Source organism: Actinoplanes sp. NPDC051475 (assembly GCF_040689425.1).
Lineage (GTDB): Bacteria > Actinomycetota > Actinomycetes > Mycobacteriales > Micromonosporaceae > Actinoplanes.
Genome location: NZ_JBFAZZ010000024.1, coordinates 55,636 through 97,850, shown reverse-complemented (window position 1 = coordinate 97,850; position 42,215 = coordinate 55,636). Strand labels below are relative to the sequence as shown.

Below are 42,215 nucleotides of genomic sequence, written 5' to 3'. Positions count from 1 at the left end.
CTCGACCTCGACGCTGCAGACGCAGGTCGTGGCGCTGTCCAACCAGGCGCGGGTCAAGGCCGGCTGCAAGGCGCTGCGGGTCAACGCGGACCTGCTCTGGGCCGCCCGCGGACACAGCAAGTACATGGCCACGACCGGCCGGTTCAGCCACACCGGCGCCCGCAGCTCGACGTTCATCACCCGGGCCCGCGCCGCCGGCTACTCCGCCGCGCGCAGCGAGAACATCGCCTGGGGCTACCGCACCGCGCGTGAGGTCGTCAACGGCTGGCTGGCATCGCCGGGTCACCGCGCCAACCTGCTCGACTGCGGCGCCAAGACGTTCGCCGTCGGCGTGGTCTACTCCGCCAACGGCACCCCGTACTACACCCAGGACTTCGGCAGCCGCTGACTTTTCCCTCCCCCCGAAGACCGGCCGGCATGCCCCCGCATGCCGGCCGATCTATTTCTCATGCGGGTACGGAGGCGGGCTGTCGGCGTACACGTTCCGAAGCAGAGTCAGGTACGCCAAATGTGCAGAGGTCGGGACGCGAAGAACTCCGGACGCTGCGAGTTGCCTGACGTGCTCGTTCTGGGGATCCGTCTGTCAAGCACCGGCCTCGAGCACCGAGAGATCGCGCACTGCATAACGGTGGTGCTCGGCCTCTTCCTTCAGCACCACCTTGAGGCAGCGGCGTACGACGTACTCCTGGTCGGGATACGGGTCCGCCGGCTTACGACCGCATACCCGATCGAGCTCGGCCTCGGTGAGCCCGTCCAAGACAGTTCGCATCGTGGCCATGCGGGAGAGCCGCGGCGCGAGCACCTCGTCGAGCGTCGGGGTGGTCTCGAGGATGAGCCCGAGCTTCGCCGTCGCGTCGGGCGGCATCCCACCGGCAGGAAAGCCCAAATGGTGATACGGCGCTTCCTCCTCAAGCACAGCATTGCCAAGCCAGGCATCGCCTGCGAACAGCAGGTGTCGTTGAGTCTCGACAAACGACCACTCGCCGTGGACCCGCTCGTGCAGCTTGGCCTCGGGCAACAGCTTGGCGCGGTCGAGCGTCGCCCCCCACAGCGTCTCGATGGCCTCCCAAGCGGCCCGGTAATCCTCGGGGGATGCGGCGTCCCGCGCCAGCGCCCGCGCAGGGTGCTGCCGGTCGAGTTCGGCCTCGACGTAGGCGGTCACGTCGACGTCGTTGACGACGAGACGCTCGAAGTCGCCACCGAGGTAGACGTCGCTCCCGTAGCAGTCGACGATCTTCAGAGCGCTGACCTCGCAATCGCGGATCTCGAGGCCGGCAAGGTCACACAGGTGAATGCGCGCACCACGGAACTGGTCACTCTGGGTGTACTCGGCAGCCATCGAAGCAGTCTCCCGCAGCCATCCCGGCCGGCGCCACAGTCCGCAACGAATTCCGCGCCTCCATTGGCCAGCTGAGTTGACCGGCCGAGCGCTGGACTGGGGCCGGCCAGGAACGCAACGTTGCCCCGCAACGCGTTTCTGGCACCGGCCTCCTCGACCGGATGATCCCGCTACCAGAACCCACCGCATGGCCGTCGGATCCACGCTGGGAGCCCGCCCCTCATGCGCCTTGAGCACCATTGTGAGCTTTCCCTTCGAACCGCACCCGGCATCGTGCTGCCGTGTCTACCTGGTACCACCGGCGGCCCTACGTGGAACAAGATGCCATCATCGCTGCGTTCCGGCTTCCTTGTCGTCGCCTCCGTCTGCCGTAGCCTCTGCTGGCTGCCGGGATGGGCGGTGGCCGCTGTAGGCGAAGGACAGTGCACCCCGCTTGTATGCACACGCCGTGCCCGGCGCGAAGGCCCGGAGTAACCGCAGCGCCGCCACGTTGGTCACGTCGATGAGGCCGGTGACGACGACGTGTGGTTCGACCAACAGGTGCACCGCGGTGAGGACCGCCGTCGCCACGCCACGGCGACGCCAGCCGTTCGCGACGAGCGCGGCGAGCTCACGCGTCTGAGCGTCGACGACGTTCAGGTTGACCACCGCGATGATGTTTCCCGGCGCCCCGACGGGTTCTGCTGCGAGCGCGATGTCCTGCGGCTCGCGCGGCAGCAGCCACGGCACGCCCGCCCGGGGGTCGTGCCATGTCCCCATCCTCGCCGCCCGGTCCTGGGCCGTGCAGCCTTCGAGCAGGGCGAGCAGGGAGGCCCGGCTACGCGCGTCGTCGCTCAGCAGCCGCACGGCCATCCGCGAACCGTCCGGGATGCGGACGATGTCAGGGAGAACCACAGCTGCTCCGGACAGGTGGCCGCCGACAAGCTGAAGGTGGCTCGAGCCGGTGCATCAGGCGCTTGTTCACGAGTCGGAGGGTGTCGGCGAGGTGCGCAGCGCGGTCGCGGTTGCGGCCAGGCTGATGCCCGCGATGACCCACCATGCGTGCCGGAACGCCGAGGGGCCGTCGCCTGCGGCGAGTACGGCCACGAGCACGCTGATCCCGAGCACGGCGCCGACCTGCCTCGCCATGCTGACGACGGCGCTGCCGGTCGCGGCCTGGTGGGCGGCCAGGCCGGAGGTCGCCGAAGACATGATCGTCGGTAGCGTGAGTCCGACTCCGACCCCGCCGACGAGCCACCCCGGCAGCAGGTCCGCCGCGTAGGAGGAATGCGTGCCGACGGCGCTGAGGATCATGACGGTGCCGACGCCCAGGAGCAGACTCCCGGTCGCGGTGATGACACCGACTGGGTAGCGGCGGGTGAGACGGTGCCCTACAACGGCGAACAGCGGGACCATCAGGGGGCCGGGGGCGACCGCGAGGCCGGTCTTGAGGGCGGACCAGCCCCAGATCTGCTCCAGCCAGAGCACGACGGAGAGCAGGTTTGCGGCGAAGGCCGCGGAGAACAGCAGGGCCGTGGCGTTCGACCAGGCGAACGTGTGGTGCCGCAACAGCGGCAGGTCGATCACCGGCGCCGGATGCCGGCGCGAGCGCAGGAGGAACAGCCCGAGCGCTGCGGCCGAGAACACCAGGATGGCGATGGTGCGCCCTGACGCCCATCCCCAGTCGGGGGCCTTCACCAGCCCGGTGGACAGTGATCCGATGGACACGATGAGGACCGCGCCGCCGAGCAGATCGGGCAGGGGCGCCCGGCGCTCGTCGCCGGCGTCGGAGCCGGGAACGAGGATGACCGCGGCGGCCAGAGCCGCCATCCCGATGGGAAGGTTGATCAGGAAGATCCAGCGCCAGGATGCCTCGACCAGCAGGCCACCGACGACCGGACCGAGGGCTGCGGCCAGCGATCCACTGGCTGCCCATACCCGTACGGCGGAGGCCCGGTTCGCCGGCGGCGTCACTTGCAGCAGCAGCGCGAGGCTGGCCGGTGTGAGAAGGGCTGCGCCGGCGGCCTGCAGGCCGCGGAACGCTACCAGCATCCACAGTGCTCCGCTGAGCGCGCAGCCGAGGCTGGCAACAGCGAACATCGCCAGGCCCGCCAGGAAGCCACCCTTGCGCCCGAAGCGGTCCGCCAGGCGACCGGCGGGCACGAGCAGCGCGGCGTAGACGATCGCGTAGGCGTTCAGGACCCAGCTGAGATCGGCCAGTGAATTGCTGTGCAAGTCGCGGCCCAGGGCGTTCAGTGCGACGTTGACGATGAACAGGTCGAGGCTGACCATGAAGACCGCGGTCGACAGGATCACCAGGACGGCCCGCGGCCGAATCGATACGGCCGAGTTGGGCACCGCGGTGGTGGGGGCCGCCATCAGCCGAGCCGCTCGATGATCGTGCCGCTCGACGGGCCGCCGACCTCACACGTCACCTGCAGGCCGAAGCGGGTGTCCCGCTCACGGAGTGCCTGTCCTTGACGGCCTGTCGGACCCATCTCGGACAGCGTGCCGCCGCGCTTTTGCCGGCTGATCGGGGTGTGCACCGCGTCGGCGATGACTGTCTCGTACATGGCATCCCCCAGTAGGTTGGCAATTCCAACTCGCTGGAGGTTAACCACGTGGGTTGGAAAATGCAACCCACTAGAGATGTGGCCGACAGGGGCCGGCGGTACCGGCCGAAGCGCCCCTTTCTCGCTCGGGCGCTCGGCGCGATCGACCGCTATGCGAGTGGCGACTTCTCTGGGCCGTAGTCGCGGACCACGGTCGCGACACGCACGCGATAGTCACGAAACCAGACCTCACGCCCCAGGCGTTGCGCCACCAGGTGCCGTGCCACCTGCTTCCAACTGTGCGCGCTCAGCTCGTCTCGCCAGTACGACACCGTGATCTGTACGTCGTCCCCGGCCCATTCGATGCCCAGATAGCCCGGCTGCTCTCGCGCCAGCAGGTCCATCTCGACCGCCATGGCGAGGTATCCCTGGTCCCCGTCCGTGCGCACGGACGTGAGGATCACGGCGGTGTAGGGCGGCTCCGGCGTGCGCACAATGCGCGCCGGGGCTTCGAGGTCTTCGTGCACGGCACACTCCCAAGATCGTGATTCGAACTCGCCGAACGCTAAGCCGGCGAGTTGGAAAGTACAACCCACTTGAGGCACACTGGAAGGATGAGCCGAGACACAGCCCACGGACCCCGGCGTTGCAGCATCGCCGGCGCTCTCGATGTCGTCGGCGACCGCTGGTCGCTGCTGGTCGTCCGTGAGCTGCTCTACGGCGTGCACCGCTTCAACGAGCTGGTCGAGAACACCGGCGCCCCCCGCGACATCCTCACCGCACGGCTACGCAAGCTGCAGGAGTACGGCATCGTCGAAAGGCGGCCCTACTCGTCTCGCCCACCACGATATGAGTACTTCCTCACCGCGGCGGGACGCGAGCTGTCACCGGTCCTGCAGATGCTCAAGCGCTGGGGCGATGAGCACATCATCGAGGGACCCCTGCCGGTGGTATTCGAGCACGACTGCGGACACGAGCTCCTGCCTGTCCTGCGCTGCGAGGCCTGCGGGGAACCGGTCGAGCGCGACTCCATCCACCTCGCGCACGACACCGACGGGCCGTGCGACGGCCTGCGCCGGGACGCGGCGGTGGGGCGCTCAGGATCTGAAGGCTGACCCAGCCCGGACGGGCGTCGAAGCAAGCCCATGCCGCAGCTCCATCGAGATCCGGGTAGGTCGGTGACCGCGCGGGATCGTCGCGGTTCTCGGCGGGTGCCCGGCGCGCCGCCGGCGACGGGCGGAACGTCGTGGCGGACAGCGATCGCGAATGCCTCGGAGCCGCTGGGCGCGCCGGGCGACGGACCGGCTACCGGGGGACCTGCGAGATCGACGGGTGTGAGATGACGCAGGTGGCCGTGGCGTGCGCATGCAACCGGCCGTCCAGGTCGGTGATCCTCGCTTCGACGGTGGCGGTGCGCGCCGTCGCGTGCAGCACTGTGCCGGCGGCGCGGATCTCGCCGGTGGCTACAGTGACGGCTCGCTGGTAGGTGACGTTCAGCGCGACGGTCGAGACCGTACTCGTGACCGGGATGTGGTTGATCGCACCGACGAGGACGAAGTCGGCGAGGGTTGCTAGGAACCCGCCGTGCACGGCGCCTTTGCCGTTCAGGTGTTCGAGGCCAGGCACCAGCGCGAACACGGCACGCCGATCACCGACCTCGACAATGGAGATGCCGAGCAGCCGAGCGGCCGTAGGTGGCTCGGCCGCTCCCGCCTGGATCGCCAGCAGGTACTCCCTGACGGTCGACGGCTGCGTTCTCGTGCCGGTCATCGTCTGGCCTCCATGGCTTTGTCCGTGGCGGGGTCGCGGGCGGTGATGGATGCGATGTACTCCGCAACGGTGGGTACGGGTAGGTCGAGGCGTGCGGCGGCGCGTAGGACGGCCCCGCCGATGGCATCGAGCTCGCTCGCAAGCCCTGCGTCGAGGTCTCGGTGCAGCGATGAGGTCATCGTGTCCGGCAGTCCGTCGAGGAACGCGAGGACGGACTCCTCGGTCGCGAGAGCGCCGTGGGCGCGGGCGACCGGGACGGTGTCGGCGACCAGCGCGAGTAACCCGCTGCGGTCCTTGTCGCGGACCGGTCCGATCGGCGCGTCCCGGCGGGCGGTGGCGAGCGCGAACGGGGCGAGGAACGCGAGCTTGTCCCACAGCATCGCGACAGGGTCCTCGCGCACGGCGACGCCGACGCCCGCGGCGGTGAGTGCGTCGGTCAGCCGCGGCAGCGCCGGATGGGGTGCCGTCGGTGCCAGCTGGATGTCGGCGAAGGGTGTGGAGTGCTCGATGACTCCTGACTGGAGCCGGGCGGCTTCGACCCGGATCGTGCCGGCGATGACGCGCTCGACCCGGTAGGCGCTACGGAGGGGTGTCGAGGTGTTCGACGCCGTTGAGCAGCGGGATGACCGCGGCGTCGCCGAGCGTGGCCGGCGCGATCGCGGCCATGGCGGCTTCGAGCCCGGGCGACTTCACCGTGACAAGGCAGACATCGGGCGGGCTGGGCAATCGCGTAGCTGCGGTGACGGGCACGGTGAAGTTGCCGAGGGTGGCACTGCGCACGGTGATCCCCTCCGCGGCGATCCAGGTGGCCGTGTGCTGGCGAGCGACGCAGGTGACCTCGGCGCCGCCGCGGGCCAGGACGGCGGCGAGGAGCCCGCCGATGCCGCCGGGTCCGACGACAGCGACGCGCAACCGCCCGGTCACAACGCCCCCAGGCCGGCCGCGTCCGCCAGCCCGCCCAGCTCGTACACGGTCGGCAGCGCGCACGTCGTAGCCCGTTCGCCTTTGATGATTTCTCTCATCGCACCTCGTAAGTTGGAGAATCAAACCCGTTGCACCGTAGCGGTGTCGGTTTGATTCGGCAACCCACTGGCTCTCGCGCGCGGTGATAGGTCGGGCGGGCGTCCACCAGGATCATGGCGACGGCGGTGTCAACGACGTCGTTGACATGCGCCCTGGACGGCTCATCGATGTGCCGGACAAGCAGGTGCGCTCGGCGACGCCTCAGTCGTCCTGGGCGGTCTGGTCCTATTCGACCGACAGCGGAGTACCCACCTTCGATAGCAGCGCCGGCGCCGGCTCGGGAAAGACCGCCGGAACCGGGCGCCCGTCGAATGGAGACCGCCGAGGAGCTGAGCGGTCAGTGCGCACGGTCGGCGGCAGATTCGGATATGTGTTCAAGCGTGGGCGATAGCGCCGGGGGCAGGTATTGACCGATGCCCCGAGCTGAGCGCGACGCGGACGAAGGCGGCGAGTGCCGGTGAGTGTTGCTGTGCCGGCCAGGCGAGCAGCAGCCGGCTCGGCGCCGCGTCCTGCACGGGCACGCACACCACGTCGCGTCGCAGCTGGCCCTGTACCGAGGCCGGCACCAGGACGGTGGCACGGCCGAGCGCGACGAGTTGCAGTGCCGCGGCCGGGTCAAGGGCGACTCGGGTGGCGGGAAGCAGGTTGGCGGCTACGTCGGCCAGCCGCAGTGTCGCAGCGCCGGCCAGCGGGTGGTCGCCGGCCAGCGCGACTACCTGCGGCTCCACTAGAAGCACCTCGCTGTCCAGTTGGTCCAGGTCCGGCTGGTGACCCTGGACAAGGGCCGCGTCCGCCGCGCCGCGCCGCAGCAGACCCGCCTGTTCACCGGCGGCGCAGGGCACCAGCTCAACCTCGACGGCGCACGGTTCGTTGCGGTACGCCGCAAGGATCGGCGCCAGCAGGCCGCCGTCGCCGCCAGGCTTGAGCGCAAGCCGCAGCCGAGGCCGAGCCGCCGTTCGGGCCCGCGCGACTGCGGTGTCGATCGTGTCGAGTGCCCGACGCCCCTCGGCGAGCAGCACTTCACCAGCCTCGGTGAGCGCCACCCGGCGGCTGGTGCGCTCCAGGAGCACGACCCCGAGCCGCCGTTCGAGCCGGCTGATCGCCCGTGACAGTGGCGGTTGCGCGATGCCGAGCCGCTGCGCCGCCCGGCCGAAGTGGCAGGTCTCGGCGACTGCGACGAAGTACGCCAGTTCCCGCGTCTCGATGCGGTCCGCACCGCTTCCACGATCCATACCGGCAGGGTATCGGTGCGGTGTGTGGATTGGTGTTGGTCCCCGCCGCGACCGGTGTTGTGCTGGCAGCATGATCGCACTTGTCACCGGAGCCAACCGCGGCATCGGCCGCGCCATCGCCGAACAACTCGCCGCTTCGGGGAACACCGTCCTGGTCAGCGGCCGCGACCTCGCCCGCTGCGCCGAGGTCGCCGCGGAAATCGGCCCGCGCGCCCACCCGTTGGCGCTGGACGTCACCGACCAATCGACCGTCGACGCGGCGGCGGACCTGATCGGCCAGCGGTTCGGTCACCTCGACGTCCTAGTCAACAACGCCGGCATCAGCGGGCAGCTCGGCGTGCTCCCCAGCGGTGCCGGCCTGGCGGACGTGGCCGCGGTGTTCGACACCAACGTCTTCGGCGTCATCCGGGTCACCAACGCGATGCTCCCGCTGCTGCTCCGCTCGTCGGCCGGCCGGATCGTCAACGTCAGCAGCAGCGTCGGCTCGCTGACCCGGATGAGCGACCAAGCCCACTACCTCGCCGGGATGCCGGCCATGGCCTCCTACCCGGCGGCCAAATCCGCGCTCAACTCGCTGACCATCCAATATGCCAAGGAACTGCGAGGCACCCCCATCCTGGTCAACGCGGCAGACCCGGGCCTGTGCGACACCGATTTCACCCGCCCGCTCGGCCTGACGGTCGACCGGACAGCCGCGCAGGGCGCAGCGATCGCGGTACACCTGGCCACCCTGCCCGCGGACGGGCCGACCGGCACGCTGTCCGGCGACGACGGCCCAGTGCCGTGGTAGCCGCTCGTCCTCAGCCGCTGACAGGCCTACAAGCCTGGTCACTGCACACCGAAGACGATGTCGGCTCCCCTGCAGCGACCCGGACGGAGGCTCATTTGCCGGTGGCGGAGGGCCCGCTCCGACCCACGGAGAGCGGGACCTGGGTGTGCTCCATGTTTGCTCCATGGGTCGGAGCAACGGCAGGTCACACACGTGGGCAGCGGTCGGCACGCCCTGGTCCGCGTTGGTACCCGCTGGCAGGTAAGCTGACCACTCGCGCCCTCGTAGCTCAGGGGATAGAGCATCGGTTTCCTAAACCGTGTGTCGCAGGTTCGATTCCTGCCGGGGGCACCGTCACCACCAGCGCAAACGGTCGCTGAGCGGGCGAGAAACAAGTCTCTCGATGGGTCGGCGTGCGCAGCCGGCCCACTGGCATCTACGGATCGGACTCTGCGACGGCCGCTTTCACCGGCGGCACCTATGCCGAGCAGTTCCCCGCACTGCCCGACGATGACGAGAGGCAGGCCCGGCGGTGACCCAGCCTGATATCGAGCTGGACTCGCAGGCCTTGCGCCGGCACGCGCAGATGGTCGACCAGGTCGCGGACATGTTCGACGCGGTGGCGGCTGCGGCCGGATCGTTCTGCTGACCGTCGCCCTCATCGGCACCTCGATCACCTTGATTCGGCTGGCCGGCAGAGATTACGCCGACGCCGAGCGCACGGGCCGTGCTGCCGTTGGCGCCTGCACCCGACACGGCCCGGTCGCCAACCGCGGCTTCGGATATCGGGAGCGGTGCATGGCCACGATCACTTGGGACGAGGGCACCTTGACGCGCTTGAACGCCGACGCGGTTTTCACCTCGGGCGACATCGGAACTGACATCCGCGTCGGCGACCTCGGGGGGGTACCGGACCAGCAAGAAACTCGCGCGTGAGGACACCCGGCCTGGTCGCCGTCCTCATCATCCGCGAGCTCCTACGCTTCCGCCGAAGGTAGAGCCGGCGCAACGCCGAACCGTGGTTGGATGGCGGGGTGGAGATCGCGGTTACCGACGTACCCGAGCGGGAGCGTTTCGAGGCCCGAGACGATGAAGGCACCCTCGCCGGCGTGCTCACCTATCAGCTGACCGGCAGCATCGTCGCCTACACGCACACCAAGACCGAACCCGCCTTCGAAGGCCAGGGCGTCGGCTCAGCCCTCGCCCGAGCCGCCATGGATGATGCCAAGGCCCGGAGCCGTACCGTCGTCCCGATCTGCCCGTTCCTCAGCGGCTGGTTGGACAAGCACCCCGAGTACGAGTCCCTCCTCGCCAGATCGACCCGCAAGCTCAAATAGCCTCCGGCTTCCGACCGGTGATTCCCCAGATCAACCGCTCGAAGGGGTCCGGCTCCGGCAGCCGCATGTCGATCACCTGCCACAGGTCCAGGAACGCCGGCAGCCGGGGCGTTCCCCGTCGCCCCGGCAGCACCACCGGAATGATGGCCCGGTTCTGCCGCGCAAAATGCTGCAGCAGGGTCTCCACCTCGAGGTCCTGCCACGGCCCAGGCCCCCCGGGTCCTACGAATACCGCCGCCGAGCGGGCCGACTTGAGGCCCTTGCGGAGCTCCCTCTGCCACCGGACCCCGGGTGGTATCTCCCAGATGTCCAGCCAGGGCAGGATGCCGTGCTCCTTGAGGCGCTCGGCGACCGCGACGACGGACTCTCGATCGCGCGTGTTGTAGCACAGGAACACATCGAAATCAGATGTCTCGATCTTCCCTCGCAGCACCGTCTGCGCGATGTCCGACTCCCGGTACGAGTTCGCGTTGCGGTGCATCTCGGAGACCGCCGACTGCTCGGCCGGCACGGAGGTGTCCTGGCCGATGGGTATGACCTGCACCTCGCAGTCCGGGCAGGTCGCGGTGGTTGCGCCGCGGGCGAGTTTGCGCTGGATCAAGTCTTCTGGCAGGACGTACCCGCATGCGGGGCATGAGCGGATGCGGCGGGTCGAGACCGAGCCCGGGGCCGCTCTCAGCTGGAGGTGCTCCATCACGTACGCCTCGAATTGCTGACGGACCGTGGGATTGGCCTGTTCGTCGAAGAAGACCGCGATCTCCCCGCGGCCTTCCTCCAGTTCGCGCAGAGAAAGGCCGCAGGTCCCTCCGACCGTCGCACGGTACGACGCCGCGTTGCGCCACATTTCCAGCCGGGTGAAGAGGCGGGACCGGGCCAGGCGTACGGCCAGAGTCGCGTACACGTTCTGCAGCGCCCCGTCGAACATCAGGGTCACGCTGTGGCCGTGGACCTGGGGGGCTTCCGGGCGTTCGCGGGTGAACTGGGCGGGGAAGACGATGTCGACGCCGCTGTCGGTCGTTTCCTTCAGTGCCACCTCGTGGCGGAGGAGTTCTTCCACCGTGGCGATGATCAGGAGCTTTTCCTGGGACGGGTCCTTGACGCGTTCGCCCGCGGGGAGGGTGAAGCGGCCGGCCAGTACGTCGTCCTCGGGCATGAAGCCGAGGCCGTCCGGTTCGTCCTTGGCCGTCTGCACGATCGCCGACGCGTACGCGTCGAGGAGCTCCGGCTGCAGCAGGATGAGGTCGCCGAATCGGAGGCGGCGCAGCAGCCCGCGGCTTTCGATTCTTCCGATGCAGACCTCGAAGTTCGCCCGCAGCGTGTCGCCGGAATCGTCGCGGTACTTGGCGCGGTACGCCCGGAACAGGTCGTCCATGGTGGCCAGCAGTCGCCCGTCCTGCTTCTCCTCGAGGAGGAAGTCCCGCATGCGGTCGAAGAGGGTGTTCGAGCTGACCGTGGGCAGGTGGTCCCACGGGATGGCGTTCCGGATGGCGTCCGTGAGCTCGTCGACGTGCCAGCCTTCTTTGGCGCTGGTCTCGTAGAACGCGTCGATTCCGTATTCCTCGCACAGCGTCGTGATCCGTTGCCGGCCGACCCCCACGCCGCCGCGGTCGACGCGGCCCGCGACCAGGATGATCTTCATGGGTGTCACGCGTTTGTCCTCGGCGCGGCGGGCCTGGGCGAGGGCTCGCAGCCAGTGCTTCACTCCGGTGAAGGGGTCGGTCTCGCTGCGGGAGTCGAAGACGACCAGGGCGACCGTCACCTCGTTCAGGTGCAGCTGGTGTACCAGGCGGTAGCCCGGCTGGCCCGCCAGGTCCCAGAGGAGGATCTCCCTGGTCAGCATGGAGGAACCGCCGCCGCGGACCTGTTCGCTGTGTGCCACGCGGACGCTGCGGGCGTGGGTCGAGTCCGTGGGGTGGTAGTCCTCTCCGCTCAACACGAGGCCGAGGCCCGATTTGCCGACGCCCGTGTCGCCCACGAGGACCACTTTCGCGTTCACGTACCGCGTCGAGTCACCGGCCATTTTTCTGGCGCGTAGGGCGTCGTAATCGAGGCCCCAGCAATTGACCCGCTGGCCGGCGCTGTCCTTGGCGGCCAGGATCGGTCTGTGCGGGTGGAAACTCAGACCGCCGGCCCATCTCAGGCCGCCGCGCGGAATGGTCGCCACGCATTCCCAGTCCTCGCATCGCCACAGGCGTACAGTGCCGTCCTTGGCCGACGACGCGAGGATCTCGTTTCCCGGCGAGAAGGCGACCGACAGGATGGAGCCCGTGTGGCCCTCGAGGATCGCCACCTGCCGTCCGGTGTGCAGGTCCCAGACGCGGACGTCGCTGTCCTGGGAGCCGGATGCGACGTAGCCGCTGTCGGGGGAGACGGCGATGTCGTAGACGTATCGCGAGTGGCCGACGAGGCGGTATCGCACCGACAGGCTCTCGGGATCGAGGATCGCCAGGCTGCCGTCCTCGCAGCCGGTGATCAACGCCGTGCCGTCGGGGGCCCAGCCCACCACGTAGACCGAGCTGTCGTGGGCGCGGTGGTGACTGACACGGACTCCCTGCTCCATGTCCCAGAGCCCGATGCTGCCCTCGAAGTCCACCGCGGCGAGTCGCCGGCCGCCGGGTTCCCATGCGGCGTGGGACAGAACGTCGATGTCGACCGACCGGGAGGTGTCCGCATCCAGATTCCACAAGGTCACGTAGTCGCGCCGGGTGGCCGCAGCGAGTTCCGGTCTGGTCGGATGCCAGAAGACGGCCAGCGCCGTTTCGGAGGACGGGCCCTGCAGGATTCGGGGATCGTCGCCGTCGGCCTGCCAGAGTGCGACGACTCCACCGTCGGCGCCGGCTGCAAGAAATGCGCCGTCGGGCGACCAGGAAAGGTCGTAGGTGTTCGTCGGGAGGCCCGAGAGGACATGCATCAGCTCGAATCCCTGGGTCTCCGGCATGCCGGAAATCCTCTCACCGCGCTCGGCCGGGCGCGAATGGTGATTGAGCCACGCCCACCTGCGGCGTACCGTCCCGGCCATGCCGACCTACGTCAAGAGCGTGACCTTCGACTGCCAGGACGCCCTGGTCGTCGCCGATTTCTGGGCCGCGGCGCTCGGCGGGGAGGTGGACGAGGAGTCGACTTCCGCCAAGGCCTACGTGGAGGCTCCCGGGTGGGGCGGCCCCACGCTGTGGTTCCAGCGGGTCCCGGAGCCCCGTACCGTCAAGAACCGGATGCATTTCGACCTGCGGGCGCCCGGCACGGTCGAGGACGAGGTGGCCCGGCTGGCCGCGCTGGGCGCGACCGTGGCCGCGCGGCATGGAGAACTCACGGTCATGCAGGATCCCGAGGGCAACGAATTCTGCGTGGAGCGGTAGTGCCGCCATCACCGTTGGCCCGTCGTGGCGTTTGACGGGCCATGAGCGTGATCGATCTGGACCGGGCTCCCGCCGTACCGTCGAAGCCGGCCCGGCGCCATGTCGCCACCGTGCTGGCCGCTGTCGTGATCTTCGTCGCCGGTGGTGCCGGAACCTCCGTGTGGGGGCAGTGGCAGACGAACAAGGCTCGTAGCAGCGAGGTCTCGGTGCTCGTGCTCGCCAACACCGGACCGCAGGCCAACGACGCCGGGGTGGGCGGGGTGGTCGCCGGCGGCAAGGTCGTCGACGCGTCCCTCACCCGCCGGGTCACGCTCGTCAACGCCGGTCCGTTGCCGGTCGATGTGCACGGACTACGGTTCGCGCGGGCCGGGCTGACCGTCCGGGCCGCCGATGGGCGGCGCTGGATCAGGCACGGGCAGGCGGTGCAGGCGGACGCCGACATCCGGGTCATCTGCGCCAGGGGGCTGCCGATCGGCCGGCTTCCGATGGAGCTGGCCGTCCGGACGTCTGACGACCGGGAACGCACCGCGACCGCCGTGCTCGACGCGAGGGAGTGGAACGAGCAGGCGCGGGTCGCCTGCGCGGGCGATCTCCTATAGCGCGAACGCCCGGCGGCAATGTGGCAACAGCGCGCGCAGCACGATGCTCTCCTCCTTGCGCCAGACGAGCGCCAGCAGCGCCGGCACGTCGACGCCGGCTATCGGGACGGCCGTCAGCTCCGGCTGGTCGGCGGCCATGGAGGTGCTCAGCACCGCGACTCCCAGCCCTCGTGCGGCCAGGTCAGCGACCGCGGCCGGCGCGGTCGCCTGCAGCGCGACGTTCGGGCGCAGACCCTCCGCGGCGCAGGCTTGGTCGAGCACGCTGCGGATTCCGGTCCCGGAAGGCAGGCAGATCAGCGGGTACGCGGAGAGCCGTCGCAGCGTCACCTCGTCCTTCGCCGCCAGGGCATGACCCTCGGGCACCAGGGCGACGAGACCCTCGCTGACGAGGGTGACCGACCCGAGGTCACCGGGCATTCCGCCGGCCGCCCCGACGAGGGCGATGTCGAGGTGTCCCGCGCGGACGTCCTCGATCAGCACGTCCGAGTTGGCCTCGCTGAGCGACACCTCGATCCGCGGGAACGCGCGGTGGAACGACGCCAGCGCGACGAACAGCGGCGTGACCGTGCATCCGGTCACCATGCCGAGCCGGAGCCGGCCGCGGACCAGCCCGGTGACGTCGTCGATCGCCTGCCGGACGGCCTGCGCGGCGGCGAGCGCCTGCCTGGCGTGGGGCAGCGCCGCGGCGCCGGCGGCGGTCAGCCGGACCATGCGGGACGACCGATCGAAGAGCTCGGTGCCGAGTTCCTTCTCGAACTGCCGGATCTGCGCGCTCACCCCCGACTGGGTGATGTGCACGCGTTCGGCGGCCTTGGTGAAGTGGGCTTCCTCGGCGACCGCCACGAAGTATTCGAGCTGCCGCAGATCCATGAGTCTGGATCATAGCTGAGGCAAGAACCATTCGTTGGACTTGTCGTCCCATCGGAGGAACGCTGGAGGCATGACCGAACGAGAGCAAGCGCGTACGCCCGAAGACCTCACCCGCCTGTTCGTCGAGCGCGCGAACGCCAAGGACGCCGAGGGGCTGGCCCTGCTGTACGAGGAGGATGCCGTGATGGCGTACCCGCCGGGCAGCCAGACCGTCGGCAGAGAGGCTATCCGCAGGTTCTGGGAGGACGCCCTGCCGCACCTGCCGGCCTTCGCACCGGAGCCGCCGCTGCCGACGTTGATCAGCGGGGAGCTGGCGCTGACGTCGACCCCGCCGAAGGACGGCGCCGGGGCCCGCGCCCAGGTGGTCCGCCGCCAGCCGGACGGCACCTGGCTCCGCGTCCTCGACCAACCGGAGTTCACCCCGCCGCGATAGTCCGGGCCAGCGGTGCCGTGGCGATCGGGTCATGAAACCACGGCGGAGACGTCTGTCGATAAGTTGACAGGTGGTCACGCGGGTTCGCCGTGGATGTGAGTCACGGCTGGGGTTTGCGGGATCCCGCACCCACCGTGAGGGGTTCACTCACCCTGCGGCGGGGTGTTGCCTACTGGCAGGAACCGGGTGCTTACGGGCAGGATCGGCGCATGACGACCTCCGGCCGCCTGCCCTATCCGATCTCGCTGACCGGGGACGGCGTCACCTTGCGCGAGTGGCGGGACGAGGACCTTGACGAGCTGGTGACGATGCTCGACGAGCCCGACATCGCCCGGTGGACCCCGATGCCGTCCCCGTTCGACGCCGAGGCCGGTGTCGCCTACCTGAAGCGGGCGCGCCAGGGTCGGCTCAGCGGGCAGCGCATCCAGCTGGCGATCACCACGGACGGCGCGAAGCCGCTGGGCGAGGTGCTGCTCTTCGGCGTCGACGCCGGCCTCCGGGAGGCCGAGCTGGGCTACCTGGTGAGCGTCCAGCACCGCCGGCGGGGGCTCGCGAGCGCGGCCCTCGCCCTGCTTTCCGGGTACGCCCGCAGCACGCTCGGCCTCAGCCGGCTGCTCCTGCGCATCGACCCGGGCAACACCTCCAGCACAGCGGTGGCGCGCCGCTGCGGTTACCGGCTGACCGGTGAGCCGCCGATCCTGCAGGAGGGCCCGTACGGCCCCAGCAGCCTCGACACCTGGGAACTTGTCTCCGGCGCGGGCAGCCGGATGGAACGGCTGAGAAATGTCGCAGCCCGGCGGTACGGTCGTCGCGGCTGATCGGAGGTGCCATGGACGTCGACCGCGAACGGGTGATGGCCTATCGGGTGGCCGCGCTGGGCCTGGCCGAGCGGGGTGAGCAGCGGCCGGGTGACCTGGCCGTGCTCGACCTGGGTGTGCAGGAGTACGCGCCCGGTTCGGTGCGGGTGGCGCTCGCTGCGCGCACCGGTGCAGCACTCGGCGACGGCCGTCTGATCATGGTCTGGGCCGCCCGCGGCGCGCCGCATCTGCACCGCAAGCGTGACCTCAAGACCCTGGTCAAGGCACTGTGGCCGGTGAGCGACGCGGATGCCTCGGCCCGGATCAACAGTGCCCAGATCCCTGCGGGGGTCAAGCTGGGCATCAAGGCGTTCGAGGTGACCGCGACGGCCTTCCGGGAGGTGGTGACGTCCTCGATGCCGCGCGGCGAGGCGAGCACCGAGGTCAGCCGCCGGGTGCCGCGCGAGCTGACGTACGACTGCCGCACCTGCGGCGCCCGGCACATCGCGGGCAACGTCTGGCAGCACTCCGGGCTGGCCGGGGGAGTGCAGGTCGAGTCGCGGGGCAGGGACGCGACACTCGGCCCTATCCCCGGTGCTCCGCCGCAGCCGACGGCGAACGAGGGCGTCGAGCGGCTGATCACCATGTACCTGCGGTTGCTCGGCCCGGCCGGGCCTGCGGAGGTGGCGAAGTATCTGGGCAGCTCGGCGGCCGAGATCAAGAAGGTCTGGCCCGCCTCGGGCCTCGACGAGGTCCGGGTGGACGGACGTAAGGCGTGGCTGCCGTCCGACTCGGTGCCGGCGCTGTCCGCGGCCGAGCCGGTCGCCGGGGTCCGCTTCCTGCCCGGGATGGATCCGCTGCTCCAGGCCCGGGACCGCGACGTGCTGGTGCCCGAGCGTGCCCGGCAGAAGGAGGTCTGGCGCGTCCTGGGGAATCCGGGCGTGATTCTCGTGGACGGGGAAATCGCGGGCGTGTGGCGAGCCAAGATGGCCGGCCGCAAGCGCGTGGACCTCGCGGTGACGCCGTTCGGGACGCTGACCGCCAAGGTGCGCAAGGCGCTGCAGGGCGAGGCGGCGCAGGTGGCGCGTGCTCGGGAGGTCCCGGACGTCGCCGTGTCTTTCGACGGGTGAGGAATCCGTTCGACGGCTGATCCCTCGACGGCAGGGCGCTACCAGATCGGTGGCAGGATGTCCGGCCCGCCGTGGTGCGCGGGGCGGCAGCGGTAGCCGAGCGCGACCATGATGACCAGGGCCCAGACCCCGGCGACGATCGCGGCGGCCCACCAGCCGACCACGGCCAGGACCAGCGCCGCCGCCCAGATCACCGTGGCGGCCAGGATCAGCGAGACGGGTACGGGCTTGCGGGCCGTACTGCCGCCGGTCATGCGGGAGCAGAAGTCGGGGTCTTCGCGGCGGAGCTGTCGTTCCAGCTGCGCCAGCCGGCGGCTGTCTTCCTTGTTGAGCATGTCGCACCTCCGGCGGGGCCCGGACTGTAGGGGCACGACGACCGGGACGCGAAACCATCCCGGTCGATGCCCCTATTGTTACCCGTAGGTCACGGAATTCATACCGTTGAGGGGGTTGTGTTCATGCTGGCTTCATGGGCCGGCCGGTGGGCCCGGAAGACCCAGCTGCGCATCAGCAGGAACCGCACGCCGGTGGCTACCAGGTTGGCGATCACGAGCACGCCCAGCTCGAACGCCGTTGCCGGAGTGGTCAGCACGTGCAGCAGGGCCAGTGAACCGCTGGTCAGGCCCAAGCCGACGGCGAAGACCGCGAGCCCCTGGGCCTGGTGACGCCAGGCGCCGTCGGTGCCGCGTACCCCGAAAGTGAGCCGGCGGTTGGCCGCCGTGTTGGCGACCGCCGTGACGAGCAGGGCGATCAGGTTCGCCCACTGAGGACCGATGCCCGCGCGAAGAATGGCATACAGCAAGAGGTACGCCAGGGTGCTGGCCACGCCGACGGCGGCGAAACGCAGCAGCTGCCCGGTCAGACCCGCGGGTACGCCCGCCACCGGCAGCGGGTTGCGACCGAGCTGTTCGCGCAGCGACGCCAGGGGAAGCCGCCCGGTGCCGAGCGCGCCGGTGAGCCGGGCGATGCCCCGCAGGTCCGCCAGCGCCGTCGCCACGATGTCCACCCGGCTGTCCGGGTCGTCGACCCAGTCCACCGGCACCTCGTGGATGCGCAGGCCGGCGCGCTCGGCCAGGACCAGCATCTCGGTGTCGAAGAACCAGCCGGTGTCCTCGACCATCGGCAGCAGCCGCTCGGCCACGTTCGCGCGGATCGCCTTGAACCCGCACTGCGCGTCGGAGAAGCGGGCCGAGAGCGTTCCCCGCAGGATCAGGTTGTAGCTGCGGGAGATGAACTCCCGCTTCGCGCCGCGGACGACCCGGGAGCCGCGGGCCAGCCGGGAACCGATCGCCAGGTCCGAGTGGCCGGAGATCAGCGGCGCCACCAGCGGCAGCAGGGCGCCCAGGTCGGTCGACAGGTCCACGTCCATGTACGCGAGCACCGCCGCGTCCGAGCGCGTCCACACGTGCTTCAGCGCCCGCCCGCGCCCCTTCTCGGCCAGGTGCACCGAGGCCACCTCGGGCAGCGTCGCGGCGAGCCGGCGGGCGACGTCCGCCGTCGAGTCGGTGCTGGCGTTGTCCGCGATCGTGATCCGGAACGGGTACGGGAACCCGGCCGCCAGGTACGCGTGCAACCGCTGCACGCACGGCTCGAGATCGATCTCCTCGTTGTAGACGGGAACGACGACGTCGAGCACCGGCGCGCCGGTCCGGGTCGGCGCGGAGGCCTGCGAGGGCACCGTGGAAAGGCTCATGCGACCAAGGTCGTCGCCGCGGCTTTGCCCGATGTGTGGCGACCCTGTGCCGGGCCTGTGAGTGCCCGGCCGGTGGGTGGCCGCCGCCTTGCCCCGGTGCGGTGACATGCCGCAGGCGGCCCCCGTCACCGGGAGCCGCCTGGCGGTCGTCGTCGGGCAAATTCACTGCGCGGTCAGGTCGTAGATAGTCACCCCGTCGACGGTCTGCGCCTGGTAGGTCGACGCCACCCATGCGGCGATCTGCGAACTGTCGTTGCTGCCGCTGCCGCCACCCCGGCCGCCACCGAAGCCGTCCCCGCCGATGAAGTAGTGGATCTTCCCGTCGGCGACGTACTGCTGGAACTGCGCCAGGGTGGGCGACGGGTCGCTGCCGTTGAAGCCACCGATCGCCATGACCGGGTCCTCCGTGGCGAGCTGGTAGCCCGAGGCGTTCTGCGAGCCCACAGCGGCCGCGACCCAGCTGTACTGGTCGGCGTTCGCGTCCAAAAGGGCCTTCATCCGGTCGGTGACGGTGGCGGTGTCGAGCAGGCCGCCCATGCCGCCGCCGCGGTTGCCCCCGGGGGCGGGAACGCCCGTCGTGCCGCCCTGCGTGGTGCCGCCCGGGTTGGCTCCGGCCGGCGGCGCGGCCTGGCTCGTGCCGCCTTGTGCGGTGCCGCCCTGCGTGGTGCCGCCGGGGAAGCCGCCTCGGCCGCCGCCCGGGAAACCGCCGCGCATGCCGCCCCCCGGACCGCCGCGGCCGCCGCCGGGGCCGAAGCCGCCGCCCTGCGTCGCCGGTCCCGCCGTGGGGATCGAGCCGGTGTGCGGCTCGGAGGCGGTCTGCACCGCGTACGCCGCCGGGCCCGCGAGCACCGCGGCGAGCGCGACACCGGCGGAGGCCAGCGCGACCTTCGCGGGCAGCCGCAGTGAGGCCAGCACGCCGAGCGCCGAAACGATGCCGCCGATCAGCACGACCCAGCGCAGCCACGGCACGAAGTCCGGGCTCCAGCCGAGCATGCGCCACGACCACCAGGCGGTCACCGCGATCGCCGCCGCCAGCGTGACCGCCGCGAACGGGTTGCGGCGGACCCGCCACAACAGCACCGCGCCCATGCCGACCACCGCACCGACCGCCGGCGCCAGCGCCACGGTGTAGTACGCGTGGAAGATGCCCTGCATGAAGCTGAACACCAGCCCGGTGCCGACGAGCCAGGCGCCCCACAGGATCAGCCCTGCCCGCAGCCGGTCGGTACGCGCCGCGCGCACGGTCAGCACCAGGCCCGCGACCAGCACGATCAGCGCGGCCGGGAGCAGCCACGAGATCTGACCGCCCTGCTCGGCGTCGAACATCCGCAGCAGCCCGGTCGAACCCCAGTTGCCGCCGCCGCCTCCGCCACCCCCGCCGACGCTGCCGGTCTCGTCGCCGTTGAGCCGGCCGAGACCGTTGTAGCCCAGCGTCAGCTCGAGCAGGCTGTTGTTCTGCGAACCGCCGATGTACGGGCGCATCGACGCCGGCACCAGCTCCACGATCGCGATGTACCAGCCCGCCGACACGACGATCGCGAGCCCGGCGAGGAGCAGCTGCCCGATCCGCTGGCCCAGCTTCGGCGAGCCTGCGACCAGGTACGCGAGGGCGTACGCGGGCACGACCAGCAGCGCCTGCAGCATCTTGGTGAGGAAGCCGAAGCCGACGAAGACACCGGCGAGCATCAGCCACTTCGTCGAGCCGTTCTCGATCGCCCGGACGGTCGCATACGCGCCGGCCACCATGAGCAGCACCAGCAGCGCGTCCGGGTTGTTGAAGCGGAACATCAGCACGGCGATCGGGGTCAGCGCCGACACGGTTCCCGCGATGAGGCCGGCCGCCGGGCCATACCAGCGGCGGACCGTGGTGAAGAGCAGGCCGACCGTGGCGACGCCCATCAGCGCCTGCGGGACGAGGATGCTCCACGAGCTGAGGCCGAAGATCCGTACGGACAGCGCCATCACCCACAGCGAGGCGGGCGTCTTGTCCACAGTGATCGAGTTGGCCGCGTCGGACGAGCCGTAGAAGAAGGCCTTCCAGCTCTCCGAGCCGGCCTGCACCGCCGCCGAGTAGAAGGCGTTGCCCCAGCCCGAGGCGCCCAGGCCCCAGATGTAGAGCACGCCGGTCAGCAGCAGCAGGGCGAGGAGTGACGGCCGGACCCACGGCGCGTCGGCCGCGCGGCCGCGGAGGAACACCGACCAGCGGGACCGGTGGCGCGCCGCGGGGGGAGCGGCCGGCGGGTCCACCGGCTCCACCATCGGCGGTACGGGCAACGTCGAGGTCATCAAGGGTCCTTAAGGCAGGCGGAAGCTCTGACACTCGTACTGTCTTCCGCCCGCCTGTCGGGCCCTTATGCCGTTACTGTGCGGCCCCTGTGAAGCTGGAACGCCGCTTCGCGGACGCCGCGGCCAGGCGCTCCAGCACGCCCACGGTCGGCTCCCAGCCCATGCATGCGTCGGTGACGCTCTGGCCGTACGCGAGGTCGCCGCCCAGGTCCTGACGGCCCGGGATCAGGAAGCTCTCCAGCATCACGCCGCGGATGCCCTGCTGGCCCGCCTCGAGCTGGCCCGCGACGTCGTCGGCGACGATCGGCTGGCGCAGGTGGTCCTTGTTGCTGTTGCCGTGCGAGCAGTCGACGACGACCCGCTCCGGCAGGCCGGCCTTGCCCAGCAGTTCCAGCGACGTACGGACGTCCTCGGCGCTGTAGTTGGGACCCTTGCCGCCGCGCAGCACCAGGTGGCAGTCCGGGTTGCCGCTCGTGTGCATGATCGCCGGGGTGCCGGAGACGTCGATGCCGGGGAAGACGTGCGGCACGGCGGCGGCGTTGATCGCGTCGATCGCCGTGCTGATGCTGCCGTCGGGTCGGTTCTTCATGCCGATCGGCATGGACAGGCCGGAGGCGAGCTGGCGGTGCACCTGCGATTCCACGGTACGGGCACCGATCGCGCCCCACGCCACGGTGTCGGCGATGTACTGCGGGGTGATCGGGTCAAGGAACTCCACCGCCACGGGCAGCCCCCGCTCCAGCACCTCCAGCAGCAGCGACCGGGCGACGCGCAGCCCCTTGCCGACGTCGCCCGTACCGTCCAGGGCCGGGTCGTTGATCAGGCCCTTCCAGCCGACGGTCGAGCGCGGCTTCTCGAAGTACACCCGCATCACGATCAGCAGGTCGTCGGCGAGCCGCTCCTTCTCGGCGGCGAGCCGGTCCGCGTACTCGGCGGCGGCGACCGGGTCGTGCACCGAGCAGGGACCGACGACGACGAGCAGGCGCGGATCTCGCCCGTCCAGCACGGCCTCCACCTGGCGGCGGCTGTCCAGCACGCTCGCGGAGAGCTCGTGGGTCAGCGGGAGCTCGTGGTGGAGCAGGGCGGGGCTCATGAGCGGCACGATGCGGTCGATGCGGTGGTCGCTGACCCGCTGCACCTCGGGGATGGTCACGGTGTCTTCCTTCTCCTCCGCCGGCTCCCGGGGCCGGCGTCCCCAGGCCTTGGGCCGGCTCGTTGCAAACGAAAAGGCAGCGACTTCGCGTCGCTGCCTCTGCCGGCCCTGCTGGGGTGTCTCAGGTCATGACCTCATGGCCGAGCCACCGGCGGAGCCGGCCACTGAAACCATGAATACGTGGGCAACCACGAATACCAACGGGACACGCGGTCATGGTAGCCCATGGACGGCGGACGGTGTCCGTCAGCCGGGGTATGGGCACATGCAAGTTGCGTGTGCTGACATGAGACGCATGAACAGCGCGAGCCCCCCGCACCTCCTCGACGGCCTGTCCGAGCTGTCCCCGGCGGAACGCCGGCAGGCGGTGTCCCAGGTGGTGCTGCGCGTCTGGGAGGCCCCCCAGGTGCTGCTCGGTGACATCCCGCCGGCCCAGGCGCTCGCCGCCGTGGCGGCGATCGCGGCCGGCCTCCCGGGAGCCCAGGGCCGGCCGTGGCTCGACGACCGGCTGCGCGCCGCCGCCATCGAGGGGGTGACCAGCGAGCTGGCCGGCCGCGCCCTGTGCGCCCTCGACGTCCTGGTCGGCCGCGACCGCGAGTCGGTGCCGCTCGAACTGCACGTCTCCGACGGCGACGCGGCCGGCGCGCTACTGGACGACCTCCGGGACGTACTCATGGACGGCATCCGGCTCGGCTGGTAGGGCCGCCGGCAGCCGCACGGTGAACTCCGTACGCCCGGGCCCGCTGTCCACGCCGACCGTGCCACCGTGCGCCGTCACCACGGCGTGCACGATCGACAGGCCCAGGCCGGTGCTGCCGGCCGCCCGCGAGCGCGAGCTGTCGCCTCGCGCGAACCGCTCGAAGATGTGCGGCTGGAGCTCGGCGGGGATGCCCGGTCCCGCGTCCGTCACCCGCAGGACCGCCGAACCGCCCTCCGCGGCCACCCCGACCGTCACGGTGGTGCCCTCGGGCGTGTGCGTACGGGCGTTGGCCAGCAGATTGGCGAGCACCTGGTGCAGCCGCTGGCCGTCGCCGGTGACGGTGACCGGCTCCTCGGGCAGGTCGAGCTGCCAGTCGTGACGTGGCCCGGCCGCGTGCGCGTCGCTGACCGCGTCCACCACCAGCATCGTCAGGTCTACCGGGTCGTGGGCCAGCGGCCGTCCGGCGTCCAGACGGGCGAGCAGCAGCAGGTCCTCGACCAGCGTGGTCATCCGCTGCGCCTCGGACTCGACCCGGCGCAGCACGTGGCCGATCTCCTCCGGCACCTCGGTGCGGCTGCGGCGGCTCAGCTCGGCGTAGCCCCGGATCGCGGCGAGCGGGGTACGCAGCTCGTGGCTGGCGTCGGCGACGAACTGGCGTACCTGCATCTCGCTGGCGTGCCGCGCCTCCAGGGCGTTGCCGACGTGGTCGAGCATGCGGTTGAGCGCGGCACCGACGGCGCCGACCTCGGTACGGGGATCCGTGTCGGCGGCGGGGACCCGCTGGGCCAGGTCGACCTCGCCCCGGTCGAGCCGCAGCTCGGAGACCTTGGTCGCGGTGGCGGCGACCCGGTTCAACGGCCTGAGATTCCGCCGTATGATCACCGCCCCGGCCCACCCGGCGGCGATCAACGCCAGCAGCACCGAACCACCGGTGACACCGGCCACGGCGAGAAGAGTCTGCTGGGTCTCCTTCAGGGGGATGCCGGTGACGATCATGGTGTTGCCGTCGGGCGTCTTGCTCACCACCCGGTAGTCGTGCAGCTCGTCGCCGAGGTCGACGTCGACGTATGTGCCGTCGGGGGTCAGCTTCGCCAGCGCGGTCACCGCCGATTGCGGGGCCTCGTCGTATTCGTTGCGCTGCCCACGGAGGGTCTCGCCGATCGTGGCGTCGGCCGGCTTGTACTTGACGACGCCGCCGCCGAGCCGGGTGACGACGCCCGTCTCCGGCCTGGTGTAGATCAAGAAGATCCAGTCGCTCTGGGCGCCGGGCGGTGGCTCCGCGGCGGTGTCGAACCGTGGGCCACCTCGGCCGGGCCCGCCCATTGCCCGCTCGCTCGCCTCAGTGAGCTGGGTGTCCACCCGTTTGTACAGCGCGTTGTGAAGGTAGATCTCGGCGGTGCCGCCGACGATCAGGCCGAGGACTGTGAGTAGGACGATCATGATGGCGATCAGGCGGGTGCGTAGTGACCAGCCCGCCGGTGAGGGCCGGCGGGCCGGATGAGTGAGGGTCGGCATGTCAGTCCGCCGGCTTCAGGACGTAGCCCGCCCCGCGCATGGTGTGGATCATCGGGGCGCGGCCGGCGTCGATCTTCTTACGCAGGTACGAGATGTAGAGCTCCACCACGTTGGCCTGACCGCCGAAGTCGTAGTTCCAGACCCGGTCCAGGATCTGGCTCTTGCTCAGCACCCGGCGGGGGTTGCGCATCAGGTAACGCAGCAGCTCGAACTCGGTCGCGGTCAGGGTGACCAGGTTGTCGCCGCGGCGGACCTCGTGGCTGTCCTCGTCAAGGCTGAGGTCGCCGACGATGAGCTGGGAGTCGGTGCGCATCGGGGAGCGGCCCATCCGCCGCATCAGGCCACGCAGCCGGGCGACGACCTCCTCGAGGCTGAACGGCTTGGTCACGTAGTCGTCGCCGCCGGCGGTCAGCCCGGTGATCCGGTCCTCGACCGAGTCCTTGGCGGTGAGGAACAGCACCGGCACGTCGGGCGTCTCGCCGCGCAGCCGGCGCAGCACCTCGAGGCCGTCGAAGTCGGGCAGCATCATGTCGAGGACGACGGCGTCGGGGCGGAAGTCACGGGCGGTACGCACAGCCGTCTGGCCGTCGCCCGCGCTGCGCACGTCCCAGCCCTCGTAGCGCAACGCCATCGACAGGAGCTCGGCCAGCGTGGGCTCGTCGTCGACCACCAGAACCCTGACCGGGCCGCCGTCGGGCCGCCGGAGCTCGCTACTGGGGTCTGCGTTCGCCATCGTCATGCCCCTACTGTCGTGGGCCGCGCTATGTGACGCCTTTCGGCTTCCTGTGTACCACCTGTGGATGCCACCCATAGGGGGAGCAGGGACTTCGCGCAGCACCGTGTCGGATACGGCCAGGACGGTGGGTCGCTCGCGCTGACGGACTGCGTGTCGAAACGGACTAAGAGCGCAATACTCCGCATAATTCCCGCGTTGCGTCGGGCGGGTGAGCGGAGGAACGGGTGCGACTGGGCCGGATCGCAGGGGCCGTCACGGCGCTGATCCTCGCCGCGGCTCCGGCGTCGCCGGCCGCCGCCGGGGCCGCATACCCGCCCGGGGTCACCGCCGACACGCTGCGCATCGCGTCCGCGGGTACGGCCCAGGTCGCCGCCGGGGGAGCCCACTCGTGCGCGACCACCAGCGTCGGTGACATGTACTGCTGGGGCGACGACTCGTCCGGCCAGCTCGGCGACGGCTCCCGCCCGCACGGCTCCGCCCGGCCGGTCATGGCCATGCACCACGCGGTGCAGATCGACGCCGGCCGGGCGCACACCTGCGCCATCGACGCGGACGGGGTCGCGTACTGCTGGGGCGACGACTCCGCGGGGCAGCTCGGCGACGGCGCCCGTACGGACCGGGAGGTGCCCGGACCGGTACGCGCCCTCGAGCACCGGACCCTCGTGGACATCGCCACCGGGGACCGGCACACGTGCGCCATCGACGACGAGGGTGCGGTGTGGTGCTGGGGCGACGGCTCGCGCGGGCAGCTGGGCGTACCGGGAACGGGCGGATCGGCGACGCCGGTGCAGGTCGGCGTGACGGGCCCGGTGGTCGACATCGCGGCGGGCGGTGACAGCACGTGCGCTGCCACGGCCGGCGGGGTTGCGTACTGCTGGGGGCCGGGGGTGCCAGACGGCGACCGACCCGCGGCGCTGTGGACCGACGGCAAGATTCGGCAGGTCACCGTCGGGGCCGCGGGGCCGTGCGCGCTCGACGCGGAGGGGATGGCCACCTGCTGGACGCCGAAGGCGAGGACGACCGGGCCGTTCGCCGCAATCAGCGCCGGGGGGCGGCAGACGTGCGGCCTCGACCGCGGTGGGCGGGCGTCGTGTCAAGGGGGCGGTGGGCCGTATGTCGCCCTGGACTCCGGCACGGACCACACCTGCGCGCTCGACTCGCAGGGATACGCGTCCTGCTGGGGCGTGGGGATTACGGGGCTCTCCGCCGTACCGGTGCGGGTCGAGGGTTTGCCGCGACCCCCGGCAGCGGCGACCGGCATCCGGGTGCGTGCCCTCGACGGCGGCCTGCGGGTGTCCTGGCGGCCGCCCACCGACCTGGGCAGCGGGCGGTTCGAGTATCTCTGGGTGACGACCGCCGGGAACGAGGCGGGATGCACGCTGGCGGTGCCCGGCGCGAGCGGCTGTGAGCTGGAGAATCTGCGCAACGGCCGGGACTACGACGTCGCCGTGCTGGTCAAGACCACCGACGGGGTGACGGTGAGCGACTTCGTCACCGCGGCGCCCGCCGCGATCGCGCCGGAGCCCTCGCGTGCCCACACGCTGCCGCGGGAGCTGCAGCCGGGCCCGGACAGCGGCCTGCCGGAGACCGGCCTGAGCCCCGTGGCGCTGGTGTCCATCGGCACCCTGCTGCTCGGCGGCGGGCTGGTCGCCCTGCTGGTCAGGAAGCCGTGACCGCCAGCGACGCGTCCCGGAACAGCTCGGCGCCGTCCTTGAGCCGCTCGGTGGAGAACACGCGGTTCCAGTTCGTCCAGGTCACCCGCCCGATCGCCTGATCCGTCCCGGACGCGGAGACGGTCACGCCCACACCCGGGCCGGCCTGCAAGGTCAGCTTGCCGCCGACCGGCACGCCCACCATGTGCTTGGACGGGTCGGCGTATCCCAGCATCGCCCACGGACCCCGGACCACGAGGTCGTCGCCGTCGCGGTACCAGGAGGACCGGCTGTCGTCCGCCGGGCGGCCGTACCGCAGCGACCCGGCGTTCTGCAGCTCGGCCGGCAGCCGCTCGCCGGTGGCCGGGATCGTCAGGGCCCGGTTGACGACCAGCTCGAAGCGATGCCAGCCGTCCGCCGCCGGACCGCGCTGCGCGGCCGGCACGTCGTAGTCGAGCGGCACCGGATCAAGCTCTTTCCTCAGGTACGCCTGCCCGCCGCGGGCCACGAGGTCGAGCACGAACGCGGCATCCGCCTGCCGGTCGCCGCTGCCGGGCGCGGGCTTGCCGACGAGCCCCGGGAGCACGTCGAAGCCCAGCGTCAGGGCGCCCGGCGGCGAGCTGCCGAGCCCGATGCGCAGATGCACGTACGACTCGTCGACCCGCGCGGTCACCCGGCGCGCCGGCCAAGCGGACTCGTCATCGAGCAGGTACGCCGCCGGGGCGTCGGGCGGGCCGGTCGCGTCCATCGCGATCAGCCCGAAGTGCTGCTCGTTGGTGAGCGCGTCGTGCCACAGCTGGCGGCGCTCGCCGTCCTGGTGGGTGATGGTGTTCCAAGTGAACTTGAACCACTCGTCCGCCCAGGCGAAGAGGAAGCCGCCGGCCAGCCCCTGGTCCTTGATCAGCCGGAGGAGCTCCGCGTCGATCCGCATCGCCTCCCGCTCGCTGTGGTCGCCCTGGGAGCGAGCGAGCGGGCCGTTGTGGGCGGACCCGAGCGATGACGGTACGCCGAACTCCGTGACCAGCGTCGGCATGGCGCGGTGGTGGCGGCGCAGGGCGGCGAGGTAGCCCGCGTACGGATCCACCCGGCCGTCGTAGCGGTACGCCTGCAGCGCGGGCTCGTGCCGTTGGAAGTCCGGGTAGTACGGGTACGCGTGGTAGCTCGCGAAGGTCCCGGCAGGCCACGCCGCGGTCGGCAGCACGTGGTTGGCGTCGAGCTGGAACAGGTCCTCCTGCTCGAGCGGTTCCTCGGGGTGCCGCAGCGGGTCGGTCGTCGGCCAGTTGACGAACGCGATGGGCTGGCTGAGGCCCTGCTCAGCCTCGTGCCCGGCCAGCTCGTCCATCCGGGCCGCCAGCCAGCGTTCGGTGGGGGAGGCGCCCGGGGTGCTGCGGAAGTACCGGCCGCGGGTCGCGGGGGCGGTGCGGTTGCGCCGGTCCGAGGCGTCGGACGCGTACGGGTCCAGCTCGACACCGATGATCCAGCCGGCCAGCCACGGGGTCACGTCGGCGGTCCAGGCGCCGCTCGCCCGCCCGCGCAGCGGATCGCGCGCCAGCCGTCCCCGGACCGCCGCGCCGGCATCCCGCAGCTCGTCCTGGAACGCCGTGGTCACCGCGCGGTCGTAAAGGTCGCCCTTCTCGACGTACGACTCGTCGGGGAAGTAGACGCCCTGCATCAGGTAGAGCGGACGGTCCGGGTTGGCGTGGTTGTAGCGGGCCAGCTCGGTGTAGAAGGCGGGCGGGTGGATCGTGTAGATCCGGACCACCCGGATCCCGAGCCAGCCCATCGCCGCGAACCACACGCGGTACTGCTCGGCGCCGATCGTCAGCTCGCCGGGCAGGTGGCCGGGGGTCGTGCTGCCCAGGTTGATGCCGGGCAGGAAGGTGACGTTGCCGCCCTCCGTACGCAGCTCCAGCGTCCGGCCCCGGGCCACGGCGACGCTCGACAGCCCGTGTTCCAGCCGCGGCGCCGGCGCCCAGGACGGTCCGGCGGGGGGTGCGCCCAGGGCCTGCATGCCCGGGATCGCGAACGCCGCCGACCGGATCGCCGGCCGCGGGGTCGCACCGGCCAGGAAGAGGCACATGGTGAGCGTCACCAGCCCGATGGTGACCGCCTTGGCCCGCCCGAACCGGTGGCGCGGCGGGGCCTCGACGAGGTGACGCGGGAAGTCGCCCACCCCGGCATTCTCTGCCGCGGGGGTTGCAGATTGGGGTGAATTGTCGGGAAGCTGGTCGTCCGGGAACACTCGCCGTTCGGTGGAAGTTGTGCCAGCGTTGGTCCGAGCCGGGGGCGCGAGCAGGAGGTGCGGTTTCGTGGATCTTCTGGAGGAGTACCGCAGGGCCACGATCGTCTTCGAGTCCGGCGACCCGCTCGGCGCCGCCCGGATGCTCGAGCCGATCGTCGAGGCCGAGCCGCACAACGCCGCCGTCCGCCAGCTCCTGGCCCGCGCGTATTTCAACTCGGCGCAGCTGGCCGGCGCGGAGATCCAGCTCAGAGCGCTGATCGACCACGATCCCTCCGATCACTACGCGCACCACGTGCTCGGCCGGACCCTGGAGCGGGCCGGCCGATTCCGTGAGGCCCTGCCGCACCTGCGGCTGGCCGCGGCGATGAAGCGGCATGACGACTACGAGGACGCGCTGCGCCGGGTGGAGGCGTGGCTGGGCAAGAACGGCAGCCGCGGCCCCTCCGGCGCTGGGTAGGCTGCGCCTGTGAAGCTCAAGCTGGATCTCCACGACATCTTCAACAGGGGCACCGAGATCGACAAGGCGCTCCGCGGGATCATCGACGAGGCGATCCAGAAGAAGGCCACCCTGGTCGAGATCATCCCGGGGAAGGGCAGCGGGCAGCTCAAGAAGAAGGTGCTGCGCTTCCTGGACCAGAAGGAGATCAAGCAGCTGTACCACCGCGTCGAGAAGGACGGGGACAACTGGGGGCGGCTGTTCATCCACTTCCGCTTCGACGCCTCGACCGGCCGGCGGGGCCGCGGCCGCTAGAACGTGTAGGTCTTGGCCACGGCGAGCATCTCCGAGCTGTGCGAGCCCACCACGCCGACATCGGCCGGGCGTGCGTGGAAGCCCGGGAGCGCGGTCAGGCCGTCGCTGGCGTCCATCACCCGCAGCTTCAGCGGAGCCCCCGACGGCACGGTCAGCGTCACGTCCACGCCGGTCGGCGGCGGGGCGTGGAAGACGAAGCCGAATCCCCAGGCGCCGCCGCCCGCGCGGTCGGTGGGGACGGTGCGGCCACCGACGACCGCGGACCCGACCTCGATGTCGGCGGCGACGTGCAGTGTGACGAGGCGCACCGGGCGCTTGGGCGTGAGCCGCAGGGTCACCGTGCGCCGGTCGCCGGCGGTCGCCTCGGCTGTCTTGGTCAGCTCCGGGGCCGGCAGCGACGCCGGCTGGGCGGGACCGGACAGCAGCTCCTCGGCGCCGAAGGCGGGCAGGGTGTCGGCCACCGAACCGGGATCGCGCCCGACGTACTGCGCCGTCCAGTCGGTCGGCGTGGATGACCTGCTCAGCCAGCGGGCCTGGCCGGTGTCGGCGTCGAGCGCGTACATGAGGTGGGCCGGCGCGGGGTGGGTGTCGTCGAAGCGGTCCACGGAGAGTCCGATGACCACGAAGGTGATCGCGGCGAGGGTGGCGGCCAGCGCCGGGAGGGCTCCGCGGCGGCGGGCGCGCAGGGCGTCGACACCGCGGTGACCGCCGGCCTCCGGGTGAAGCAGGTCGAGGATCGGCAGCAGCGTCAGGGCCAGGAGCACGGCGATGAACGCGCCCGTGCCGGCCAGGTTCATGCCCATCGCGGGGAAGAACATGACCAGCGTGGGAAGCAGCACGATGACCGCGGCGGCGGCCCCGAGCGTCACCGCCACCACCGGCGGGGCGGCCCTCGGGCCGGCGCCGCGGAGCAGCACGGCCAGGATGCCGGTCGCGCCGCCCGCCAGCGCCGGGAGGGCCGCCAGGTAGGAGCCGCCGGGGGCCAGGGCCGCCAGGGCGAGACCGAGCAGAGCGAGCCACATCAGGCCCGCGACCGCCAGGGCGGCCGGGCCCAGACGGCGGCGCAGCAGTGCGTACCAGGCGCTGACCACGGCGAGCGTCAGGGCCAGAACGGCCAGCCGATACCAGCCGGGACGGTAGGGGTCGATCGGTAGTTCCGCGTACCCGGGACGGATGATTTTCAGCAGAATCCAGAGAAGCTGGGCCAGCACGGGGACGACGAGGACGGGCACGAGGGCCAGTCCGGTGGCGCCCAGCAGCCGGGGTGCGGTCGCCAGGCCGCGGCGCCGGGCGAGCCAGGCGAGGGCAAGAACGGCGAGCAGCGCCGCCACCGCCAGCGGCCACGTCCATGAGCCGGGGTAGTGCGCGAGGCCGCCGGGCACCGGGAAATACGTGGCGTCGCCGGTCGACCGCAGCCTCGTGAGATCTCGGTCGCCGAGGTCCCGGGTGAGGGCGAGCACGGTGTCGCCGTGGTGCTGGAGGCTGTCGCGATTCATCGTGGCGGGCGTGTCCACCGGGGTGTGATAAACGGCGGCGCCGTCGATGTATGCGCTGTTCAGGCCCGTGAAGCCGCGCTCGCGGAAGGCCGTGAAGTCGGTGTCGTTGGGCAGCAGCCGATAGATCTCGACCGCGAACGAGGTGCCCACGGGGTGCGGGACTCCGGCCAGGGCGCCGACGAGGGCCGCGTTGTTCGTCGAGGTCTCGAACATGATCGCAGGGCCGGTGCTGCCCCGGGCCTCCAGGTTGAGCACCACGCCGCCCTGCCGGGCCAGCGGATGCTGGTCGACGAAGGCCTTGGCCCCGCACAGGCAGGCCTCCTCGGCGTCGGTCAGCACGAGGACGACGTCGTTGCGCAGCTGGGGACCGCTGGTCATGACCCGGGCCGCCTCCAGGATCGCCGAGGTGCCCGCCGCATCGTCGTTGCCGCCCGGGCCGGTCTGCGCGGAGTCGTAGTGCGCCACGAGAAAGATCCGGCCGGTGGACGCCGTGCCGGGCCGCATCGCCACCACGTTGCGCACGTGGGCCAGGCCGACCCCGCCGGCGCTGGAGGAGAGCTGGCCGCCCTGGGTGGTGACCGTGTCCTGCACCTGGGGGTCGAGGCCCAGATCGCGCAGGGTGGTCACGATGTAATCCCGGGCCGCGTCGTTGGCGGCGCTGCCGGCCACGTGCGGGCCGGCAGCGATCGTGCGGACGTGTTCGAACGCGCGGGCGGCGCTGAACTCCCCGGCCGGGGCGTCCGCCGGGCGCGCTGCGGGCGGGCGCACCGACTGCAGCGCGAACGCACCGACGACGGCCAGGCACGACACCGCGGCCAATGCGGCCCAACCCCGCCGCGCCGGACGGGTCAGCGCCCGGTCCACAGCCTCGACCCCCGGCACGCCCCCCATGACCCCATCTAAGCGTGTACGGAGGGCGCCGGGTAGCCGAGCGATCTTACGGTCCGGTGACATAACTTGGTCCCGTGACTGCCCCGCTCGACCCCGCCGCCGTCGTCGCCGAGTTCGTCGAGCGGGTGGCCCCGTACGACCCGGCGCCCGAGGCCGGTGCGGTTGCCGTGGTCGGGGTGCGTACCGCTCTCGGGGAGGCGACCTTCCAGCTCGGTGACCACGTCGTGCGGGCGATGTGCCGGGCCCTGGAGGCGTATCGCGACCCCGAGGACCGGGGTCCGTGCGTCGCGTGCGGGGGCCGCCGGCTCGACGAGAACCTGCACTGCCTCGACTGCGGCCGGCTGCACGGGATCCTCGGCGAGGTCATCGCCCGGCACGCACGGCGGGTCGCTCAGGATCCCACGTACGGCCCGTCAGCGTGATGACGGTTTCATCACGCAGCGTCGCCCCCGGCCGTTCCCGGGTGGCCGGTGTTGTGCGCCCGCTGGCCGTGATGGACGATCAGCGGGTCCCGCCCGAAGGAGTCGAGCTATCAACCGTCCCAGCCGCGCCGGTGCCGCCGTCCCGCGTACCGCCCACGCGACGTCGGGCGGGGTGATGTCGTGACCGAAGTGACCACGCCCCGGCCCGTGATGGCGCCGGAGCGGCTGCGGATCCTGCTGGTCGAGGACGACGAGGGCGACGCCTTCCTGGTACGCGAGCTGCTGGCCGAGGCCGGCGCCTCCTTCGACCTGCACATCGCGACGACCCTGCGTGAGGCTCGCGGCATGATGCACGGCGTCCAGTGCGTCCTGCTCGACCTGGGGCTGCCCGACGCCGAGGGCATCGACGGGCTTCGGAAGCTGCTCGGGGTGGCGGGCGGCGCCGCCGTCTGCGTGCTGACCGGCCGCTCCGACGAGCACCTCGGCGTCCAGGCCGTCGCCGAGGGCGCCCAGGACTACCTGGTCAAGGGGCAGGTGGACGGCGTCCTGCTGGTCCGCGCCCTGCGGTATGCCGTCGAGCGCAAGCGGGCCGACGAGAACGCCCAGCGGCTGCGCGAGGTGGAGCTGCGCCAGGCCGAGTCGGCGCGGCTGGAGCGCGGCCTGCTGCCCCAGCCGCTGATGCAGACCACCGAGGTGGCCGTCCACACCTTCTACCGCTCCGGGCGGGCGATGGGCCTGCTCGGCGGCGACTTCTTCGACGTGGTGCAGGCCGGCGACCACAAGCTGCACGTGATCGTGGGCGACGTGTGCGGGCACAGCGTCGACGAAGCGGCGCTCGGGGTCGAGCTCCGGGTCGCGTGGCGGGCGCTGGTGCTCGCAGGTGTGCCCGAGGATCAGGTCCTGGCCGCGCTGGAGCAGGTCCTCATGACCGAGCGCCGGGCCCGCGAGGTCTTCGCGACGGTGGCGATGGTCTCCTTCGACCTCGCCGGCCGCCGTGCCACCGTACGCCTCGCCGGCCACCCCCCGCCCGTGCTGCTCTCCGGCGGCAACGCCGTACCGGTGACCGCGCGGACCGGCATCGTGCTCGGCGTGCGGCCCACCCCCACCCCCGCGACCGACGTGGAGTTCTCCGGCGATGACTGGTCCCTGCTGATGTACACCGACGGACTGATCGAGGGCCACACCGGCGTGGGCAACGAACGGCTCGACGTCGAGGGACTGTGCGGGCTGCTCGGCGAGCCCGCCGCGAAGGGCGTGCCGCTGGCCGCGCTGCCGGCCTGGCTGGTCGGGCGGGCCGAGCAGGCCAACGGCGGCCCGCTTGCCGACGACGTCGCGATGCTGCTGATCTCGCGCGGTGGTGGCCGGTGAGCCTGCTGCAGGTGAGCGCGTGGACGATGCGCCGCCGCGTCCTCGCCCTGTGCGTGACCGTCGGCCTGATGCTGGCAGCTCTGGGCGTGTTCGCGGCGTTCACGGCGACGAGCAGCAACGGCCAGCTGGACGACGTGGTGAACCGGGCCAGCCCGATGCGCGCCTCGGGGGAGCGGCTCAACACGGCGGTGGTGGACCAGGAGACCGGCGTCCGCGGGTACGCGATCACCGGCCGCGACGCGAACCTCCAGCCGTACCGTGACGGGCTCGCCGCCGAGCAGGCCGAGGTCGCGGAGATCGAGAACCTTCTCGGGTCCGGTCCGCTGGACGGCCGGATCCGGGCCGACCTGGCCGAGGTCGAGCGCCTCTCCGGCGCCTGGCACTCCGCCGTCGCGGAGCCGATCCTCAACGCCGTCCGCACCCGGGGCCCGGATGCGGGCCGGACGCTGGTGGAGGCGGGCAGTACGTCGGAGTTCAATGCGGTGCGGACGGCCATCGAGCAGATGCAGACCGACATCGGCATGCTGCGTGACCGGTCGGCGACAGCCGCGAAGGACGCCAGTAAGCGCATGGTCGCCATCCAGATCGCCGCGGCCGCGATCATCATCATCGCCGGGGCCGCGCTGATGCTGCTGCTCGACCGGCTGGTGACCCGGCCGGTGACGGAGCTGGCGGCACAGGTGCGCGAGGTCGCCGGCGGCGACTACGACCGGCACATCGAGAGCACCGGCTCGCCGGAGCTGCGCGAGCTGGCCGGCGACGTGGACGGCATGCGCAAGCAGATCTCCGCCGAGCTCGCCGAGGTGCGCGAGGCGCGGCGGCAGATCGAGTGGGTCAACGAGCAGCTGAAGGCACAGGCGGACGAACTGACCCGGTCGAACCGGGATCTGGAGCAGTTCGCGTACGTGGCGTCGCACGACCTTCAGGAGCCGTTGCGGAAGGTGGCGAGTTTCTGCCAGTTGTTGCAGCGGCGGTACGCGGGTCAGCTGGATGAGCGGGCGGACCAGTACATCGCGTTCGCGGTGGACGGGGCGCAGCGGATGCAGCGGTTGATCAATGATCTGCTGGCGTTCTCCCGGATCGGCCGGTTGACATCGGGATTCACGGATGTGGATCTGAACCGGGTGCTGGCGGAGGTGCGGTCGCAGTTGGAGCCGCGGGCCGGTGAGGACGCGCGGATCGAGTGGTTGGATCTGCCGACCGTGGAGGGTGAGGAGCCGCTACTGACGACGTTGTTCGTGAATTTGATCGGTAACTCGTTGAAGTTCTGCCGTCCTGGGGTGCCGCCGGTGATCACGGTGAGCGCGGCTCAGGAGGGTGAGGAGTGGCGGATCAATGTGCGCGACAACGGGATCGGGATCGAGCCGGAGTTCGCGGACAAGGTGTTCGTGATCTTTCAGCGGCTGCATGGGCGGGATGCGTACGAGGGCACGGGGATCGGGCTGGCGATCGTGAAGAAGATCGTCGAATACCATGGCGGACGGATCTGGCTGGATCTCGACGCCACCGAAGGCACTTCCATCTGGTTCACCCTGCCGCTGCTGGCGGGGATCCCGGTGCAGGAGAAAGTGAAAGAGGTCACCTCATGACCGGTGCAATGCGGCAGGACGGAACGCCGATCGAGGTCCTGCTCGTCGAGGACGACCCGGGCGACGTGCTCATGACGCAGGAGGCGTTCGAGGAGCACAAGGTCCGCAACCGGCTCACCGTGGTCTCCGACGGCGCCGAGGCGCTCAACTACCTGCGCCGCGAGGGCCAGTACGCGGACGCCGTACGCCCGGACCTGATCCTGCTCGACCTCAACCTGCCGCGCCGCGACGGCCGGGAGGTGCTCGAGGAGATAAAGAAGGACGACGAGCTGTGCCGCATTCCCGTCGTGGTGCTGACTACGTCCGCCGCCGACGAGGACATTCTGCGCAGCTACCAGCTGCACGCGAACGCGTACGTGACCAAGCCGGTCGACTTCGAGCGGTTCATCGCGGTGATCCGCCAGATCGACGAGTTCTTCGTCAGCGTCGTGAAGCTGCCACCGCGTGCGTGACGACGTGATCGACGAGGTCACCGCCCTGATCCGGGAGGTCGCGGCGACCATCGTGCTGCCGAGGTGGCGCAATCTCGGCGACGCCGAGGTGCAGGAGAAGTCGCCGGGCGACCTCGTCACCGTCGCCGACCAGGAATCCGAGCGGGCGTTGAGCGCTGGGCTGACCGCCCTGCTGCCGGGCTCGACCGTGGTGGGCGAGGAGGCCGTCGCCGCGGATCCCGCGGTGCTCGAGCGGGTGGGCCACGACGGCGCCGTCTGGCTCGTGGACCCGGTCGACGGCACCAACAACTTCGCCGCCGGGAAGGCGCCGTTCGCCGTGATGGTCGCGCTGCTGCGCGACGGCGAGCCGGCCGCGGGGTGGATCCTCGACGTGCCCGGCGACCGGATGATCGTCGCGGAGGCGGGCAGCGGGGCCTACGTGGACGGCGTACGGCTGAAGACCCGCAGCGACGACCCGGGCGCCGACGCGCTGACCGGGTCGATCTCCCGTAACTACTTCCCGGACGAGCTGCGGGCCGGCATCGACGAGAACGCCGCCCGGCTCGGCCGGGTGACCGGCGGTCATCACTGCGCCGGGTACGAGTACCCGTCCGTGGCCACCGACGAGCAGCAGTTCGCCGTCTTCTGGCGGATCCTGCCGTGGGACCACACGCCCGGCACGCTGATCCTGCACGAGGCCGGCGGGACGGTGCTGCACCTCGACGGGTCGGCGTATCTGCCGGCGGATTCGCAGCGTGGCCTGCTCGTCGCCGCCAATCAGGACATCTGGCACACCGTCCGCGGCACCCTGCTTCCCTGAGGGGCTGCGCGTGGCTTCGTACCTTCAGGAGCTCTTCGGGCTGAGCGGCCGGACCGCGATGGTGACCGGCGGCAGTTCCGGGATCGGGCGGGCGATGGCCGGCGCGCTCGGCAGGGCCGGGGCCCGGGTCGTACTGGTCGCGCGGCGGGACGGTCCGCTGCGCGAGACCGCCGCCGAGCTGACCGCCGACGGCGTCGAGGTGGAGACGGTCGCCGTGGATCTGGCGGACCGGGCGGCGCTTCCGCGGGTGATCGGGTACGGGGAGGTGGACATCCTCGTGAACGCGGCGGCGGTGAACCGGCGCCCACCCATGGACGAGCTCACCGAGGACGACTGGGACGTCACGCTGGCGGCCAACCTGACCGCGCCGTTCCTGCTGGGGCGCCATTTCGGCCCGGCGATGGCGGCGCGCGGCTGGGGGCGGATCATCAACGTGGTCTCGCAGCAGGCCTTCCGGGCGTACGGCAACAGCGGCGCGTACGGTGCGGCCAAGGCGGGTCTCGTGGGCCTGACCCGGTCCCAGGCGGAGGCCTGGTCGAGCCGGGGCGTCACGTGCAACGCGATCGCCCCGGGAGTCGTACGTACGCCGTTGACCGAGCCGGTGTTCGCGGATCCGGAGAAGGTCGCCGTCCACGCCCGGCGGACCATGATCGGGCGTAACGGCGTACCGGAGGATTTCGCTGGTTGTGTCGTTTATCTGGCGAGTACCGCCAGCGCTGCTGTAACCGGCCAGACACTCTTCGTCGATGGTGGGTACTCGGCGACGTGATCGATCTGCTTTCTTCGTGGTGGGCGGGGTAGAGTCACCCGCGCTTACGACTGGAGGTAGATCGTGGCGGCGACACTTCCTGGCCGGGCGAAGCACGCCCTGGCACTGCTCGCGGCACTGCTGGTGCTGCTCGTCGCGCCCCCGGCACACGCGGCACCCGGCGGCGACGACGAGGGCGGCAGCAAGACCCTGCGCGCCCAGCTCGAGTCCGCGGCCAAGGGTCATCTGCAGGCCCAGCAGAAGCTCGAGGCGTCCAAGAAGCGGCAGGTCCAGCTGAAGGCCACCCTCAAGCAGGCGCAGGAGAAGTCCGTGGTGCTCGACGGGCGGGTCAAGGAGATCGCCAATCGCTCCTATCGGCAGGGCCGCTTCAGCACCATGGCGATGCTGATCAACAGCAGCTCGCCGGACGCGTTCATGGACCGCATGCTGCGGCTCGACCAGATGGCGCAGGTCGACGGTCACGCCCTGACCCAGTACAAGGACGCGGTGACCCTCGCCGAGAAGGCGACCCGGGCCATCGAGAACGAGATCAAGGAGCAGCAGAAGCAGGTCACCGTGCTGGCCAAGAAGAAGCAGCAGGCGGAGAGCGCCCTCGCCGCGGCCGGTGGCGGCGCGGTCGCCGGCGGCTTCATCAACGCCAACTCGCCGCTGGCCAGGGCGGCGCCGCGCAACTCCGACGGCTCGTGGCCCCGGGAGACGTGCACGATCAACGACCCGACCACCTCCGGGTGCATCACGCCGCGGCTGCTGAACGCGTACCAGCAGGCGAGGGCGGCCGGGTTCAAGCACTACACGTCTTGCTTCAGCCACCGCGAGTCCGGCGAGCACCCCAAGGGCCGGGCCTGCGACTTCGCCGCCGCGCCCGGCGGCTTCGAGAACGTCAACGCCAGCGGCAGCGACCGTACGTACGGCAACAACCTGGCCGCCTACTTCGTGCGCAACGCGAGTCGTCTCGGCGTGATGTACGTGATCTGGTACCGGCAGATCTGGTTGCCGAACACGGGCTGGCGGTCGTACAGCGGCTCGGGCGGACCGGCGGCGACACACACCAACCACGTACACCTGTCGATCCTGTAGATCGGACGGTCCCGTCGGTAGCATTCCGCCGATGGAATCCCCACGGGCCCTGCCGTCCGCGCTCGCGACCGCGCTGGTCTTCTTCGCCAGCGGCGCCGTCCTCGTCCTCGAGATCGTCGCGCTGCGCCTGGTCGGGCCGTACGTCGGCGTGACCCTGCAGGTCAGCAGCTCGGTGATCGGCATCTCGCTGGCGGCCATCGCGTACGGGACCTGGCTCGGCGGCCGGCTCGCCGACAAGTACGACCCCCGGCTGCTGCTCTCCCCGGCGCTGCTGCTCGCCGCGATCACCACGGCGATCACCCTGCCGCTGGTGCGTTGGGGCGGGGAGATCCTGCGCGGAGGGGCAGCCCCGGCGGTACTTCTGCTCGCCGCGCTGGCCGTCTTCCTGCCGGCGTTCCTGCTCTCCACGATCACGCCGTTGACCGTGAAGCTCCAACTCGGCGACCTGCGCCGGACCGGCGAGGTGGTGGGCCGGCTCTCCAGCTTCGGCACCCTCGGTGCGATTACCGCCACGCTCGGCACCGGCTTCATCTTCGTCGCCGCGATGCCCAGCAGCTGGATCGTGCTGACCCTCGCCGCGCTGCTCGCCCTCGCCGGCTTCGGCCTCGGCTGGTGGCTGCACCGGCGCCACCCCGACCTGGTTCTGCCGGGCAAGCCGCGGACCAGGGCCGTGCTCGTCACCGTGGGGCTTTTCGGGGCCGGGCTGGGCGCCACGGCACCGACGCCGTGCGACATCGAGACCGCGTACCACTGCGCCCGCGTCGACGCCGACCCGAAGCGGGCCGGCGGGCGGACGCTGCTGCTGAACTCGGCGCGGCACTCGTACGTCGACCTGGGCGACCCGACGCACCTGGAGTTCGCGTACGTCCAGTGGATCGGCGCCCTCGTCGACATCCAGAAGACCGGCGGCGCCCCCATCGACGCCCTGCACCTGGGCGGCGGCGGTTTCACGGTGCCCGAGTACGTCGCGAAGACCCGTCCCGGCAGCAACCAGCTGGTCCTGGAACTGGACGGCGGCCTGGTCGACCTCGACCGGCGGGAACTGGGGCTCACCACCGGACCGCAGTTGCGCGTCCAGGTCGGCGACGCCCGCGTCAGCCTCGCCCGGCAGGCCGACCGCGCGTACGACATGGTGGTCGGCGACGCGTTCGGCCACCTCGTCGTCCCGTGGCACCTCGCCACCCGCGAGACGGCCGCGGACATCTCCCGCGTCCTGCGCGACGGCGGCCTGTACGCCCAGAACGTCATCGACTACCCGCCGGACCGCTTCATCCGCGCGGAACTGGCCACGGTCGCCGACGTCTTCCCGCACGTGGCCGTCATCGCGCCGAAGGCCGCCCTGGCGGGCCAGATCGGCGCCAACTTCGTCATCGTCGCGTCCCGGTCGCCGTTGGCGCTCGACGAGATCCGCGCCCACCTCGATCTGGTGGACGAGCCGGTCGAACTGGTGTCCGGAACCGCCCTCGAAGCCTTCGTCGGGGACGCCCGGGTCCTGACCGACGATTACGCACCGGTTGACCAGCTGCTGGCCGGCTGAACAGGCTGATCTGGACAAAACGCCTGGGGAGACGTATTTGTCCGACGCCCCCTGGCAGGGCCGTCCCTCGGGCAACAATCGGCACATGGGGTGGCTGGCGACCGGGAGACAGGACGGCCACGTCGGCGGCCGGTACCGCCTGATCGAACGACTCGGCACCGGCGGCATGTCGGTCGTCTGGCGGGGCCACGACGAGGTCCTCGGGCGTCCGGTCGCGGTGAAGGTGCTCTCCCCCGAACACGCCGGCGACGCGGCGTTCCGGCGGCGGCTGCGGCAGGAGGCGCTGGCCGCGGCCCGGCTGTGCCATCCGCACATCACCGGGGTCTTCGACTTCGGCGAGTCACCGCTGGACGAGAACGTCACCGTCCCGTACGTGGTCATGGAGCTCAACGACGGCGAACCGGTCTCCGCCCGGCTGCGCCGCGAAGGCCCGTTCCCGTGGCGCAGCGCGGTGACGGTCGTCGCCGAGGTGGCGTCCGCCCTGGCCACCGCGCACGCCCGCGGCATCGTGCACCGCGACGTCACGCCCGCCAACATCATGCTCACCGGCTCAGGCGCCAAGCTCGTCGACTTCGGCATCTCCGCCCTCGCCGGCCAGCGGGACGCCGCACCGGACGGCAGCCTGCTCGGCACCCCCGCCTACCTGGCCCCCGAGCGGCTGGGCGGCGGCCAGGTGGCGCCGGCCGCCGACGTGTACGCGCTGGGCCTGCTCCTCTACCGCCTGCTCACCGGCCGCCTGCCGTGGCCCGCCGAGACCACCACCGAGGCGTTGCGGGCGCACCTGTACGCGGATCCTGAGCCCGTACCGGAGCTGCCCGGCATGCCTCCCGAGGTTGCCGACCTGTGTTTGCGCTGCCTCGACAAGCGGCCGGAGCACCGGCCGGGCGCGGACGAGGCCGCGGCCGTCCTGGCCGGGCTCGTGGGCCTGCAACCGATCATCCCGCCGGTCGCGGCCCCGGACACGCCGCCCGTGCTGGCGGGTTTCCGCCCGACGCCGCATCCGGAGCCCCGCCCGCGCCAGCGCCGCCTGCGGTTGCGAACCGGGTGGCGCGTCGCGCGGGCCCTGCGGATCGGCGGCCCGGTGCCGCTCGGTGGCGGGCTGTTCCGCGGCGGAGTGCTGGCCCGCGACCTGCTCAGCGGAGGCCGCCTCGGGCAGGCGGTCCTCGCCGCCCGGCACCGCGTCCAGGCCGCGGTGGCGACGCTCGTGCTGATCGCGGCCGTGGGGCTGGTGTGGTCCGCGACCCGCGAGCCGGCCGACGCGGGCACCGCCCAGGCCGCGGCGGCGGGCGCCGGAAAGGGAGCGGTGGTCCCGCACGGTACGGGCTGCAAGGTCCGCTACCGGGTGCAGCGGGACACGGGTACGGACTTCGGCGCCCAGCTCACCGTGGTCAACACCGGCGAGCACGCGCTCACCGGATGGCGCCTCGAGTTCCTGTTCGCCGGCGGCCAGCGGCTCACCGTGGCGCCGAAACGACTCTCCCAGCGGGGCCGCCGGCTGGTGCTGCGCCCCAGCAAGGGCGTCGAGCTGCGGCCGGGCCGCTCGGCCAGCGTGACGCTCAGCGGCAGCTACCGGGTCAGCAACCCCCTCCCGCTCTCGTTCCTGCTCAACGGGCACCAATGCCAGGTGGAGGTCCTCGGCGCGGTGATCGCCGCACCGCCCCCGCCGCCGACTGTCGCCCCACCGTCGACTTCGGACTCGACGCCCCGTAAGAAAGACCGCGCCAAACCTCCGGCGGAGAAGCCCAAGGGCGGCTTCTCGGTGGCCATCTAGGCCGTTGCCGCCGCGAACTGCTCCACCTGGGATGTGCTGCCGGCGACGATCAGGATGCAGCCGCTCGCGACGATCGTCTCGGGACGCGCGTACGTGAAATCCTCGCCCGGCAGTTTGGTCCCGACGACCG

At 71.3% G+C, this 42,215-nt stretch carries 43 protein-coding genes and 1 tRNA gene (1 of these 44 running past the window's edge); 24 read left to right on the top strand and 20 right to left on the bottom strand.

Annotated features, from left to right (window positions below; all coding sequences use genetic code 11):
• A partial coding sequence (locus AB0368_RS34905) for a CAP domain-containing protein (protein ID WP_366158303.1) occupies window positions 1-388 on the top strand: 388 nt, incomplete at its 5' end.
• A gap of 195 nt (window positions 389-583) precedes the next feature.
• Here the strand turns inward: AB0368_RS34905 and AB0368_RS34900 are convergent.
• The 5 genes from AB0368_RS34900 to AB0368_RS34880 all read right to left on the bottom strand — a co-directional run bounded on the left by AB0368_RS34900 (window position 584) and on the right by AB0368_RS34880 (window position 4,397).
• Complete coding sequence (locus AB0368_RS34900) at window positions 584-1,339, bottom strand: DinB family protein (RefSeq protein ID WP_366158302.1); 756 nt, start codon at window positions 1,337-1,339, stop codon at window positions 584-586.
• 327 nt (window positions 1,340-1,666) lie between these two features.
• Window positions 1,667-2,233, bottom strand: a complete 567-nt coding sequence (locus AB0368_RS34895; RefSeq protein WP_366158301.1) for a hypothetical protein — start codon at window positions 2,231-2,233, stop codon at window positions 1,667-1,669.
• Window positions 2,234-2,299: 66 nt separating this feature from the next.
• Complete coding sequence (locus AB0368_RS34890; RefSeq protein WP_366158300.1) at window positions 2,300-3,697, bottom strand: MFS transporter; 1,398 nt, start codon at window positions 3,695-3,697, stop codon at window positions 2,300-2,302.
• Window positions 3,697-3,891: a hypothetical protein gene (locus AB0368_RS34885; RefSeq protein ID WP_366158299.1), complete on the bottom strand. Its 195-nt coding sequence runs from the start codon at window positions 3,889-3,891 to the stop codon at window positions 3,697-3,699. The genes AB0368_RS34890 and AB0368_RS34885 overlap by 1 nt, the downstream gene beginning before the upstream one ends.
• 149 nt (window positions 3,892-4,040) lie before the next feature.
• Window positions 4,041-4,397: an antibiotic biosynthesis monooxygenase gene (locus AB0368_RS34880; RefSeq protein WP_366158298.1), complete on the bottom strand. Its 357-nt coding sequence runs from the start codon at window positions 4,395-4,397 to the stop codon at window positions 4,041-4,043.
• Window positions 4,398-4,484: 87 nt separating this feature from the next.
• Here AB0368_RS34880 and AB0368_RS34875 point away from each other — a divergent pair, with 87 nt between their 5' ends.
• Complete coding sequence (locus AB0368_RS34875; protein WP_366158297.1) at window positions 4,485-4,985, top strand: helix-turn-helix domain-containing protein; 501 nt, start codon at window positions 4,485-4,487, stop codon at window positions 4,983-4,985.
• Window positions 4,986-5,175: 190 nt separating this feature from the next.
• On the opposite strand, the gene AB0368_RS34870 is transcribed toward AB0368_RS34875, so the two are convergent.
• The 4 genes from AB0368_RS34870 to AB0368_RS34855 all read right to left on the bottom strand — a co-directional run bounded on the left by AB0368_RS34870 (window position 5,176) and on the right by AB0368_RS34855 (window position 7,895).
• Window positions 5,176-5,640, bottom strand: coding sequence for a PaaI family thioesterase (locus AB0368_RS34870; protein WP_366158296.1), 465 nt, complete (start codon window positions 5,638-5,640; stop codon window positions 5,176-5,178).
• Complete coding sequence (locus AB0368_RS34865; RefSeq protein ID WP_366158295.1) at window positions 5,637-6,041, bottom strand: ketopantoate reductase C-terminal domain-containing protein; 405 nt, start codon at window positions 6,039-6,041, stop codon at window positions 5,637-5,639. The genes AB0368_RS34870 and AB0368_RS34865 overlap by 4 nt, the downstream gene beginning before the upstream one ends.
• Window positions 6,042-6,219: 178 nt before the next feature.
• Window positions 6,220-6,564 carry a 2-dehydropantoate 2-reductase N-terminal domain-containing protein gene (locus AB0368_RS34860; RefSeq protein WP_366158294.1) on the bottom strand — a complete coding sequence of 115 codons (345 nt, stop codon included), beginning with the start codon at window positions 6,562-6,564 and terminating at the stop codon, window positions 6,220-6,222.
• A gap of 473 nt (window positions 6,565-7,037) precedes the next feature.
• Window positions 7,038-7,895, bottom strand: coding sequence for a LysR family transcriptional regulator (locus AB0368_RS34855; RefSeq protein ID WP_366158293.1), 858 nt, complete (start codon window positions 7,893-7,895; stop codon window positions 7,038-7,040).
• A 70-nt stretch (window positions 7,896-7,965) separates the two neighbouring features.
• Between AB0368_RS34855 and AB0368_RS34850 the strand changes: the two genes are divergently transcribed.
• The 4 genes from AB0368_RS34850 to AB0368_RS34835 all read left to right on the top strand — a co-directional run bounded on the left by AB0368_RS34850 (window position 7,966) and on the right by AB0368_RS34835 (window position 10,001).
• Window positions 7,966-8,685, top strand: a complete 720-nt coding sequence (locus tag AB0368_RS34850; protein ID WP_366158292.1) for an SDR family NAD(P)-dependent oxidoreductase — start codon at window positions 7,966-7,968, stop codon at window positions 8,683-8,685.
• 257 nt (window positions 8,686-8,942) lie between these two features.
• Window positions 8,943-9,015: transfer RNA gene (locus AB0368_RS34845), tRNA-Arg, on the top strand.
• 327 nt (window positions 9,016-9,342) lie between these two features.
• On the top strand, window positions 9,343-9,600 hold the full coding sequence (locus AB0368_RS34840) for a DUF6346 domain-containing protein (protein WP_366158291.1): 258 nt from the start codon (window positions 9,343-9,345) through the stop codon (window positions 9,598-9,600).
• 98 nt (window positions 9,601-9,698) lie between these two features.
• On the top strand, window positions 9,699-10,001 hold the full coding sequence (locus AB0368_RS34835) for a GNAT family N-acetyltransferase (RefSeq protein ID WP_366158290.1): 303 nt from the start codon (window positions 9,699-9,701) through the stop codon (window positions 9,999-10,001).
• Here the strand turns inward: AB0368_RS34835 and AB0368_RS34830 are convergent.
• Window positions 9,994-12,939, bottom strand: coding sequence for a TIR domain-containing protein (locus tag AB0368_RS34830; protein WP_366158289.1), 2,946 nt, complete (start codon window positions 12,937-12,939; stop codon window positions 9,994-9,996). The genes AB0368_RS34835 and AB0368_RS34830 overlap by 8 nt on opposite strands.
• Before the next feature lie 79 nt (window positions 12,940-13,018).
• Here AB0368_RS34830 and AB0368_RS34825 point away from each other — a divergent pair, with 79 nt between their 5' ends.
• Both AB0368_RS34825 and AB0368_RS34820 read left to right on the top strand, forming a co-directional pair.
• Window positions 13,019-13,357, top strand: coding sequence for a VOC family protein (locus tag AB0368_RS34825; RefSeq protein ID WP_366158288.1), 339 nt, complete (start codon window positions 13,019-13,021; stop codon window positions 13,355-13,357).
• A 41-nt stretch (window positions 13,358-13,398) separates the two neighbouring features.
• Window positions 13,399-13,956: a hypothetical protein gene (locus AB0368_RS34820; RefSeq protein WP_366158287.1), complete on the top strand. Its 558-nt coding sequence runs from the start codon at window positions 13,399-13,401 to the stop codon at window positions 13,954-13,956.
• Here the strand turns inward: AB0368_RS34820 and AB0368_RS34815 are convergent.
• Window positions 13,951-14,826 (bottom strand): LysR family transcriptional regulator, encoded by an 876-nt coding sequence (locus tag AB0368_RS34815; RefSeq protein ID WP_366158286.1) that lies wholly within the window; start codon window positions 14,824-14,826, stop codon window positions 13,951-13,953. The genes AB0368_RS34820 and AB0368_RS34815 overlap by 6 nt on opposite strands.
• 70 nt (window positions 14,827-14,896) lie before the next feature.
• Between AB0368_RS34815 and AB0368_RS34810 the strand changes: the two genes are divergently transcribed.
• The 3 genes from AB0368_RS34810 (at window position 14,897) to AB0368_RS34800 (ending at window position 17,186) form a co-directional block, all read left to right on the top strand.
• Window positions 14,897-15,259, top strand: a complete 363-nt coding sequence (locus AB0368_RS34810) for a nuclear transport factor 2 family protein (protein ID WP_366158285.1) — start codon at window positions 14,897-14,899, stop codon at window positions 15,257-15,259.
• A 209-nt stretch (window positions 15,260-15,468) separates the two neighbouring features.
• Complete coding sequence (locus tag AB0368_RS34805; RefSeq protein ID WP_366158284.1) at window positions 15,469-16,077, top strand: GNAT family N-acetyltransferase; 609 nt, start codon at window positions 15,469-15,471, stop codon at window positions 16,075-16,077.
• An 11-nt stretch (window positions 16,078-16,088) separates the two neighbouring features.
• A complete protein-coding gene (locus tag AB0368_RS34800) occupies window positions 16,089-17,186 on the top strand; it encodes a crosslink repair DNA glycosylase YcaQ family protein (RefSeq protein WP_366158283.1) in 1,098 nt (365 codons plus the stop codon).
• 38 nt (window positions 17,187-17,224) lie between these two features.
• On the opposite strand, the gene AB0368_RS34795 is transcribed toward AB0368_RS34800, so the two are convergent.
• The 4 genes from AB0368_RS34795 to AB0368_RS34780 form a co-directional block, all read right to left on the bottom strand.
• Window positions 17,225-17,521, bottom strand: coding sequence for a DUF3040 domain-containing protein (locus AB0368_RS34795; protein ID WP_366158282.1), 297 nt, complete (start codon window positions 17,519-17,521; stop codon window positions 17,225-17,227).
• A 98-nt stretch (window positions 17,522-17,619) separates the two neighbouring features.
• The gene (locus AB0368_RS34790; RefSeq protein ID WP_366158281.1) at window positions 17,620-18,879 is read right to left on the bottom strand and encodes a bifunctional glycosyltransferase family 2/GtrA family protein; all 1,260 of its coding nucleotides are present in this window, start codon (window positions 18,877-18,879) and stop codon (window positions 17,620-17,622) included.
• A 162-nt stretch (window positions 18,880-19,041) separates the two neighbouring features.
• Complete coding sequence (locus AB0368_RS34785; RefSeq protein WP_366158280.1) at window positions 19,042-21,165, bottom strand: glycosyltransferase family 39 protein; 2,124 nt, start codon at window positions 21,163-21,165, stop codon at window positions 19,042-19,044.
• 73 nt (window positions 21,166-21,238) lie between these two features.
• A complete protein-coding gene (locus tag AB0368_RS34780; RefSeq protein WP_366158279.1) occupies window positions 21,239-22,318 on the bottom strand; it encodes a 3-deoxy-7-phosphoheptulonate synthase in 1,080 nt (359 codons plus the stop codon).
• A 295-nt stretch (window positions 22,319-22,613) separates the two neighbouring features.
• Between AB0368_RS34780 and AB0368_RS34775 the strand changes: the two genes are divergently transcribed.
• A complete protein-coding gene (locus tag AB0368_RS34775) occupies window positions 22,614-23,018 on the top strand; it encodes a hypothetical protein (RefSeq protein WP_366158278.1) in 405 nt (134 codons plus the stop codon).
• Here the strand turns inward: AB0368_RS34775 and AB0368_RS34770 are convergent.
• Window positions 22,965-24,533 carry a HAMP domain-containing sensor histidine kinase gene (locus AB0368_RS34770; protein WP_366158277.1) on the bottom strand — a complete coding sequence of 523 codons (1,569 nt, stop codon included), beginning with the start codon at window positions 24,531-24,533 and terminating at the stop codon, window positions 22,965-22,967. The genes AB0368_RS34775 and AB0368_RS34770 overlap by 54 nt on opposite strands.
• A gap of 1 nt (window position 24,534) precedes the next feature.
• Window positions 24,535-25,272, bottom strand: a complete 738-nt coding sequence (locus AB0368_RS34765; protein ID WP_366158276.1) for a response regulator transcription factor — start codon at window positions 25,270-25,272, stop codon at window positions 24,535-24,537.
• Window positions 25,273-25,493: 221 nt separating this feature from the next.
• Here AB0368_RS34765 and AB0368_RS34760 point away from each other — a divergent pair, with 221 nt between their 5' ends.
• Window positions 25,494-26,942 (top strand): hypothetical protein, encoded by a 1,449-nt coding sequence (locus AB0368_RS34760; RefSeq protein WP_366158275.1) that lies wholly within the window; start codon window positions 25,494-25,496, stop codon window positions 26,940-26,942.
• Here the strand turns inward: AB0368_RS34760 and AB0368_RS34755 are convergent.
• Window positions 26,929-29,094: a hypothetical protein gene (locus AB0368_RS34755; RefSeq protein WP_366158274.1), complete on the bottom strand. Its 2,166-nt coding sequence runs from the start codon at window positions 29,092-29,094 to the stop codon at window positions 26,929-26,931. The genes AB0368_RS34760 and AB0368_RS34755 overlap by 14 nt on opposite strands.
• 136 nt (window positions 29,095-29,230) lie before the next feature.
• On the opposite strand from AB0368_RS34755, the gene AB0368_RS34750 reads away from it, so the two are divergent.
• Together AB0368_RS34750 and AB0368_RS34745 are read left to right on the top strand one after the other, a co-directional pair.
• The gene (locus tag AB0368_RS34750) at window positions 29,231-29,620 is read left to right on the top strand and encodes a tetratricopeptide repeat protein (protein WP_366158273.1); all 390 of its coding nucleotides are present in this window, start codon (window positions 29,231-29,233) and stop codon (window positions 29,618-29,620) included.
• A 9-nt stretch (window positions 29,621-29,629) separates the two neighbouring features.
• Window positions 29,630-29,914, top strand: coding sequence for a Smr/MutS family protein (locus AB0368_RS34745; RefSeq protein WP_366158272.1), 285 nt, complete (start codon window positions 29,630-29,632; stop codon window positions 29,912-29,914).
• Here the strand turns inward: AB0368_RS34745 and AB0368_RS34740 are convergent.
• On the bottom strand, window positions 29,911-32,301 hold the full coding sequence (locus AB0368_RS34740; protein ID WP_366158271.1) for a M28 family peptidase: 2,391 nt from the start codon (window positions 32,299-32,301) through the stop codon (window positions 29,911-29,913). The two genes, AB0368_RS34745 and AB0368_RS34740, sit on opposite strands and share 4 nt — an antisense overlap.
• Before the next feature lie 74 nt (window positions 32,302-32,375).
• Between AB0368_RS34740 and AB0368_RS34735 the strand changes: the two genes are divergently transcribed.
• The 9 genes from AB0368_RS34735 to AB0368_RS34695 all read left to right on the top strand — a co-directional run bounded on the left by AB0368_RS34735 (window position 32,376) and on the right by AB0368_RS34695 (window position 42,085).
• Window positions 32,376-32,723 carry a hypothetical protein gene (locus AB0368_RS34735; RefSeq protein ID WP_366158270.1) on the top strand — a complete coding sequence of 116 codons (348 nt, stop codon included), beginning with the start codon at window positions 32,376-32,378 and terminating at the stop codon, window positions 32,721-32,723.
• A gap of 210 nt (window positions 32,724-32,933) precedes the next feature.
• A complete protein-coding gene (locus AB0368_RS34730) occupies window positions 32,934-34,091 on the top strand; it encodes a fused response regulator/phosphatase (protein ID WP_366158306.1) in 1,158 nt (385 codons plus the stop codon).
• A complete protein-coding gene (locus AB0368_RS34725; protein WP_366158269.1) occupies window positions 34,088-35,680 on the top strand; it encodes an ATP-binding protein in 1,593 nt (530 codons plus the stop codon). Before AB0368_RS34730 ends, AB0368_RS34725 begins: the two co-directional genes overlap by 4 nt.
• Entirely contained in the window at window positions 35,677-36,132 is a 456-nt protein-coding gene (locus AB0368_RS34720; protein WP_366158268.1) for a response regulator, read from the top strand. The genes AB0368_RS34725 and AB0368_RS34720 overlap by 4 nt, the downstream gene beginning before the upstream one ends.
• Window positions 36,125-36,931 carry an inositol monophosphatase family protein gene (locus tag AB0368_RS34715; RefSeq protein WP_366158267.1) on the top strand — a complete coding sequence of 269 codons (807 nt, stop codon included), beginning with the start codon at window positions 36,125-36,127 and terminating at the stop codon, window positions 36,929-36,931. The genes AB0368_RS34720 and AB0368_RS34715 overlap by 8 nt, the downstream gene beginning before the upstream one ends.
• Window positions 36,932-36,941: 10 nt before the next feature.
• Window positions 36,942-37,700, top strand: coding sequence for an SDR family oxidoreductase (locus AB0368_RS34710; protein WP_366158266.1), 759 nt, complete (start codon window positions 36,942-36,944; stop codon window positions 37,698-37,700).
• Between the two features lie 63 nt (window positions 37,701-37,763).
• A complete protein-coding gene (locus AB0368_RS34705) occupies window positions 37,764-38,777 on the top strand; it encodes a hypothetical protein (protein WP_366158265.1) in 1,014 nt (337 codons plus the stop codon).
• A 31-nt stretch (window positions 38,778-38,808) separates the two neighbouring features.
• Window positions 38,809-40,314 carry a fused MFS/spermidine synthase gene (locus tag AB0368_RS34700; RefSeq protein WP_366158264.1) on the top strand — a complete coding sequence of 502 codons (1,506 nt, stop codon included), beginning with the start codon at window positions 38,809-38,811 and terminating at the stop codon, window positions 40,312-40,314.
• Window positions 40,315-40,399: 85 nt separating this feature from the next.
• Window positions 40,400-42,085 (top strand): serine/threonine-protein kinase, encoded by a 1,686-nt coding sequence (locus AB0368_RS34695; RefSeq protein ID WP_366158263.1) that lies wholly within the window; start codon window positions 40,400-40,402, stop codon window positions 42,083-42,085.
• On the opposite strand, the gene AB0368_RS34690 is transcribed toward AB0368_RS34695, so the two are convergent.
• A protein-coding gene (locus AB0368_RS34690) for a TrkA family potassium uptake protein (RefSeq protein ID WP_366158262.1) crosses the window boundary here: on the bottom strand, window positions 42,082-42,215 show its 3' portion. The gene runs 535 nt beyond the window's last position; only the last 134 of its 669 coding nucleotides appear in the window; the start codon falls outside the window, past its right edge — the gene reads right to left on this strand; the stop codon is at window positions 42,082-42,084. The two genes, AB0368_RS34695 and AB0368_RS34690, sit on opposite strands and share 4 nt — an antisense overlap.

Coding starts and splice junctions, on each gene's coding strand:
- AB0368_RS34900 (WP_366158302.1), bottom strand. CDS start 1,339: ATGGCTGCCGAGTACACCCAGAGTGACCAGTTCCGTGGTGCGCGCATT.
- AB0368_RS34890 (WP_366158300.1), bottom strand. CDS start 3,697: ATGGCGGCCCCCACCACCGCGGTGCCCAACTCGGCCGTATCGATTCGG.
- AB0368_RS34885 (WP_366158299.1), bottom strand. CDS start 3,891: ATGTACGAGACAGTCATCGCCGACGCGGTGCACACCCCGATCAGCCGG.
- AB0368_RS34875 (WP_366158297.1), top strand. CDS start 4,485: ATGAGCCGAGACACAGCCCACGGACCCCGGCGTTGCAGCATCGCCGGC.
- AB0368_RS34870 (WP_366158296.1), bottom strand. CDS start 5,640: ATGACCGGCACGAGAACGCAGCCGTCGACCGTCAGGGAGTACCTGCTG.
- AB0368_RS34855 (WP_366158293.1), bottom strand. CDS start 7,895: ATGGATCGTGGAAGCGGTGCGGACCGCATCGAGACGCGGGAACTGGCG.
- AB0368_RS34850 (WP_366158292.1), top strand. CDS start 7,966: ATGATCGCACTTGTCACCGGAGCCAACCGCGGCATCGGCCGCGCCATC.
- AB0368_RS34830 (WP_366158289.1), bottom strand. CDS start 12,939: ATGCCGGAGACCCAGGGATTCGAGCTGATGCATGTCCTCTCGGGCCTC.
- AB0368_RS34825 (WP_366158288.1), top strand. CDS start 13,019: ATGCCGACCTACGTCAAGAGCGTGACCTTCGACTGCCAGGACGCCCTG.
- AB0368_RS34820 (WP_366158287.1), top strand. CDS start 13,399: ATGAGCGTGATCGATCTGGACCGGGCTCCCGCCGTACCGTCGAAGCCG.
- AB0368_RS34815 (WP_366158286.1), bottom strand. CDS start 14,826: ATGGATCTGCGGCAGCTCGAATACTTCGTGGCGGTCGCCGAGGAAGCC.
- AB0368_RS34810 (WP_366158285.1), top strand. CDS start 14,897: ATGACCGAACGAGAGCAAGCGCGTACGCCCGAAGACCTCACCCGCCTG.
- AB0368_RS34805 (WP_366158284.1), top strand. CDS start 15,469: ATGACGACCTCCGGCCGCCTGCCCTATCCGATCTCGCTGACCGGGGAC.
- AB0368_RS34800 (WP_366158283.1), top strand. CDS start 16,089: ATGGACGTCGACCGCGAACGGGTGATGGCCTATCGGGTGGCCGCGCTG.
- AB0368_RS34795 (WP_366158282.1), bottom strand. CDS start 17,521: ATGCTCAACAAGGAAGACAGCCGCCGGCTGGCGCAGCTGGAACGACAG.
- AB0368_RS34790 (WP_366158281.1), bottom strand. CDS start 18,879: ATGAGCCTTTCCACGGTGCCCTCGCAGGCCTCCGCGCCGACCCGGACC.
- AB0368_RS34785 (WP_366158280.1), bottom strand. CDS start 21,165: ATGACCTCGACGTTGCCCGTACCGCCGATGGTGGAGCCGGTGGACCCG.
- AB0368_RS34775 (WP_366158278.1), top strand. CDS start 22,614: ATGAACAGCGCGAGCCCCCCGCACCTCCTCGACGGCCTGTCCGAGCTG.
- AB0368_RS34770 (WP_366158277.1), bottom strand. CDS start 24,533: ATGCCGACCCTCACTCATCCGGCCCGCCGGCCCTCACCGGCGGGCTGG.
- AB0368_RS34765 (WP_366158276.1), bottom strand. CDS start 25,272: ATGACGATGGCGAACGCAGACCCCAGTAGCGAGCTCCGGCGGCCCGAC.
- AB0368_RS34740 (WP_366158271.1), bottom strand. CDS start 32,301: ATGGGGGGCGTGCCGGGGGTCGAGGCTGTGGACCGGGCGCTGACCCGT.
- AB0368_RS34730 (WP_366158306.1), top strand. CDS start 32,934: ATGGCGCCGGAGCGGCTGCGGATCCTGCTGGTCGAGGACGACGAGGGC.
- AB0368_RS34720 (WP_366158268.1), top strand. CDS start 35,677: ATGACCGGTGCAATGCGGCAGGACGGAACGCCGATCGAGGTCCTGCTC.
- AB0368_RS34700 (WP_366158264.1), top strand. CDS start 38,809: ATGGAATCCCCACGGGCCCTGCCGTCCGCGCTCGCGACCGCGCTGGTC.
- AB0368_RS34695 (WP_366158263.1), top strand. CDS start 40,400: ATGGGGTGGCTGGCGACCGGGAGACAGGACGGCCACGTCGGCGGCCGG.